Below are 57,671 nucleotides of genomic sequence, written 5' to 3' on the forward strand. Positions count from 1 at the left end.
TTCCCAAATCTATAGAATGACCATTTGCAAACGGAACAAGAACTTCCGTTCCTATCTGAAGTACTTGAAGCATATAATAAGCAAAAACTGCTGTTACAATACACTGTGCAGTCAATTTCTGCCATGCCTTTAATCCTAATGAACGTTTCATTACTATCTTAATGTAATCATCTAAAAATCCGATTAAACCAAAACCTAATGTCACGAATAAAATAGGGACAATCTGCTTATCTAAACCTACATAAAACATACAGGTAATTGTGATACTGCATACAATAATAATACCTCCCATTGTAGGCGTCCCGGATTTTTTCAAATGTTCTTTTGGACCATCATTCCTTACGTACTGGCTAAATTTTAATTTTTTTAAAAAAGGAATAAATATCGGACTTAATACTACACTAATCGCAAATGCGATAATAGCCGGCATAACGACTTCGAAATTCAATTTCTTCACCTCGTATTTTATTCCTTCTATTTCATTGGGATACATATTCTATAACTTATTTATTATATGCCATTTTTAATATAGAATCAAGTTGCTATTTTGTCCAAATGTTTCCTTTGTTTTTTCCCTGATACTAGGGTCTGGCTTTATTCCAATATAAGGAAGAACATTATCAAATAGCTCTTTTACTGCCGGTGCAGCAATTGTACCGCCATAATAGATTCCTGTCGGTTCATCAATTAACACAAGAGCTATAATCTTAGGATGGTCAGCAGGTGCAAACCCAATAAATGAAGAAATATATTTATTACTGCTTCTTGGAAGTTTTTCTGATGTAGCAGTTTTTCCTCCAATTCGGAACCCCTCTAAAAACGCATTATGTCCCGAACCTTCCGCTACAACAGATTCCAATAATTGTTTCATTGTTTCTGATGTATCTTTCGAAATCATGTTTTCCTTTGTATCATAAGATAGTTCTTTTATATTTCCTTCATCACTGCTTTCGATTTTAACACCAAAATGCGGCGTAATTCTGTTTCCTCCATTAATGACTGTACTTACTGCTGTCATTAACTGAAGCGGCGTAATCTGAAAGGACTGACCAAATGAGATTGTTGCAAGCTCTACCGCTCCAATATTTTTTTTGTTATGCATAATTGAATTTGCTTCTCCGGGAAGGTCAACCCCTGTCTTTTGAAACAAACCTAACTGCCGAAATGTTTTATACATTCCGTCCACACCAACTCTAGCACCGACTTCCATAAAAACCGGGTTGCATGAATTTTGTATCCCTTGAACAAATGTTTCAGAACCATGACCGGTTGTCTTATGACATCGAATCATACGGTCTTCAACCTTTTTATATCCCGGGCAAAAAAAGCTGTCATTTAACCGTACTGATTTCGTTTCTAATGCCGCCGTTGCTGTTACTACTTTAAACGAAGACCCAGGCTCATACGTATCACTAATGCACTCATTTCTCCACATTGTATTTAATTGGTCATTTCTTTCTTTTTCGGTCAATGGATTTTTTGTTCCCTCCGGTAATGTATAGGGATCATTCAAATTAAACTCCGGAACATTAACCATTGCATAAAGTTCCCCATTTTGCGGATTCATAACAAGCATTTTTACGCTTTTTGCTTCTTTCGACTCTAATAACTTTGTCGCTATCTGCTCCGCATACTTTTGTATATTAATGTCTAAGCTTAAATACAGGTTGCTTCCTGCAACTGGTTCAATCCGATTCTCAGCTGCATCATCAATCTCTACCCCCTTTGCTGTTGTCAAAGTAAGAATCGTTCCATCTAAGCCCTGCAAATAATTATCGTATTTCACTTCCAATCCAATAATTCCCTGATTATCACTTCCTGTAAATCCAATTACTTTGGACGCCAATGATTCAAATGGATAAAAGCGTTTGTAATCTTCATCAACCATAACTCCATCTAATTTATATGCCCGGATTTTATCAGATAATTCCTTATCCACATTTGATTTGATTCTTTCAATCGAAGAAACCTTTTCAACTCTTTTTCGTACCTCATCTTCACTGATTCCTAATTCTTCACTTAATACCTTTATCACCCGTTCAGGTTCTTTTATCTGGCTATGAATCACTGATATCGTAGAAACTGGTTTGTTGCCTGCAATTTCAATTCCATTTCTGTCATAAATCCTTCCCCTTTCTGCTTTAATTGGTCTTTCCCTTTCATGAATCTGCCTTGCCAAATCACCATAATATACACTTTGAACAATCATTAAATAGGCAAGACGTCCTACTAAAATAAAAGACAGTGCTAATATAACAAGGACGACAATTAATAGATTCTGCCGGTTATATGTTTTCGTTTTAGTCATATTAACAAAACCTCATAAATCTCATTGTTTAATTTTATTATGAAATCTACGAGGTTATGATTGCTTTATTCTTTTGTCGGATAGACACCCAAAAACGGAAGAATGTCTTTCATAATGTCACTAGCTAACTCTGTAGCGTATCCGCTATTTGCCTGGTGATCTACATGAGGTCTGTCAATAATTACATAAGTTACAACCTGTGGGTCTTCAATTGGTGTAAATCCGATAAACGATACCAGATAATTTCCCTGTTTTCTAGGTTGTGTTTCGGCTGTTCCAGTCTTACCACCAATTTCATAACCTTCTACTCCGGCTGATTTTGCCGTTCCGGCTTCTACGGTTGCGAATAAATAGTTTCTTATCTTTTCACTTGCAGACTCAGAAATTGTTTCTTTTACTAAAGTCGGACCAATCGCTTTGATTGTTGCTCCATTTTCATTTTGAATCTCTTTTACAATATGGGGTTTATAATAGTTACCTCCGTTAATCAAAGAGCAAAAGCCTGACGCAAGCTGTACCATTGTCACCGTGTTACTTTGTCCAAAGCTGGAAGTGGCAAGCTGAACAGGACCTAATTGATCCTCTGTAAAAATAAGTCCGGTTCCCTCACCGGGAAGATCAATCCCAGTTTTTGCTCCAAATCCATACATTTTAAGGTAATCGGCAAACACACTTTTTCCCATCTTTGCAGCGATATCCATCATTGCTACGTTACATGACATCATTAATGACTGCTTCAACGAAACCGTATTGTGAGTTTTATTACAGCGAATTCGTTGTCCTGCAACAACCGAAGCACCATTACATACATAGGAAGATTTGTTTGTAGCCTTCGCTTCATCCAACGCTGCTGCAACAGTAAAAGGTTTAAAAGTAGAACCAGGTTCATAAGCATCACTGATGCAATAGTTTCTCCATAACTTGCTTAAAGCCTCTCCATATTCTTCATCTGACATTTTTTTAAGCTTCTTTTTCGAATAAAATGGTTCCAAATTTCTTGGATCATTTAAGTCAAACGAATAGTTCGAAACCATAGAATAAATCTCTCCATTTTGAGGATTCATAACAAGCACTGCCAGATTTTCAGCACCAGTCTCGTCTAAAAATTTTTCTACTTTTTTTTCTACAATTGCCTGAACATTTGCATCAATTGTAGAGATAATATTGTGACCATCTACTGCACCTTTAACCGTTCTCTCTAAATTTAATTCTGCATCAAAATATCCGTATTCCCGCCCATTTGTTCCATTCAGTTCATCATTGTAAAACTCTTCGATTCCCCAAGTTCCAATATTTCCGTTTCCTTTCTGCGTGAAACCTATTACATTAGATCCAATATTTTTTAATGGATACTTGCGAATATATTCTTCTTCAAAGTATACTCCGACAATTTTCTTATTTTTCTCCTGCATTTTTTTAAATACAGAAACCTTATCATATTCTAATCCCTTATGATCTTGTACAAGAAAATAGCGGGAATTATTATGCTTTTCCAAAATTGTTTCTAATTCTTCTTTTGAAATCTCAAAACATTGATTCAATGCTTGAATTGTTTCTTTTTTGTTCTCACTTTTTTCTAATATTCCAACAGGATCCAGTGTCAAATTATACACTTTTTCACTGACTGCCAGCTTGGTCATATTCCGATCTAAAATGTTACCACGCTTAAAAGGTATTGCGCTGCTGACATATGTCTGCTGAGCCAATACCCTTCGTTCGTACTTATCTCCATCTTTATTATTTAAATATACCAGCCTGACAACGAGTGCCAAAAAACATAGAAAAACGATACAAAAAACAAACAAAAGGCTCGATTGCATTTTCGCAGTGAAACGCTTCGAATTCTGTCCTTTGTCTCTTCTCATTCGCATCCTCCACAACTTAATTAGTTTTTCTTCGAGCTATCTTTTACATCCGGCACATCTCCATATTGTCTGACAAAATCACTCTTCTTATTCGTATAAGACTGTACCTGATTTTTGTCAGCACGAACCATTCCAAGCTCATTTACTGCCACATCGTAAACATAATCTAAATCAATTGAACTTTCAATCTTACTATATGCAGCATCATTCTGATTCTTTAAAGCAAGAACTTCACTTTCCATAGAAGCAATCTTTTTACTCATGCTAGTAACATTCTGCTGTGCCTGTAAATAAGAAATACAAACAAACAATGCTACTGAAATAGCAGCCAACATAAAAAGCAGTGACACAAAATCCCAATTCTGGGCAGGGTGTCTTCTAACTTTTTCTTGTTCCTGTTCTCTCTCTTTTGGAGCAGCGAGCGGTTCTTTTCTGTCATACTCTGGAACTTGTTCTAATTTTCGAACAGTGTTCCCTTGGACATAATAGCTACTGCTATGATGATACTTTTTTTCTGGCATGCTGCTCTCACTTCCTTCTCTCATTTGATAATGCGTCGTTCAAATACACGAAGCTTCGCACTTCTAGACCGACTGTTTTCTTCCATCTCTAAATCAGATGGTAAAATCGGCTTTCGTGAAATAACCTTCCCTCTTGACTTTTCTCCACATACACATACTGGAAAATTCGGTGGACATGTACATGGATTTTCATTTTTCTTATAGATTGTCTTTACGATACGATCCTCTAATGAGTGGAACGTTATAATACAAATTCTTCCATTATCATTTAGAAGTTGAATCATATCATTTAAAGTATCATTCAATACTTCTAATTCCCGATTTAATTCAATTCGTATCGCTTGAAATGTCTTTTTTGCAGGATGTCCCATATTTTTTTGAATCTTCATTGGAATTGCTCTGCAAATCACTTCAGACAATTCTTTTGTTGTTTCTATGCCAATTCCCTGCTCTGCCTGCTTCTTCTCCCGATAAGAAACAATGTGCTTTGCAATATTCTTGGCAAATTTATCCTCACCGTAATCCCGTATCATACGAAATAATTCTTGTTCACTGTATCCATTTACAATATCTTTTGCTGTCTTGTCCTGCCTTGTATCCATTCTCATATCTAAAGGAGCATCTTCCATATAAGAGAATCCCCGTTCTCTTGTGTCAATTTGATACGATGATACACCAAGATCTAATACGATTCCATCTACTTTTTGAATTCCAAGTTCATTCAATACCTGCTTCATATTGCAATAATTACTTCTCACAATCTGAACTTTTTCTCCAAATTCATTCAACCGCTCAGAAGCTGCTATGATTGCCGCTTCATCCTGGTCAATTCCGATAAACCGTCCATCCTTACCTAAACGTTTGCAAACTTCATAAGCATGTCCACCACCGCCTAGTGTTCCATCCACATAAATACCATCCTCTTTGATATTCAAATATTCAATTGTTTCATCCAGTAATACGGATACATGTTTAAATTCCATGATACACCTCTTAATCTCCTAAAAACTTAATCCAAATTCTGACATATGCTCTGCAATTTCATCCATATCATCATATGTATTATTTGCTTCCCAGCGTTCTTTACTCCAAATTTCTATTTTACTTAACACACCTACAAATACTACTTCTTTTTCTAATCCGGCCTGCTGACGCAACTTAGACGGAATCAGAATTCTTCCCTGTTTATCTACCTCACAGGACGCAGCACCTGCCATAAAATAACGCTGTAACTGTCTTGCCTCTTTGCTTCCAGGAAGATTTTTTAATTCGGATACGAAGTTCTGCCATTCCTCATCTGGGTACACAAATAAACACCCATCTAAACCTAGAGTGACTACAAATTCCTCTCCCAGTGTTTCCCTAAATTTAGCAGGTACTATAATTCTACCCTTTGTATCAATTGTATGATTATATTCGCCCATAAACATCTGGCTTCACCTACTTTTTTTGTATGTCACTATCAGAAATATACTACCACTTTTGTGGACTATATCACCACTTTGTCCCACTTCGCACCACTTGTAATATAATAGTAATATAATTTTTAACATTTTTCAAGTATTCTGAAACTATTTTCCTATAAATTTATCGACAAAAAGCAAAAAAAACTGCCATACAAGACAAAACAAGCAACTTTTTTGTCTATATGACAATTTTTTCTTATATTTAAACTATTCCTTCACTGTTTTCAAACAGTTCCGTTTAACAAAAATGCAAATCAATGCACCGACAAATAATATCAATGACAATAACATTGATATTGGAATATTGGTTTTCCAAAGCAACAGCTGGTCCGTACGAAGACTTTCAATCCAAATTCTTCCAAGACCGTATCCTGCCAGATAAAGCAAAATTAATTCTCCGTCAAACTTCTTATGCTTTGTATAAACCAATATAAGAATTAATACCCCTATATTCCAAACTGATTCATACAAAAAAGTAGGATGTACTAAAATTGTGTTATCAACTACATGTGCTTTTAGGCTTTCTATGGACGAAGATGACATATGAAGTATGGCCTCATCCCATGGAAGTTGCATTGCGAACAGGGAATCTCCGGCATAACCACCAAATGCTTCCCGATTAAAAAAATTCCCCCATCTTCCTATAATCTGACCTGCTAAAAGACCAGTACATCCTGTATCTGCAAGCAATCCAAAACTTATTTTCCGATACTTACAAAAGAGCCATGCAGTTAAAATGGCAACGATTACACCACCATAGATTGCAAGACCACCATTTCTAATATTTAGTATTTCGATTAAATTATCTTTATAATTATCCCAGCTAAAAATAACATAATAAATTCTGGCACCTATTACAGACAACGGAATTGCCAATAATGCAAAATCTAGGTAAACTTCCGGATTCTGTCCTGTTCTTTTCGCCTGCCATGTAGCCATCAGATAGCCTAGAATCATTCCAAACGCAATAATCATTCCATAAAATGCAATCCGAAATCCAAAGATTTCAAACCCTGAGCTTAAATGCTCAATTGATATTCCAAGGTTTGGAAAAGCTACATCGGCTGCATAATCAATTGAAGTCATAATAACTCCTCCTATTGCTTCCTGTTATTTCAATTATACATTAAAACGGAATAAAATAACATCTCCATCTTGTACAACATATTCTTTTCCTTCAGAACGCACTAGTCCTTTCTCTTTTGCTGCATTATAACTTCCACAGGCAACCAAATTATCATAATTTACAATTTCAGCACGGATAAAGCCTCGTTCAAAATCTGTATGAATTTTTCCTGCCGCCTGAGGTGCTTTTGTACCTTTTTTGATTGTCCACGCCTTTGTTTCTTGAGGTCCCGCTGTCAAAAAGCTTAACAGACCTAATAAACTATAACTTGCACGAATTAGTTTTTCTAAACCGGACTCTTTTAATCCCAAATCTTCTAAAAACATTTTCTTTTCATCATCGTCTAATTCTGCAATCTCTTGTTCAATCTGTGCACAGATAACAAAAACCTCTGCTCCTTCTTCTTTTGCATATTCTTTTACCTTTTGTACCTGCTCATTGTCTGCACCATCATTTGCCAAATCCTCTTCTGCAACATTAGCAGCGTAAATAACCGGCTTATAAGTTAAAAGATTATAGCTTTCCAGTAACTTTAATTCATCCTCATCTTCTGTTTCAAAGTTCTTTGCAAGCTTGCCTTCTTCTAAATGTTCTTTCAAACGGTTTAGTAATTCTACTTCTTTTGCCAGTGACTTATCATTTCTTGCGCCTTTCGATGCTCTTGCAATCCTTCTTTCAATAATTTCAATATCGGAGAAAATAAGTTCAAGATTAATTGTTTCAATATCACGAAGTGGATTAATCGAACCATCTACGTGAACAATATTTGTATTTTCAAAACAACGTACAACATGTACAATTGCATCTACTTCTCTGATATTTGACAAAAACTGGTTTCCTAATCCTTCTCCTTTCGATGCGCCTTTTACTAAACCTGCAATATCAACAAATTCAATTGTAGCCGCAACTACTTTCTCTGACTGATATAAATCACCCAGTACCTTTAATCTTTCATCCGGTACCGGAACAATTCCTATGTTAGGGTCAATTGTACAGAATGGATAGTTCGCCGATTCTGCTCCCGCCTTTGTTAAAGAATTGAATAATGTACTTTTACCAACATTTGGTAATCCAACAATACCTAATTTCATTTACTTATCTCCTTTTCAATCTTTTGATTCGAATACGGCAAATGTTCCTGTTTGAAAGGAAATAAATCCTTCCTCTTCCAATAACTCATTGCTCACACCAAGACTATCGCCTTTTTTAAAGTCTGTTTGACTGACATTATACTTAAATCCTCGCAATGTTACACCTGTAACATCTCCGCCAAATGGAAGCAGAGAAAAATAAGGTCCATATAATTCTGCTTTTCGAATCATCGTATTTTTATTTATTAAATATATTTTATTATATTCATCCAAAATATACGCCGGTATTCCTAAAGACAGGGGTTTTACCAATAAATGAATATTTGCCAGCATATGGTCGATTCTTGTTCCTGTTGCACCAAATATAAGAATTTCATCCGTTTTCTCTTCCATTGCAATCTGAATTGCAATCTGCGTATCCGTTGCATCTTTAACCGGATTAAACTCACGAATTACAATCTGCTTTTCTTTCTTTCGCACAGCCTGTTTATATTGCTCTAACAGCCTTTTCGGAACAGTATCAAAATCTCCAACCAGATAATCAATATCAAGCTTCATTGCATCTGCAACTTCCAATGCTCCATCGACACATACTATTGTTTCAACACGATTCTGCTCCAAATAAGACTGCAGGCAAGCCTTATTTACCGTTCCGCCTGTCAATATAAGACATGTCTTTTTTTCTTTCTTTTGTTCCATACTTACTTGCCTTGTCTTTCCCTATGCAAAATTTCTCGCTGCAATTTAAATAAATATTTTCCTAAATTTTTGTCCACTTGAGAAAATTCGCAACCATAGAGTAGGCTGTACTTCCCAAAATTGCCACTAGAGCTACGAATAATTTCGCCTTTGCAAAGCATTTTTCCCATCTCTGTCATAAAGTCCAATACAACCGTTGTGCCTTCCTTCAAAGGAAACTTCGAATAAATGCCCATTCCTCCCTCACTCAAATCCTTTAAAAATACAGGGATTACTTGACGATTATATAATTCCATTTCTAGTCCGCTAAATTCATCACATTCCTGATAACGATAACTGCTCCATTTTTTATCTGATTCGGTACTTTCTGTCTGTTCCTCATCTGCTTTCGGTGTATAGACAAGAAGGTTGACCTCCCTGTTTACGGGCACACGGAATGCATCTCGGCGATTATAACTGATTCCATCTTTATTGCTTTGTAAAAAATGAACATCTTCACCGTCTAATTTCGTAATGCCTCCTTTTACATGGGTCCACTTCCACATACGGTCACCATCCCGATAAATAATTTCAATCTCATCTGTGTTTAAAAAACGAAAAATCCTTTTACCAGAAGCAATTAATGAAATAAACACCTTGTTGTTTTCTGCTTTTTCAACTTTACTTACAAGATGGTATTTATAACCTTCACGAGTTATAAACACATCCAATCCTTTACCGACCTTCATGCCCTCCATTCGCATTAGCAAATACCTCCTTAAATGCCTTAACATTTTTCTGTTTATCACCTTTGAATACAGAAGTCCCCGCTACGAATATGTTCGCACCTGAATCCATCATTCGCTCCACATTTTGTAATGTAATACCGCCATCGACCTGGATGTCAGCCTTTAACCCTTTCCCGTCAATTATTTCTCTTAATTTACGAACCTTTTCATATGTATTTTCAATCAGTTTTTGTCCTCCAAATCCAGGATTGACTGTCATAATCAAAACCATGTCCAAATCTTCCAAAATATAATCAAGACAAGAAAGACTAGTAGCCGGATTTAATGCAACTGCTGCCTTCAAACCTAACTCTTTAATGGCTTGAACCGTGCGGTTTAAATGTTTACAGCTTTCTGCATGCACTGTGATTCCATCGGCACCTGCTTCTTTAAATTCATTCATATAACGAATTGGCTCCTCAATCATAAGATGAACATCAAAAAAACAGTCTGTTCTCTTTCTCAATGATTTCATGACCGGCATCCCAAATGATATACTTGGTACAAATATGCCATCCATGACATCAATATGCAGATAATCTGCTCCCGCATTTACGATTTCTTCTACTTCTTCTCCCAATTTTGAAAAATCTGCTGATAAAATAGAAGGTGCTAATTTATACATAATTTTAACCTCTCTCACAATTAATATTTTTTTCTATTTTTTAACTCTTCATATAAAAGTAAGTAATTTTCATATCTATCTCTGCTTATCCTATCTTTTTGCAAAGCTTCCTTTACTCCACAATCTGGTTCATTAATATGAACACAGCCTGTAAAACGACACTCCTCTTCAAATGGTTGAAATTCAATAAAATAATCCTTTAGCTCTTCCTTTTCCATTTTATCTATATATAAAGAACTAAAACCGGGTGTGTCCATAATATAAGTGTTTTTTTCAATACAAAACAATTGAGAATGTCTGGTTGTATGCTTTCCTCTCTCAATTTTTTCACTTATAACTCCCGTTTCCATATTGGCACAAGGAGCAATTAAATTTATTATTGATGATTTTCCTACACCAGACGGCCCGGCAACAACGGTTGTTTTGTCTTTCAAAATAGCCCTGATACAATCCAATCCTTTATCAAATAAAGCACTCGTAAAGATTACTTTATATCCACAGCTTCCATAAGTCTTTAATAAATGTTCCTTTACCGCTTCTGATGCTACATCTGTCTTGTTGAAGCATACAACTGTTTCAACATTTTGTTTCTCCATAGTAATTAAAAAACGATCCAATAAATTGAGATTAGGCTCTGGCTTTGCCGCAGCAAAAATAACAAGAGCCTGATCAACATTTGAAACCGCCGGACGAATCAACTCATTTTTTCGTGGAAGAATTACCTCTATATTCCCAATTTTTTTTTCTCTATCCAAAACCGCAATCTCTACATTATCTCCTACTAAAGGTTTTATTTTCTGATTACGGAATATTCCTTTTGCTTTACATTCATACACAGCATCATCCTGTGTATGAATGTAATAAAATCCTGCAATTCCCTTTACAATCTTTCCCTGCATTATTGTTTTTCCTTTTTAAATGTAATTGTATAAGTTCCTAATAAACTTCCATCTACATACATGGAAATTTTACCACTTGATTCACTGCTTCCTTCTACATCTACACTTAATGGGAAATCATAAAAATCTAGTTCTTCACTATATATCGTCTTTATTTTTCCATCTTGCGTAAGTTTTAATACAACTTTTGCCGGATCTTCATCTTGATACAAAAATGGATTATCACTAATTGTAATTGATCCGGTATATCTATAGTTCACTTCTTCCGGTCCAAGGCTTATATGGAATGTAATCTTTGTTCCTTCCTCCACACGTACACCATAGTTATGACTCTGACTGATTACTTTTCCTTTTTCCACCTTATCATTATAATCATAAGATTCGACTGAACCAGTTAATCCTGCCTCCTTTAACTTTTTCAATGCTTCTGACTCTGTACATCCTGACAAATCAGGAACAGTTGTATCCTTTATTTCTTTCCCCTTACTGATATACACCGTAACAGATGAATTTTTACTAACCTCAGCTCCAGCAGCCGGTGAAGTACGAATTACTTTTCCCTCTGCCACACTGTCACTAAATTCCTCTTCATGAGAACCAACCGCCAAGCCATTTGCAACAATTGCTGCATCGGCCTCTGCTCTTGTTTTACCTGCAACATTTGGCACTTTTGTTGATTCCGAACCTGTACTGACTGTTAATGTTACAGTTTCGCCTTTTTCCAATTTTTCACCCTGTTTTGGATCTTGTGCACAAATCACACCTTCTGCGTAAGAATCCGATGGGGATTCTTCATATTTGACATCAAAACCTTTCTTTTTCAGTTCTTCCTCTGCAACATCTTTTCCCCATCCAACAACATATGGAACATCAATTCCCTCTTCCTCTGGTTCTGGAGTTGCTGTTGCTTCGACTGTAGGTGTTGGAGTAACTTCTTCCTCTTTGTTAGAAGAACCGCCAAAAAGTCCAAATGCTTTTGCTATTAGCACAATAATAATAATTACAAGGATAACTGCTGCTGCAATTCCTCCTCCAATCATTAACTTTTCTAATTTTGGATCAATATCCTTTTCCTCACCAATATCCGGATCATCATCCATCTTCCCAAACTTATCAAGCTCTGGAATCTCACCCGTTGCTTCTATTGATTCATTCTTTTTTATTTTTTCTGCTTCATTGCGGATTGTATTCACATCTCTTTGTGAGATTTGTATCGTTGGAGAATCATCTACCAATGTAGGCACAAGCTTTACAAAATCCCCATCCGGTTCAATAATAGACTTCTTTAAATCAGCAATTAATGTTTCCGCATTTAAATAACGACGCTCCGGTTTTTTTTGCATACATTTTTGAACAATACGGTCAAGACTGGCTGGCACTTGAGAATTCAAAGTTCTGACAGTAGGTGCATCCTCCTGAATATGTGCCAATGCTACTGACACCGTATTGTCCCCTGCGAATGGAACTTGTCCTGTAAGCATCTCATATAAAGTGATACCTAAAGAATAAATATCACTCTTCTCGTCGCTATAACCGCCTCTTGCCTGTTCAGGAGAAATGTAATAGACAGACCCCATCGCATTCGAAGTAATTGTATTAGACGTCGTTGCCTTTGCAATCCCAAAATCTGTTACTTTTACTTTTCCCTCTCTCGAAATAATAATATTCTGAGGTTTAATGTCACGATGAATAATATGATTCATATGAGCAGCGTTCATTCCCTGTGCAATTTGAATTGCAATTCCAATCGCTTCTTTTACCTCTAATTTTCCTTTTCGTTCAATAAAGTTCTTTAATGTGATTCCCTCAACTAACTCCATCACAATATAGTGAAGCTCATCGTCTTCACCTACATCATATACATTTACAATATTAGGATGAGAAAGTCCCGCGGCAGACTGAGCCTCTCCTCTAAATTTATCTACAAATTTTTTATCTTCACTAAATTCCTGTTTTAATATCTTTATTGCAACATTGCGGTTTAAACGATGATCTTTTGCTTTATATACATCTGCCATACCACCGGCACCGATTTTACTTATAATCTCATACCTGTCGCTAATAAACATTCCGGCTTTAACCATGTCTCACCTCTCCTTTAAATCTCAATTAAAATAATGGATATATTATCCTTTCCACCATTCTCATTGGCCTTTTCAATCAACTGTCGTGCTGCACTTTGTATATCATCCTGGCAGTGTCTGACTATGTACATAATATCATCATCATCCATCATATTGCAAAGTCCATCCGAACAAAGCAGTATACTATCCCCTTTCAATAATGGAACTTCAAAGTAATCAGCTACTACCGTCTTTGCTGTCCCAAGTGCCCTTGTAATAATATTTTTATTCGGATGAAATCTGGCATCTTTTCGGTCCAGTTCTCCATTTTTAATCATTTCCTCTACTAAAGAATGATCTTCTGTCACCTGCTTAATCTGGTCACCATTTATTATATACAATCTTGAATCACCAATATTAGCTACATACAGCAAATTATCATCCGAAATCATCGCTGCAACAAAAGTTGTACCCATGCCTTCAAGATCACTATTATTGGCTGCCTCTTCATATAATCGTTTGTTTGCTTTGCCAATTGCCTCTTCCATTGTACTGATTGGTGTTCTTAACGGGCTGTCTTGAATACTTTTCACTACTGTTTCAACACAAGTCTTTGAAGCATAATCTCCTGCTTTATGCCCGCCCATTCCATCAGCAACAATAAAAAGATTTGGGAAACTTCCTACTGCATTTTCTTCACAAAATACATAATCTTGATTTATCTTTCTCTTTACGCCAACGTCCGTTATAGAAAATGCTTTCATTTATTCCCTCCTCCTATCTTATTTCGTTTTGTCCATATAACTTTTTCTTAACTGTCCACAGGCCGCATCAATATCGCTGCCCATTTCTCTTCTAATTGTAACGTTTATTCGATTTTTTTCAAGTATATTTTTGAATTTTTGTATATATTTGTCTTCTGCATGCGTAAAGTTTCTTTCCTTAATTGGATTGACAGGAATCAGATTGATATGGCAATTCATACCACGAACCCGTCCAATTAGCTCTTTCGCATTTTCTTCACTGTCATTCACACCTTTTACCAGACTATACTCAAAACTAATTCTGCGTCCCGTCTTATCATAATAGTATTGACATACTTCCATAATTTCATCAATACTATATTTATTCGCGACCGGCATTAATTCTTTTCTTATTTGGTCATTTGGAGCATGCAGTGAAATAGCCAATGTTATCTGCAATTTTTCATCTGCCAACATTCTTATTTTTTCCACAAGCCCGCAAGTTGATACCGTAATATTTCTCTGACTTATGTTAAGACCATTTTCGTCACTCACCATATAAATAAATTTTAGCAGATTATCATAATTGTCCATTGGTTCTCCGGTTCCCATAACAACAATGTTAGAAACCCGCTCACCTGTTATTCTCTGAATCTCATATACTTGAGAAAGCATTTCTGAAGGTGCAAGATTACGCTCTAAGCCTCCTAATGTAGATGCACAGAAACGGCAGCCCATTCGGCAACCAACCTGAGAAGAAATACACACACTATTCCCATGTTTATATTTCATAAGGACGCTTTCAATTACCCTGTCATCTGCCAGCTGAAACAAGAACTTACTTGTACCATCCTGTTTTGATGTTCTGCGATCTACCATTTTCAGTGGTGCCAGCTCATAATTTTGCTCTAGCTTTTCACGAAATGACTTTGAAAGATTTGTCATTTCATCAAAAGATACTGCTAACTTTTTATGAATCCATTCATAGAGCTGCTTTCCACGAAATGCTTTTTCACCTAATTGTACCATCTCATCAATTAATTCCTTCTGATTCAATGATTTTATATCTTTTCTCTCCATAATTTCCTTTCTATTTTCTTCTAAACTTAGCAAAAAAGAAGCCATCTGTTTTATGTTTTCCCGGAAGTAATTGCAAATATCCTCTTTTTGTTGTAGATGACTTTAAGTTGTCTGGCATGTTAGAATCAAGCGTTTCCAATTCAAACTCTTTATATTGTTCTAAAAGCCAATTTACATTATCTATATTCTCAATATGGTTAATCGTGCAGGTACTATACATCAATATACCTCCCGGCTTTACATATTGAACTGCCTGACTCAAAATTCTTCGTTGAAGTTCTGCCAAAGCTTCAATGTCTTCTTTTTTCGTTTTATATTTAATATCTGTCTTTTTTCCGATTACACCAAGACCAGAACAAGGTAAATCCGCCAATACAATATCCGCCTTGCCAATGTCCTCTTTTCTCAATTCCGTCGCATCATATACCTCTGCTTTCAGATTTGAAAGTTCTAAACGTGCTACATTTTCATTGATAAATGCAACCTTGTCTTCTGATACATCTCTGGCAGATACAATCCCCGTCTTATTCAGAAGTTCTGCTATATGGGTACTTTTCCCTCCCGGTGCCGCACATAAATCGATGACATAATCACCATTTTTTACTCCGGACGTATATGCAACAAGCATGGAGCTTTCATCTTGAACTTGAAATAATCCCTGTCTGAATGCTTTTATTTTCTTTAAATAGTTATAATCTGATATTTTCAACGCAAAAGGCAGATAATCTCCCTCTTTTACGGTAATTTTCTCTTCTAATAACTGCTGTCTTAATTCTTCCACTGTAACCTTCGTCTGATTACATCGAATCGTTGTCTGCTTCTGTTCCAAAAATGCTTTTAGCATCTCTTCTATCTGCTCATAAGAATATTCTGTAAGCCACAAATTAAGAATCCATTCTGGAAAAGAATAAGTCACCATAAGATATTCTTTTGGCTGTTTTTCTTTATCTGGCCATAAAATCTCATCTTTTTTCCTGCTAATATTGCGAAGAACACCATTTACAAAACCTTTTAAGTTATAAAAACCTTTTCTTTGTGCCAGTTTTACCGCCTCATTGCAGGCTGCACGATCCGGCACCTGATCCATATACATAATCTGATAAACACCCATACGAAGAATGTTTCGTATTGGAGCCTTCATCTTTGTCGTCTTTACTTTTGAAAATTGATTAATAATGTAATCAATTTCAATTACTCTCTCAATTACACCTTCTGTCAGGCGGGATAAAAAAGCTCTATCCTGCTTTTCCAGATACTGATATTTTAATAAAGTATTGTGGATAGCTACATTACTATAGCTATCCTGCTCCAACACTTCAATTAATATCAAAAGAGAAAGCTCTCTTAAATTTACCTTTTTTTCCTCTTTAGTCACGATCTCTTCCTCCAAATAAAAGAAGCAGTCTTAACAATTGTAGTACAGATCCTGCAGCGGCTGCTACATAAGTCAACGCAGCTGCCTTTAATACCTTTTTGGTCTGACTTACTTCTGAATTATATAAAATACCAGAATCTCCCAAAATTCTTACCGCACGGGCAGAAGCATTAAATTCCACTGGTAATGTCACTAATTGGAATAATACAGCGGCAGAAAAGAATAAAATTCCAAGCTGAATAAAGATTCCACCGGCATTCCCTAAGAAAATTCCTAAAAGAATCAGAGGCCAGCTGATATTCGCACCTATATTTGCAATTGGGACAATTGCACTTCGAATTTGAAGTGGGACATACCCTGTCGCATGCTGAATCGCATGTCCACATTCATGGGCTGCGACTCCAATTGCAGCAACCGATGTCTGATTATAAACAGAATCCGATAACCGCAATACCTTTGTTCTTGGATCATAATGATCGTTCAAATCTCCACGAATATGTTCAACTCGAACGTCATAAATTCCAGAAGACTGTAAAATTCTCTGTGCCGCCTCAGCACCCGTATAACCGGACATGCTCCGCACTCTTGAATACTTTGCAAATGTGGATTTTACTTTTGCAGATGCCAAAAGCGACAATACAACTCCAATAATTACCAGAAAATAGGTTGGATCAAAATAAAAACCATAACCATATCCCATACTTTATCACTCCTACTTTAATATTGTTCCTGTATGAATCTCATAACCTCGCAAAAAGGCTTCGATATCCATACGTTTTTTGCCTTCTAGTTGCACTTCCTTTAATGTAAGAGCTCCCATACCTGTTTTTACAATAACAGAATGTTTTGTAACTTCGATAATTTCTCCCACTTCTCCTTCTCTCTCTTCTTCTAGCACATCAACATTCCATATCTTTAATGTTTTCCCATCTAAAGAAGTATATGCACTCGGCCATGGATTAAGTCCGCGAATCAGTCGTTCAATTTCAATTGCCGGTTTGGAAAAATCAATATGTCCCATTGTTTTACTTAACATTTTTGCATAATTTGACTGGGCATCATCTTGCTTTATCCGTACTAGCGTACCATTTTCAGCCTTCTCTAATGTTTCTAAGATTAGTTCTCCTCCTAATGAAGCTAACTTATCATGCAAACTTCCTCCCGTTTCATCAGGAGCAATCGCAACTTCTTTTTTCAGCAACATATCACCTGTATCAAGACCTTCTTCCATATACATTGTAGTAAGACCCGTCTTTTCTTCTCCATCAATAACCGCCCATTGAATCGGAGCCGCTCCCCGATACTTTGGAAGTAAGGAAGCATGAATATTGATACATCCATATCTTGGAATCTCTAATATGTCTTTTGGAATTATCTGACCAAATGCAATTACTACTATAACATCCGGATTTAGTTCTTTCACCTTTTCTACAAAAGCTTCCTCTCTTACTTTTGCCGGCTGATAGACAGGAAGATCGTGCTTTAGTGCTATTTCTTTTACAACAGGATAGGAAACTGCCTTTCCCCTTCCCTTTGGTTTATCAGGCTGAGTTACAACACCTATCACCTGATGTTTGGAAGCAAGCAACGTTTCTAAAGTTGGAACTGCGATGTCTGGCGTTCCCATAAATAATACTCTCATTTATTCACCATCCTCTTCCAATTCACGATTGTCAATTAAATCTCCTTCCACTTTTTCCACATACAAATGCCCATCTAAATGATCAATCTCATGGCAAAGTGCCCTTGCCATCAGACCTTCCCCTTCTACTTCAATTTCTTCCATCTTCTCATTGAACGCTTTTACCTTTGCATAATTTGGTCTTGTTACAATTCCAGATTTGCCAGGCACACTTAAACAACCTTCTGCTCCTGTCTGTTCCCCACTTGTTTCTACAATAACTGGATTGATTAAAACAACCGGTGAATCACACTCCGAAGATATATCAATCACAACAATTCTCTTTAAAATACCAACCTGAGGTGCTGCCAAACCAACGCCATATTCCTTATACATTGTTTCCAACATATCATGAATTAGTATTTTCGTTTTTTCATTCACTTCTTTTACCTGTTTTGCCTGTTTTGTTAAAACAGGATCACCAATCTTTCTAATATTTCTTAATGCCATAGATTTCACCTTTCTTTAATAACTGTTCATTGGATCAAAATCAAACTGAACCGTGATTTTTTTCATCGCATCCGAATAATGAACTAATCCTTCTAAGTAGTTTTTTATTTGCTTTAAAATCTCATATTCCGGAGATTTTATATAAAGTATCTGTCTATAGATATCATTTAGTTTCGATAACTCCGCCTTAGCAGGTCCGATTAACTTCACCTTTTCTTTTAGAAGCAATTCTTCTTCTACCGCCCTTTTCAAATAATTAGCCGAAAAAATTGCCTTTTCTTCTTCTTTTGAAGTAACTAAAATCGCTAAAATATGAGAAACCGGAGGATAGTCAAGCATCTTTCGATATGCAATTTCTTCCTGATAAAAAGCAGTATAATTATTCTTTGCAGCAGTCCGAATACTATAATGCTCTGGATTATAAGTCTGAATAACAACTTCTCCGCTGTCAGTGCCTCTTCCTGCCCGTCCTGATGCCTGCAAAAGGAGCTGAAAGGTTCGTTCAGCCGAACGATAATTCCCTGCATATAAAGACAAATCGGCAGCCAAAATCCCAACCAGTGTAACTTCTGGAAAATCGTGTCCTTTCACAATCATCTGTGTTCCTATCAGAATATCGGCTTCATGATTTGCAAAAGCAGAAAGAATCTTTTCGTGACCATCCTTTCCTTTTGTTGTATCGGTATCCATTCTAAGCACCCTGGCACCCGGAAATTCTTTCAAAACCATTGCTTCAATTTTTTGTGTACCGGTTCCAAATGCAGCAATATAAGGAGAGCCGCAAGATGGGCACTGTTGTAACATAGCCACTTCATATCCGCAATAATGGCATTTTAAATTGCCATCTTTATGATAAGTTAAAGAAATATCACAATGAGGACATTTTATCACATAGCCACAACTTCTACAAGAAACAAAGCCTGCATACCCTCTCCGGTTAATAAAAAGAATAATCTGTTTTTTTTGTTCTAGCCTCTGTTGCATCAATTTCCGTAATTTCCTGCTAAAAATCGAACGATTTTTTGATTTCAGCTCTTCTCTTAAATCTACAACATGAACCGTTGGAAGTGTTCCCTTACCTGCACGATTTTTCATTGTGAATAATTGATATTCCCCTTTTAAAGCTTTGTCATATGCTTCAATTGATGGAGTAGCAGAACCTAAAATAACACTAGAACCAGTCATTCTCGCCCGTTCAATCGCCGTTTCTCTTGCATGATATTTAGGAACACTTTCACTTTTATAACTTCCTTCATGCTCCTCATCTATTATAATAAGACCTAATTGTGGAAATGGCGTGAACAACGCAGACCTTGGTCCGATAATAATATCAATTTCTCCCCGTTTGGCTCTCAAATATTGGTCATACCGTTCACCCTGAGATAACCTGGAATGAAGAATAGAAATCCTGTCACCAAACCGTTTATAAAATCGCATAACGGTCTGAAAGGTCAGTCCAATTTCCGGAATCAGCATAATTACCTGCTTTCCCTCTGCCAGAACCATTTCAATAATTGACATATAAACTTCCGTCTTTCCACTTCCTGTTACGCCATGAATTAAATAGGTTTTTCGAATATTCTGTTTATAATCAGCCGTAATTGCCGAAACAATCCTTTCTTGCTCTTCATTCAAAGAAACCGGAACAAAATTCCTATCAATCTGTTTAATCGGATTGCGATATCTATGCTCGGTAATAATCTCAATATAGCCTAACTGCTCTAAATCCCTAATTGTTGTCCTTGCAATCGAAAACTTAGATACCACAATCTGATACTCCAACTGTTCCTGTTCCAATAGCACTTCTAGCAGACGAGCTCTTCCTTTATGATTCTTTTTCTTCGACTGTTCTAAAAATGCTACTGTTTCTTCAATGGTACGTTTCCTCTTAATGTATTTTTTTTCTACACTTTTTACTGTCTTTTTTACAGGAATTACTGTCTTCAAAGCATCATTTATCGTCGCTCCATAATTTTCTTTCATCCAATAAGCTAAACTGATTAGCTGAGATTCGATTACTACACCATGTTCAACTACCTGCTGTAGAGGCTTCATTTTTTTCAAATCCCAATTTGGTACTTCTGACAAACCGACAATATAGCCCTGAATCAGCCTATTTCCTCTTCCGAACGGAATTTTTACTAAAGCACCAATGACTGCCTTTTTCTCTAATTCTTCCGGCACAATATATTGATATGTTTTATCTAAATTTTCATGTGAAATATCCACGATAACATCAGCAAATATCATTTGACACTCACCTATAATGCTTTCAATTTATCCACAATTTCATCTGTGTGCATTCCACGCGAGCCTTTTACAAGAACTGCATCACCCGGTTTCAAAATTGTTTTTAAATAAGCAATTGCTTCTTGATTGGAATTAAAAGAACGTGCGTTAATTCCTTTTCCTTCCGTTTCAATTGCTTCTTTAATCGCTTTTGCTTCTTTTCCAATCGTTACAACTTCTTCTGTATAAGCCTCCTTATACTTTGTACTTGCAATATAGCTTCCTACTTCATAGTGACAGGAATGAGATACTTCTCCTAACTCTAAAACATCGGCCAGTACTGCAATATGGCGCTTTGCCTGTGGCATCTGAAGCAACACAGAAATTCCGCTTTTCATGGAATCAGGGCTGGCATTGTAAGTGTCATCAATGATATAGATTCCTTTGTGCTCAAAAATCTGTCCTCTCATTGCAATTGGTTGATAAGTACGTAAGCCTTCTTTCGCCATAGCCGGTTTAATTCCTAAATGATAGGCAACAGCCAGAGCAACCAAAGCATTATTAACATTATGAAGTCCTAACACCGAAAGTTCAATCTCTTCTGTTCCGTCCGGATAGTGAAGTGTAAAATAAGTTTTTCCCTGCTCCGTCTTAATATTGTTTCCATAAAACCTGCAAGCTTTTTCTGTTCCAAAGAAAATACATTCTGTATCTGCCAATTTTTCAGCTGTTTTCTCTGTTACCGGTATTTCTATCTTCGGATTAATTTGTAACAGTAAAGTATCATCACCATTTAAAAATAATTTACTTTTCGGACGAAACTCATTGATAATATTTAATTTTTCTTTTCGAATGTTTTCTTTACTTCCAAGTTGTCCGATATGGGAAACTCCAATATTGGTCATAACCGCCATATCTGGTCTGGCAATCTTAGCAAGGCGTTCCATTTCTCCTTCCTCACTCATTCCCATTTCAATAACTGCCACATCATAATCTTTTTCTAAATAAAACATCATAAGAGGCAAACCAATCTGACTATTCATATTACCAATTGTTTTTAGCACATGGTATTTTGTTTCCAGTGCGGCAGAAATCATCTCTTTTGTTGTCGTTTTTCCAACGCTTCCTGTAATTCCAATTATCGGAAGTGTAAACAAATTACGATAGTAAGCTCCAAGTGCCTGCAATGCCTGCAATGTATCTTCTACATATATTACACAACGATTGTTCCACTCACTCGTATCGCCTAAATCTCCATCTTCTAAAAGTTCTTTCTCCGTCTTATGATGAGAAGTAAAAGAAGCTACTGCACCATTTTCAAATGCATTCCGAATGAACTGATGTCCATCAACCCGTTCTCCTATAATTGGAACAAATAATGCACCTTCTTTTATTTCTTTTGAATTAACACCAACAGAAGTGACCTTTTGATTCTCACTGCCTGTCAATAATGTACCATTTACAGCGTTTACAATCTCTTTTACCAATAATTCCATCTCAAATTTAACCTTCCTTTATACTCCTGCAAGAATATCCCGAATTAAATCTCTCTCATCCATTTTATATTTTTTCCCTTTTATTTCCTGATAGTCCTCATGCCCTTTTCCTGCTAAGACAATAACATCTCCCTCTTTCGCATGATCAATACAATACTTGATAGCTTCTTTTCTATCTATAATTGTAATGTATTCGCCCGGACCTTTTTTCACTCCTGTGACAATATCATCTATAATTGCCTGAGGTTCTTCATTTCTTGGATTATCCGAAGTAACAACTGTTAAATCGGCAAGTTTAGAAGATACTTCACCCATTTCAAATCTTCTTAAACGGGAACGATTTCCTCCACAGCCAAATAAGCATACAAGACGCTTTGGTTCATACGCTTTCAACGTAGTAAGAAGGCTCTCTAAGCTCATTGCATTATGTGCATAGTCTATCATTAACGTAAACTTCTCAGAAATTGGAATTAATTCTACTCTTCCTTTTACCCGAACATCTTTCAAAGCATTTTGAATCACTTCCTCCGATACATTAAAATGACGACAGATTGCAATCGCAGTTAAGGAATTATAGACACTGAACTTTCCAGGAATATCAATTTCGACATGGGAATCCATAATTCCCTTTACGTCATATTCAACACCAAGATATCCTTTTCTTTTTAATAATTTCATATTTTCTGCACGAAGAGAAGCTTTCTCTGAAAAACCAAATGTCTCGATTTCGCAAGTATGCCCTTCAATCATTCTGTCGTAATATTCGCTGTCAATATTTAAAATTCCCTGTCTGCACTGTTTAAACAGCATACTTTTGCAGGAAATATAGTCATCCATATCTTTGTGTTCATTCGGTCCTATATGATCTGGCTCAAGATTTGTAAAAATACCATAATCAAACACAAATCCTCCTACTCGATGTAACATAAGTCCCTGGGAAGAAACTTCCATAACAACCGCTTCACACCCTGCTTCCACCATCTCTTTAAATGTTTTCTGAACAATGTAGGATTCTGGTGTTGTATTACTTGCAGGAATAACTTTATCGCCAATAATTGTTTCAATCGTACCAATTAAACCAGTCTTAAATCCTGATTTTTCCAAAATCGACTTTACCATATAAGTTGTTGTAGTTTTTCCTTTTGTTCCGGTTATTCCAATTGTTTTTAATTTTTCTGCGGGATAGCCAAAATATGCCGCCGACATAGCCGCCAGGGCATATCTTGTACTCTTCACTAATATCACAGTAACATCTTTTGGTACATCTACCTCTTTTTCTACAATTAAAGAAGTAATTCCTGCTTCTACGACCTCTCTGGCAAAATCATGCCCATCTCTTACAGCACCGCTTATGCAGACAAATACTCCATCTTTTACTGCCTTTCTGGAATCATATACCAGTTCTGTTACTGTTCTGTCCACATCGCCCTGAATACAGTTATATTCTAATTTTTCTAATAAATCTGCTAAAATCATGTTTTCTTATTCCTTCCTTATTCTATCCCTGTAATATCTATCTCACCATCAAATACAACCGTTGCAGGACCTGTCATAAACATATGGTTCTTTTCTCTGTCATAACGAATTTTTAAATCTCCACCTAATAAGTGAACCAATACTTCATCATCTGTCTTTTCATTCAAGATACACGCATAAACACTTGCACAAGCCCCAGTTCCACAAGCTAATGTTTCACCTGCTCCACGCTCCCAGACACGCATATTAATTGTCCCACGGTCTAATACTTGGATAAATTCCGTATTTGTCCTGTTAGGAAAACGTTCCTTATCATTTTCAAACAATGGACCTGCCTTTTCAATCTCTACTTTACTGGTATCTTCTACAAAAACAATGGCATGAGGATTTCCCATAGATACGCAAGTCATCTCGTAGTCCATCCCACCTTTTGTAATCTTTTCTGCAAGTACAATATCCCTATCTGAAATAACAGGAACTTCAGCAGGCGTTGTAATTGGACTTCCCATATCAACCGTAACGGTTTCTACTTTTCCACCGTTTACCTGAAGTTCTAAATGCTTAATACCTGCCTTCGTTTCAATTGAAATCTGTTCTTTATCTGTTAAACCATAATCATAAACATATTTTGCCACACAACGTATACCATTTCCGCACATTTCTCCCTCAGAACCATCTGAATTATACATTGCCATTTTAAAATCTGCTACCTCTGATGATTTAATTAAAATTAATCCATCGGAACCAATTCCAAAATGTCTATCACTAACAAATCGGGAAACTGCACCCGCATTTTTTACCTCTTCCTTAAAACAATTAACGTAAACATAATCATTTCCACAACCGTGCATTTTCGTAAATTTCATATTTAAAACCGCTCCTTTCGGGTAATAGGCAAATTTGCCCATAGATGTTTTTATTATAATGCAATCTATTTTAGGTGTCAAATTGGAAATTTTTCTCTATTTTTAGCATATCTTTCAGCTTGTTATTATAATATTGAAGTAGTAATCGAAGCGTGCTTTTATATTTTAAGTTTGATAAAAGATTCCATTCGCAAAAAATCTACTTTTTTCTAAAATATACTAGTGCGTCCATTCAGAACTTGTGATATACTACCTAGGTAGAATCAATAACATAAAAAGATAAGAGGTTAAATCATGAAAACAAAAAAGAAAACAAAATCTACAAAACCAATCCTTATTAGTGTACTCTTTCTTTTGTTGCTTGTATATTTTGGCATGTCATTCTATTATAGCAAACATTTTTATTATGGTTCTCTGATTAACGGAATTGATTATTCCGGCAAAACAGTAAAGCAGATAGAGGACAGCATTTCAAAAAAAATTTCTGACTACTCCATTACTCTTTTTGGCAGAAATGATGTATCTGATGTAATTACAGCAAAAGACTTTAATTATCACTATATTTCGGATGGTCAGATTCAAGAATTAAAAAAAGAACAAAATCCATTTGCCTGGCCATTTTCTTTCTTCAATAAGAAAGAGCTATCTATGGAAGCTACAACTGAATTTGATGAAGAAATGCTAACCGATGCTTTTTCTAATCTTGTATTCTTCAAAGAGGAAAATATGGTAGCACCAACCGATGCCACAATTGAATATAAAAACGATAGCTTCCAGGTCATAAAAGAAACACAGGGCAGTTATGTTAAAAAGAAAACTTTAAAAAAGGCTCTATGGAATGCAATTGACACTAATCAGTCAACACTTTCCTTGGAATCATTCAACTGCTACAAAAAACCTGAAATAACCCAAAATAGTAAAGCACTTAAAAAAGCACTTAAAAAATTGAATAAGTATACAAATCTTACAATTACATATGATTTTGGAAGTCGAAGTGAAGTTCTTAATAAAGAACAGCTTCATTCCTGGGTTACATATGACAAAGACTTTAATGTTTCAATTGATCCAAATAAAGTTACAGAATATGTTAATTACTTAAATTATCACTATACAACTTTCGGAATCCCACGCCAATTTACAAAACACAACGGAAAAGAAATTACAATCCGTGGGGGAGATTATGGCTGGTGGATCAATCGTTCAAAAGAAGCGGAAGAATTGACCCAAGTAATTAAAGCAGGAAAAAGTGTAACCCGTACTCCTGTTTATTACCAAACAGCAGCCTCCCGGGAACTAGATGATATCGGAAATAGCTATGTAGAAATTGATTTATCCAAACAACATTTGTGGGTATTTAAAAACGGTAAAAAAATGATTGATTCTAAAATTGTAACAGGAAATGTTGCCAGAAATTTTGGAACCCCAAAAGGTGCATATTCAATCACCTACAAAGAACGGGACGCTACCCTGGTTGGTGAAAATTATAGTTCTCCGGTTTCTTACTGGATGCCATTTAACGGAAATATCGGTATGCATGACGCCGGCTGGCGCAATAAATTTGGTGGTGATATCTACAAAACACGTGGTTCTCATGGATGTGTTAACCTTCCTCCCCAAAAAGCTGCCAAGATATTTGATATTATTGAAAAAGGTACACCTGTAATCGTATATTAATTGAGCTTCAAACAAAAGCTGTTATAATGTTATATTTTCAATCATTAACATTACAACAGCTTTTTTTCTTACATTTCTTTTTTTTCGTTATTGCCTAAGTTTCCCTCTAAATAATGTTTCCTGCATAAAGAAACATAAGTTTCATTGCCTCCCATAACAATCTGCTCCCCATCATAAATAACCTTTCCGTTATGTATCCTTGCATTACAGTTGGCACCTTTCCCGCACCAACAGACTGTTTTTAACTCTTCAATCTTATCTGCCCACGCCATCAACCACTTTGATCCTTCAAATAACTCATGTTTAAAGTCAACTCTCAGCCCATAACAAATCACGGGAACTTCCAAATCATCTACAATATGTGTAAAAAACTCCACTTGTTCTTTTGTCACAAACTGTGCCTCATCAACAATAACACAATCGTATTTTTTTATTTCCGAATCTTCCATTTCAACCAAATCTTCTACAAAAATTCCTTCTTTTTCCAGTCCCATTCTAGAACGAATTACTGTTTTACCATCTCTAGTATCTATTTTCGGTTTTACAAGTAAAGCTCTTTTTCCTCTCTCATAGTAATTATACTCAACCATTAGTGCATTTGCCGTTTTTGAGCTTCCCATTGCCCCATGTCGAAAATAAAGTTTTGCCATCGTTCTATCCTTTCCTTCTTTCATTTTAATTTTCTATTTTATTTATTGGAACTATTTATTCCAATACGCTTCATAACTGTAAAATAAGCAATCGCAAGTGGAATCGTCGCCAAGATCCACGCAAACGGACCTGCAATACAGATTCCAACAAATCCCAATATAGCCGGAAATGTAATTGCTCCAATCGTTCTTGCCACTAATTCTGCAACTCCCGCCATTAATGGAACAAAACTTCGTCCCATTCCCTGTAACACATTGCGGTATACAAAAAGCAGACTAAGTACCGGCAAAAATACTGCAATTGTATTCAAATACTCTCTGGACGCTTTTAATACTTTGGCATTCCCCTCTTTCACAAATAGGAGTGTAAGATCTTTTCCAAAGTAAAAAACAATCAGTGCTGCAAGAACAGCAAAAGCCAATGTAATAATACTACACTTTCTTGTACCCTCCTTAATTCGTTCATACTTTCCGGCACCTAAATTCTGCCCTGTATAATTTGCCATTGTAGTACCAAATGAATTGGCAGGCTGGCTTACCAATTGTTCTACTTTATTCGCAGCCGTAAATCCAGCAATATAATCTGCTCCAAACAAATTCAAAGCCCCCTGTAAAATGATTACACCTACGGCTGTAATCGAAAATTGAAATGCCATTGGCAAACCGATTGTTAAATGCTTTTGAATTAAAGTCCAGTCGAATCTGAAATCTTTCTTTTGAAACTTTAAAATTGGATATTTCCGCTTTGTATAAATAACACATAAAATTCCTGACAATCCCTGAGAAATTACTGTCGCAATACCAGCTCCTGCAACTCCCATATTAAAATTAATGATAAGTACAAGATCCAGTACAATATTAACAATAGATGAAAAAATCAAGAAATATAAAGGGGTCCTGCTATCACCAAGTGCACGCAGAATACATGCAATCATGTTATACAAAAATGTAGCACCAATCCCTGCAAATATAATCATAATATAAATGTAAGCATCTGTTAATACATCCTCAGGTGTATTCATCGCAATTAAAATAATTTTAGCAGTCCCCATTCCAATTGCAGTTAAAACAATCGTAAAAAAGACACACAAATAGATGGAAATCGCCACTGCATGACGAAGTCCATCTTCATCTTTTGCTCCGAAACGCTGGGCTACAATAACAGCAAATCCGCCCGTAAGCCCCATAACAAATCCAAGAATCAGAAATGACATCGGACCTGTAAGTCCTACAGATGCTAATGCACTAACGCCTACATACCTTCCTACGATAATTGTATCAACCATACTATAAAGCTGTTGAAAGATATTACCAATGATCAACGGAATTGTAAAAAGTAAAATTAACCGTCCCGGTTTTCCTACTGTCATATCCTTTTCCATGTTGTGTTTCTCCTATTCTGTTGTTTTAATTACCAACCTATATAAAACTCTCTTCTTCTTCCTGCGATGAAAAAAGCTGTTCCATTAAACGCCAGTATGCTTCTGACATTTTCATACGTTCATATGCCCCTTCTACGTCTACTGCATTATTGGCAGATGCTAAATTAATTGCATTTGCCGTAGTATCGACAATATTATTACTCAAAGAAGAATCTGCAACTGTATTTTTCGAACTTTGGGTAACAGTTTTTGATGCCACTTGTGGTGCATCAATATAATCATTCATATAATTCATTACTTTTTTTACATAATTTTGAGTTTCTTTAAAAGGAGGAATTCCACCATATTTTTTTACATTACCGCTTCCTGCATTATAAGCTGCCAGCGTAAGGGATACATCTCCATTATATAATTTTAATTTTTGTGCCAGATATTTTGCTCCGCCCATAATATTTTGCTCCGGATCATACGCATCTGTTACTCCAAGTTCCTTTGCAGTTGCAGGCATAAGCTGCATAATCCCAATAGCTCCGGCACTTGAAACTTCATTTGGCTGAAAATCAGATTCTGCCTTGGCAACCGCCTTTAGTAAATTCACCGGCACATTATAAGTTGCTGAGGCTTTCTCAAATATTGCATCTAAATCCACCTTATTATTTGCTGAAGCAACCTTTGCGTTATCTAACACTTGTTTAAAATTGCTATCCGATTTTGTTGTTTTACGAACTAATGTCGTCATACCCGCTGACTCTTTTGCTGAATGAATCTGAGTAACCATGTAACTCTCCTTTCCTATTCCAATCTAATATGAAACTCTATGTTATCACAAATTGATTGAAACTCTTCTCCATATTCAACCATAATCTCATTATCTTCACTGCATGTCCAATTTACAATTACTTTATTAGTTTTTCCAGCTTCATTTAAAGCCTGAAATAATTGAATAAACACCTTCGATGTACTACTATTAAAGTATATCATGTTACAGTCAAAAGTAAAGATTTCAAAATCTGTTTTTAAAAATTGAAATAACCATTTTGCAACCTCTCCGTAACACTTAATCACATTTTCCGGAAATGATTCTCCTGAAAGCTTCATATACTTTTTTTCTTCATCTACCAGTATATACGGGGTAGATGATGTACTTATTTTTTCATATCGATACACAATTTGAACCTCCAACTATTACCTTTAGTATAATAACGCTAATCTGCTCTGAAAAAGAATGCCATTCATATTGAATTTTACTGTCTGCTCTGCTCAAAATTTCTAATAAGCCGATTCCTGCATTCTGTTCCAAATATAATCCTGTTTTTTGCATACAAGACCATTTTAGCTGATTAATCATTTTTTTCTCCATTATATTTAATCGGTCCAGTTCTTTTAAAAATTTAGTTAAGCTAGTATTTTGGATGTAATTTCCAGACACAATATGATACTGATTTTCCCATTTAGCGATTGATATTTCTCCTTCTGGAAATACATTCGCACCAGCATAGCCATGAAGTATAATATTTTGCACCAGCTCTACAAATACCGAGTTAATACGCCGTTGTATCTGTTGTTCTACTTTGTTCTGCCCTAAAATACTCCTCATTTCCTTTACCATTTTTTCCAGTCTGCTTTGTTGTATCTCCCCACTGTACTGATATAAAGGTTCATATTCAGCCAAATACTCTTCCCCAAGCAACTCCATTATCACACCACCTCTTATGTATACGCTCGAAATTCTTTTTCGTATTCCACTTTTGTATTAACTTTAATCAAATGTTCCAAAATCTTTCAATGGCCAAATTCTAATAATTGCTTTTCCTTCTAACAAATCACGATGAACAGGTCCAACCTCTTCATAACGGCTGTCAAAACTTACTTTTCTGTTGTCACCCATTAAAAAGAATTCATCATCACCAAGCTTCAATGGTTCACTCGCGATTCCCTGATAAGTTATTGGATCTTTTCCATAATGTTCCTCAATTTTTTTACCGTTAATATAAATATCATTTCCTTTTATCTGGATTGTTTCTCCCGGAAGTCCAATCACTCTTTTAACATAATATTCTCCTGCTGCTCTTCCATAAGGATAAAATACTACAACATCAAATCTTTTTGGATCAACAAAATGATAACTTACTTTTTCCACTAATAAATTATCATCACTAAATAATGTATTTTCCATCGACGAACCGCTTACAATTGTACGCTGTATTACATAACGTGGTATTATAAATATGCAAACAACAACGATAATTGCATAAATCAATAATTCACGAAGAACAGAAACTATTTTTTTCTTTTTTTGTTCTTTTGATTCTTGTTGATTACAATCCGTTTCGTTCTCTGCACTCGGTTTTTCCTGTTCAAACTCTATTTCTTCCTGCATGCTCTAATCTCCTTACAAAACAATTCTCACTATTCTGAAACTTTTGTTTCTATCTGATGGGTTAATTTCCCCACTTCAGATAGCGGCCAGATTCTTATAAATACACGTCCAACAATCGCATCCGCCTCTACATTTCCAACCTTTGGCGAACGGCTGTCCTGACTATTATTACGGTTATCCCCTAAAACAAAATATTCTCCCTCTTTTAGTCGGATTGTTTCCGATGCCAGCCCTGATTCCAAAATTGTTCCGTTCCCATAATTTTCTTTTATTTTTTTTCCATTAATATAAATGTAACCATTTTCTATCTTCACAGTTTCACCCGGAAGACCGATAATACGCTTTATATAATATAAATTCCGCTCCGCTTCCTGCGGGCGAAATACGATGATATCAAATCGTTTCGGTTTATCAAAATGATAAGACAATTTTTCTAAAATGAGCCTGTCACCATCTGATAAAGTCTGCTCCATTGAGCTTCCACTTACTTCTACCTGTTGCCCTACATAGTGATAAAGAAAAGTAACAACTATTATAACTCCTGCTAAATATAGCACCATTTCAAAAATATCTTTTTTTAAGCTATTGTTCTTTCCACTTTCTTTTTGCTCCGTTTCCTGCATAAATCTCCCCGGTAAAATATCAAAAATGCTGCAATATCTCCCTACATTCCAAAAGCAGAAAAGGATTACTAAATTGCAGCACAATGATATATTAATTTTCTTTTATTTCTTCATCATCATTTACAATTTTGACTTTGGATTTATATAACTCGTCAATTGCAATTGATAATGGTTTTGGGCATGTTGGATTTGCTAAAGGCTCACTTCCGCCGATAATTTGCCTTGCTCTTTTTGAAGTTGCCAAAACAATCGAATATCTCGAATTAACTACCTTTTCTTCGCCTGGTTCTACTTCACTGTTTACAACTTCCATTAAATCTGTATATGATGGATGTAACATACTTTTATTCTCCTTCCTTAAAAGCTTCTAACTCATGTTTCATTTCCGCAATAAATGCGTTCTGATTTGTTGTTTTATAATGTTCATTGGTAATCACCTGATGAATACAATCCACACAATCTTTAAGGCAATCATTTACAATAATAAAATCATAATCCTTCATAAAATCCGCTTCCTCTGAAGCTCTCTTCAGACGCTTATTAATAACGTCCATTGTTTCCGTTCCTCTTGAAATCAGACGCTTCCGCAACTCATCTGCATCTGGAGGTGTTATAAATAAAAGAAGGGAATCTGGAAATAAGTTTCTTACATGTAATGCTCCTTCAATCTCAATTTCCAAAATAACATCTTTTCCCTGTTCCAATTGCTCTTCAACATAAGCTCTTGGTGTTCCATAATAATTGCCGACATATTCTGTCCATTCAATCAGTTGACCACCCTCTATCATACACTCAAATTCCTCTCTTGTCAAAAAGAAATATTCTCTTCCGTGTACTTCGCCCTCTCTTGGCTTTCTCGTTGTTGCAGAAATAGACAGACTATAATCGTGCTCCTTTACAAGCTCTTTTACTAAAGTGCCTTTCCCCGCTCCTGAAAATCCAGAAATAATCGTTAATACGCCTTTACGACTCATGTTCTTCCCCTTTTATCCAATCCATATTTGCCCTTCCTGCAATCGTTTCCGGTAACAGTGCAGAAAGCATCAGCTGTCCGCTCTCCATTACAATAACACCCTTTGTCTTGCGACCACAGGTTGCATCAATTGCCATTCCATTATCCTTTCCTGCCTGAACAAGACGTTTCACAGGTGCAGCATCCGGGCTTATAATTCCAATTATTTTATCAACATTTACAATATTACCAAATCCAATATTTATAAATCGACTCATGGCGACTCCTAATTATTCAATATTTTGAATCTGCTCTCTTACCTTTTCAATTTCAGTTTTCAAATCAATTGCCTTATTCGAAACTTCGATATCATTAGCCTTAGACAAAATAGTATTCGCTTCTCGATTCATTTCCTGTGCAATAAAATCAAGCTTACGACCAATACTATCCTTCGCCTCCAGTGTACTACGCATATTTTTTATGTGACTTCTTAAACGTACCGTTTCTTCATCTACACAGATTTTATCGGCAAAAATAATAATCTCTGTTGCCAATACACTTTCATCCAATTTTGCATCACCAAGCAGTTCTTGCACTTTCTCGGTCAATTTTTCACGATATTCCTTTACAATCTCTGGAGAACGCATTTCAATAAATTCAACCAAAGTCAGCATCTCATCCAACTTTGCAAATAAATCTTCTTTTAAGTGCACTCCCTCTGCAATTCTTGTTTCAACGAGCTTTTCCGCTGCTTCTCGAATCGCCTGTTCTAATGTCGACCATAACTCTTTTTCATCAACCGTCTGTTCCTCTAGTGTAAAGACATCCGGATATCTGGACAATTGCGATACTTTAACTTCATTTTCTAAACCAAAGTCATTTGCAAGCTGATTCAGACACTCCATATACTCCTTTGCAATATCATGATTATACTTAACACAAGCTTTGTTCTCTGTATAATCCTCATAGGAAATAAAAACATCAACCTTACCTCTGCCTATGTACTCCTTTAGCAGGTTACGGATTGCAGCCTCAAAAAAATTCAACTTTTTAGGTATTTTAATTGAAATGTCACAATATCTATGATTTACTGCCTTTAACTCTACAATAATTTTACGCTCTACTGTAGTTATCTCGCTTCTACCGAAGCCCGTCATACTTTTTAGCATTTGATTCTACACTCTTTTCTTTGTTTGAAATTAAATCTTTGTACATTATATATAAATCTATTTTCAAAGTCAACGTTGTTTATCAAAAATATCTCGAATACACGATTTTAATTCTTCCGGATCAAATGGTTTTGGCAAAAATGCAACAGCTCCTAAAGCACGACAATTTTCTTCTAATGGTTTCGTTGAAATAGAAGTGAGCATAACAACCGGAATGTCAAAATCTTTTCTCGCGTTCATTTTTTCCAAAGTTTCTAACCCGTCCAATCCCATCATATAAAAATCCAATAAAATCAAATCCGGTTTCTGCTTATCCAAAAATGCCAATGCCTCTTCACCAGAAGTCACTACAAATACTTTGTATTCATCACGAAGCGTTTCCCTCACAAGTGTCAAAGTAGAAACACTATCGTCTACAGATAAAATCTTTCTCATCTTCTGTTGTCCTCCAATCCTTAGTTACGTCCGCATTATCAGTCAAATTTTACCAATCTTTACTTCTGTTTTATCACAAAACCCCTCTTATCTCATTTTCACATTATATTATAGCTTATCAAATTTTTTCCTGTTTGTAAAGTTACTGACCGCATTAAAACTAAGGACTTTTGAGCATATATTTGCCATATATACTACGAATATGTTATAATTCTGTATTACTATGATGTTGGGGCAAAAGATATTTTGCCCCTGATACCTACGGATGACTACGCACTTTGTGGTATCTTACTATAATTAAAGAAAGAAAATAGGTGATAACATGGCTTTAGATGGAATCGTTATATCAAATCTTGTTTGTGAACTACAAGAAACATTAATAGGAGGCCGTATCAATAAAATTGCCCAGCCTGAAAAAGACGAGCTTCTTTTAACAATAAAAAACAACAGGGAACAGCACAGATTATTAATTTCTGCAGGTGCAAGTCTTCCGCTTATTTATCTAACAAAGGAAAACAAACCAAGCCCGCTTACAGCGCCAAACTTCTGCATGCTTCTAAGAAAACATTTAAATAGTGCAAAAATACTTGATATTTCCCAACCGGAAATGGAACGTATCATTGAATTTAAAATCGAACATTTAAATGAACTGGGTGACATCTGCATTAAATATTTAATTGTAGAATTAATGGGAAAACACAGTAACATTATTTTCTGTGACAATAAAAAAGTAATTATAGACAGCATCAAACATATTTCCGGGCTTGTAAGCTCCGTCCGGGAAGTCCTCCCAGGTAGAAATTATTTTATTGCCAAAACCCAGGAAAAAGAAAATCCATTGACAATAACTTATGAACGTTTTAAAGATTTTGTCCTAACCAAACCAACTACACTGTCAAAAGCAATCTACACATCCTTAACCGGAATCAGTCCGCTAATTGCCAATGAAATCTGTGTCCGTGCTTCATTAGATTCCGGCAATAGCACGAGTACAGTAAATGAAATAGAAGGGCTTCATTTATATAAAACATTAACACGTTTTATGGAAGATATATCCGAATGTAATTTTGATCCTATTATTATATATGATAAAAGGAACAAAGAACCAATTGAATTTTCCAGCACATTATTAACCTGCTATCAGGATTTTCAGGTTGAACACCACGATAGCATCTCCGAAGTACTTGAGTCCTATTACTCGTTGAAAAACATCGTTACACGAATCCGTCAAAAATCATCGGATTTAAGACGAATTGTATCCACTGCAACGGAACGGACACGAAAAAAATATGATTTACAATGTAAACAATTAAAAGATACAGAAAAAAGGGAAAAATACAAAATTTATGGCGAATTACTTACTACTTACGGATACCAGGCAGAACCAGGAGCAAAATCTTTAACCTGTGAAAACTATTATACCAATCAGGAAATTAGAATTCCTTTAGACGATACTATTTCTGCAATGGAAAATGCGAAAAAATATTTTGACCGTTATGGCAAATTAAAGCGTACCTTTGAAGCATTATCGGTTCAGATTAAAGAAACAAAAGAAGAAATCGAACACCTAGAATCTATCAGTGCTGCATTAGACATTGCTTTGGAAGAAGATGACCTGATTGAGGTAAAAAAAGAATTGATTCAATATGGTTATATCAAAAAACATGGAGTTAATGGAAAAAAAGAAAAAAAACATAAAAATACAAGCAAACCATTTCATTATATTTCTTCTGACGGATTTCATATGTATGTTGGGAAAAACAATTATCAAAATGAAGAATTAACATTTAAATTTGCAAACGGAAATGATTGGTGGTTCCACGCAAAGGGAATGGCCGGTTCACATGTCGTTGTAAAAATGGAAGGAGCAAAAGAACTTCCTGATCGAACTTTTGAGGAGGCCGGAATGCTGGCCGGCTTTTATTCGAAAGGCAGAAATATGGATAAAGTAGAGATTGATTATGTGGAACGGAAACATGTAAAAAAACCAAATAACGGAAAACCCGGTTTTGTGATTTATCATACGAATTATTCTTTAACAATTAAACCAGATATTTCCGGATTAGTTGAAATATCTTAGATGATGGGGTCAACTGACACCTACGGATGACTGCACTTTGTTCTCCCGTCATACTTATTATTTTACAGAAAGTGGTGAATATATGATACTTACAGATATGCATGTACATTCTTCATTTTCTTCTGACTCAGATGCGAAAATAGAAGATTTAGTGAAGGAAGCATTGAAAAGAAACTTTTCTTATTTTTATTTAACGGATCATATGGATTACGGATTTCCAATTACGGACGGATTAGATTTTATATTGGACGTAGAAAATTATGATAAAACGTTTGAATTGCTCTATACACAATTTGGAGAGAAAATAAAAATCCGAAAAGGTATCGAGGTTGGAATAAAACCAGATATCACTGATAAATTGGAAAAACTGTTAAAGGAACATTTTTTTGATTTTGTAGTAGGTTCGACTCATTTAGTAAATGACACAGACCCTTATCAGCCAATCTATTGGGAAGGACGAACAGAAAAGGCAGGAATTCAAGATTATTTCGAGATGGTATTGGAAAATTTCAAACAATTTAATAATTTTGATACATGCGCTCACCTAGACTATGTAGTCCGGTATTCTCCATCGAAAGGAAAAGGCTACAGTTATCAGGCACATGGTGATATAATAGATGAAATTTTACGCTACTTAATCCAAAATGGAAAGGCACTGGAGCTTAATACCGGAGGTCTAAAATATGGACTTCCCCACCCAAATCCTCACACAGATATATTAAAACGCTATCGTGAATTAGGCGGAGAATTATTAACAATCGGTTCGGATGCTCATACACCACTCCACTATGCTTACGATTTCCCCAAAATAGAAAATCTGCTTAAAACCTTAGGCTACCGCTATTACAGCGTCTACGAAAAAAGGAAACCAATCCAGCTTCCTTTATAGGATTAAACTAATCTTCCACTCCCTGATTGTAAAAAAGAGCAAACAAAAGGAGGGCTGTGTTACCAAATTTTTAAGGTAATACAGCCCTCTTATTACTTAAAATTTTTTCCAAGTATAGTGCCTCCGCCAACGACTAAGTCCTCATCGTAAAACACAACTGCCTGTCCAGGTGTAATTGCCCTTTGCGGTTCATCAAATACACACTCTAATAAATCTTCACCAATCATCCGTATTGTAGCCATTGCTCCCTGGTGATTATAGCGAATCTTTGCTGACACTCTCATATCGTTTGTCAGTTCTGGTATTGTCATAAAGTTTACACGATTTGCATACAGCTTTTCGTAAAATACTTCTTCGTTATCACCAATTACTACTTCATTTGTTTCCGGACGAATTTCTACGACAAATACCGGACGTCCCAGAGAAAGATTTAGTCCCTTTCTCTGACCGATTGTATAATACGGAATTCCTTTATGTTTTCCAACAACTTCACCTTTTGTTGTAACAAAGTTCCCCGGTTTTATTTCCGTATCGCTATTTTCCCGAATATATTTTCCATAATCGTTATCAGGTATAAAACAAATTTCCTGACTATCTGGTTTATTCGCTACTTGTAATCCGATTTCTTCTGCAATTGCACGGATTTCATCTTTTGTATAATCTCCAACCGGCATAACGGTATGGGATAACTGCTCCTGTGTTAAGTTATAAAGTGCATAAGTCTGGTCTTTGGAGGCAGTTGCCGATTTTCGAAGTGTATACCTTCCATTTGACAGCTTTTCAACTCTCGCATAATGTCCGGTAGCAATGTAATCTGCTCCAATCTCTAAAGAACGTTTTAACAAGGACTCCCATTTCACATAGCGGTTGCAGGCAATACATGGATTTGGTGTACGTCCTTTTAGATATTCTTCTAAAAAATAGTCCATGACATTTTCTTTAAAATCTTTTTTAAAATTCATGACATAATAAGGAATTTCTAGTTGATTTGCTACCCGTCTTGCATCATCTACCGCACTAAGACCACAACAGCCTCCATTCTCTTCCTGACTGAATGTATCTTCATCCTGCCAAATCTGCATTGTAACTCCTACCACGTCATATCCTTTCTGTTTTAACAGATAGGCAGCTACAGAGGAATCGACTCCTCCTGACATTCCTATCACAACTTTTTTCTTTTCCATGAAAGTTCTCCTAGTTCTCTACTTTCTATTTCCACTTCTAGTTTCCTTGTTTATGATCTATTTAAAGTTTACTTAATAATTCTCTTCTTCTTCGCCCTCATGTATATCTGACTTTGGTTTCTTCAAGCCTTCGATTTTAATACCATTTTTCTCAGCATAATCCCAAAGAGCAGCATGAATTGCTTCTTCTGCTAAAAGAGAACAATGTACTTTTACTGGTGGAAGTCCGTCTAATGCTTCCATTACTGCTTTATTTGTTACTTTCAATGCTTCCTCAATTGTTTTTCCTTTTACAAGTTCTGTTGCCATGCTGCTTGTTGCTACTGCTGCACCACATCCAAATGTCTTAAACTTACAATCCTTTATAATTCCATTCTCGTCTATGTCAAGATAAATCCGCATAATATCTCCACATTTTGCATTTCCTACCGTACCAATTCCACTGGCATTCTCAATCTCACCCACATTTCTTGGGTTGGTAAAATGATCCATTACTTTTTCGCTGTACATCGTTTCTTCCTCCTGTTTTTATCTTTTCTATGTTAAGTCCTTTTTTATTCCTGTTCAATATGATTTTTCTTTACAAAATCTTCATACAACGGTGACATACTTCTTAATTTTGCAACAATTTCCTTTATTTTCTCTACTGTGTAATTGATTTCTTCTTCCGTTGTATCGTGGCTTAATGTAAGTCTTAAAGAGCCATGGGCAATTTCATGTGGTAAACCAATTGCAAGTAAAACATGAGATGGGTCTAATGAGCCTGATGTACAGGCTGAACCACTGGATGCACAAATATTTTGCATATCCAACATAATTAGCAGAGACTCTCCTTCTATAAACTGAAAACTAAAGTTTGCATTATTTGGAAGGCGATTTGTTCTATGACCATTTAATCTTACATACGGAATTTCTCTTAACACTCTGTCAATTAATAAATCTCTTAACTGAATTTCTTTTTGCCGGCGTTCTTCTAACGTATTTTTCGCAATCTCCGCAGCTTTTCCAAGCCCTACAATACCAGGGACATTTTCCGTACCGGCTCTTCTGTGACGTTCCTGTGCTCCACCATGAATAAAGGAACGAAGTTTTAATCCTGTACGAATATATAAAAATCCAATTCCTTTTGGACCATTTAATTTGTGACCACTTGCACTTAACATGTCAATATGGAACTCATCAACATTGATTGGCAGCTGACCATATGCCTGTACTGCATCGGTATGGAATATAATTCCATGTTCTTTCGCAATCTCTCCAATTTCTTTAATCGGTTGTATTGTACCGATTTCATTATTTGCAAACATAATTGAGATTGCTATTGTTGTCGGACGAATTGCCTTTTTCAATTCTTCCAACTTTACAACCCCATTTTCATCTACATCAAGATAAGTAACCTCGTAACCATTTTTCTCCAAATATTCGCAAGTATGAAGAATTGCGTGATGCTCAATTTTGGATGTAATAATATGATTTCCTTTTTCTTTATAAGCCTCAGCTGCTGCTTTCAATGCCCAGTTATCCGATTCCGAACCACCTGCAGTAAAATAGATCTCATTTGTTTTCGCTCCAAGTGAATTTGCTATTGTTTCTCTTGCTGTATCAACTGCTTTTTTACTCTCCCCCGCCAACTCATACACACTCGATGGATTACCAAATTTTTCTGTAAAATATGGGAGCATTGCCTCCACTACCTCTGGTCTTGTTGCAGTTGTCGCTGCATTATCAAGATAAATTTTCTTATTCATACCTTCATCTCCTAATTTTAATCTATTCCTTTAACAAAAGCTTTCTTTCTCTTTGTTCCTTTCTTTATCAGAACACATTGATTTACTCTCCTCCACCAACTCAGAAAGCATAAGTCCATCAACCGCACTATTTATACTATCACTTATACGTTTCCAAACGTATTTTGTGACACATATATCCGAAGCTCCACAGGTAGACTCTCCTCCCACAATCTCTGCACAGTCAACAGGATTTAAATCTCCCTCCAGACAGCGAAGAATTTCACCAACTGAGATTTCATTTGGCGATTTTGCAAGTACATAGCCTCCCTTTGCTCCACGCATACTTTTTACAATTCCTGCTTTTCTTAGTTTTGCAATTAACTGTTCTAAATAGCTTATTGATATGTTCTGTCTGGCAGCAATTGCACTGAGTGCAACCGCCTCTTCTTCACTATGAATTGCTAAGTCAAGAACAGCTCTAAGTCCATATCTTCCTTTCGTTGATAACTTCATAGTAACTCCTCCAAAATGGATTAATTCCCAGCAATTTAATTCCTAGTATTTTAATTCCAACTATTTTACTTGGATTTATTGACGAGATTATGTTACCACCTTTTTTTTGTCATGTCAATCCTTTTTTCTACTATCTTTTTCTATTTTTCTATACTGTTTTTGTATGTTTCTGAATACAATTGTAAAGATACTTTTCTGGAGTCTTTTTATGAAAAAAAAGAATACACTTTTAACCGGAACTTTAATACTTACTTTTGCCGGACTAATTACCCGTATTATGGGATTTTTTTATAAAATATTTTTATCCAATACACTTACAGCCGAACATCTTGGACTTTATCAACTTGTATTTCCAGTTTATGGAATATGTTTTACCCTTTATGGTTCTGGAATTCAAACGGCTATCTCACAATTAGTCGCTAACTGTTCTGCCGATTTGAAAGCGTCGGCAAAGCAAAAACGTGTTTTAAAGACAGGTTTGCTTTTATCTGTGTCCATCGCTCTTTCCTTGTCTGTTTTACTATTTTGGATGGGAGATGTTATTGCAGAAAAATTTCTTATGGAACGAAGATGTGCATCCTCTTTGCGAGTATTAGCATTTGTTTTTCCCTTCTGCGGAATGACCGCCTGTATCAATGGATACTATTACGGACTGAAAAAAACCGGTGTTCCTGCAACAACACAGCTTTTAGAACAGATTGTCCGTATTGCCAGTGTCTATATCCTTTCTGTTATGCTTGGAAATGGCAATCAAAAGGTTACTTGTGAACTGGCTGTACTCGGAATTGTTTTAGGTGAAATTGCATCTGATATTTTTAGTATTTTTGCTCTCTTATTGGACCGTAAAAGAAAAACAAAGCAAAAAGCAATTCATTTTCATCCGATTAAGCGACTTCTTTCCCTTACTCTTCCCTTAACCGGCAATCGACTTGTTGTAAGTTTATTACATAGTTATGAGGCAGTCTTAATTCCTTATATGCTTCAAATATACGGAATGTCCTCTAAAAAAGCACTCAGTGTATATGGCATTTTAACCGGTATGTCCATGCCGTTTATTATGTTTCCTTCTACCATTACAAACTCTGTTGCTGTATTACTTTTGCCGGCAGTGTCAGAAGCACAAGCCTCTAATAATATGACACAGATAAAGAAAACTTCTGAAGTGTCTATGAAATACAGCCTTCTAATTGGGCTTTATGCATCCTGTATTTTTCTATTATTCGGAGATACTTTAGGCACTGTATTTTTCCATAATCCGACTTCAGGCAATTATATGACTATTTTATCCTGGCTCTGTCCTTTTCTTTATCTTTCTACAATGCTTGGAAGTATTATTAATGGGCTGGGGGAGGCTCATATGACATTATTTAATACCGTAATCAGCCTTGGTGTCCGTATTTTTTTCCTCTGCTGGCTCGTTCCAAAGCAGGGATTAAAAGGCTACATGATAGGGCTTTTAGTAAGCCAGCTAATTATTACTATACTAGACTTTTATACGATTCGAAAACACGTACCAATTACAATTGACTCCATCAACTGGATTTTAAAACCATCGCTTATTTTACTCTGTTTAGGCTTTTTAAGCTTAAAATTATATGAATATTTTAAAGCACTTATCCCTATTCCTTCGGGCTTATTTTTAATTTTATTATGTATCGCTTTAGGTACTATCTATCTTTGTTTTCTTTTACTTACAAACGTGATAACAACAAATGATCTACAAGCATAAGAAAAAAGCTTATTCAAAATACTGTCTAAAGTACTTGAATAAGCTTAAATTAAAAAATTAGTTATTTTTTACGTTAAATCCACTAATAAGACTATTTAATGTTTCCGCCTGACTTGCCATTTCCTGACTTGAAGCTGCACATTCTTCTGAATTTTTAGAAGCAGTTTGAACAATATCATTAATATGTTCAACCCCCTGATTAATTTGAGAGATTGACTCCGCCTGTTCTTCCGAGGCAACCGCAATCCTATTTACTTTTTCTGTTATCTCTTGTGAGCCCTCTACTGCCCGTTCTAACTGGTTCGCTGTCTCTTCAGCAATTACCATTCCTCTCTCTACAGCAGAAACGGAAGACTCGATTAATGTAGCAGAATTTTTTGCAGCTTCTGCACTTTGTGCTGCCAGTACAGAAACCTGATCCGCTACAACCGCAAACCCCTTTCCTGCCTCTCCTGCTCTTGCAGCTTCAATTGAAGCATTTAATGCTAATAAATTGGTCTGTGAAGCAATATCATTTATTGTTGCAATAATATTACTGATTTGATTGGATGATTGACTAATTTCATCCATTGATTTCATCATTTCCTGCATTTTTCCATTGCTATTTACAATTTCAACGCCTACTGCTTCAACTTCTTTACTAATGAGATTTGCGTTATCTGCATTTTGCCGAATCCGTTCAGAAACCGCTTCGATTGTAGCAGTAAGCTCTTCTGTTACACCAACCTGCTCTGCTGCTCCATTCGCCAGTTCCGCAGAGCTTATCGAAACTTGCTCTGACGCGTTTGATACCTGACCTGCTACCTCTTGAATATTATTTACAGTTTCCGCCATTTTCTTTTCAAAGTTTTTAAATGATTCTAAAATACCTACAAAATCACCCTTCCACTCTACATTTGGCTCTACTGTAAAATTACCTTTCGAAAACTTCTTCATTTCCTGATCAATATCTTTAATATATGAATTCAACGTTTTAATTGAACTTCTAAGGCTATGTGCAACTTTTCCAATTTCATCTTCTGAATGATACGTAAGATTGTCCTGGAGATTTCCTTTCGATAATTCAATTGCTGCATTTTCAATCTCATTTAATGGATTAACAATTCCACTTATAATTTTTCTACTTACTATAGTTGCCATAACTAAAGCAACTATAAGTATTATAACAATAATTGTAATATTTAAAATAACCGTATAGTGATTCCGTGCAATTGCATGTTGTTTTAATTCATCCGTCGCTTTATCAATATCTTTTGCAATTGTAACTGCACTATCCAATGCCGGTGCACATTGTTCTAAAATTAATTTTTTGGCGTTTTCTTTATTTCCGCTCTGAATTTCATCTATAATTTTATTGCCAATCTCAATCCATTCCATAATCGCATTTGTATACTCTTGATATAAAGCGTCTTCTAATACATTTGCATTTTTAAGATCTTCTAAATTTTTTTTCAGAGTTTCTTCATTTTCCTGAATTTTCTTAATATATTTATCATAAGAAGTAACATCATCACTTAATGCCATCTCACGAATACTTCTTGCTGCCACATTGACTTCAATACGACATAATTTTACTGCCGTATCTGCCTTCTGTGCTCCATTAAGATATGAATTCATTTCTCCATTAACAAGATTCATTCCAATAATTTCCAAAACACTAATAAATAGCAACAAACCAATAATTAGACTAAATCCATACTTTAGCTTTTCATTAATCTTCATTTTTTCCATTTTTTTCAACATGGCAGTTCCCTTCTTTCGTATTTTTCTATTTCCTGTATTCTTTCATTGTTTTACTCATATATTATATTTCTATGTGATATTTGTCAATTGCTTTTTTCTTATCCAAGTTTTCTTGTTTTAAATTTCATTTTTAAAAGACAAAATCAAAAAAACTGCTTTTTCTGAACTCAAAAAGCAGTTTTTTCATATCAACTCGAATAACTTATTTTCTTAAATAATCAGCATACCAGTTAATGACAGCTTGAATCCGGTATAGTTCCGATTCTTTGCTAACCAGACGCCATAATTGTTTATAATGATAAAACCAATTTTCGAGTATTACAGCCAATTCCTTTTCTTTTACTTCAATACTAGAATTTATCCCATATTCTCTTTTTCCGATTATCGCCCCAATCTGATTAAATAGAATCATTCCTTCGGCTGCAACAATATAAGGCTTTACTCCTTTTCTGGTTTCTATGTTCATAAATGATATACTTTCGTATAACTCATTTACCAATTGTTCTAATTCTATATTATTTTCTGCAACATTAGACAAATTGGAAACTTCTTTAAAATAAAGTTCCTTTTCCTCTTCGGATGCCCCCTGTATTGATAATTCCATGTATCTTACAGCTCCTTCCCATTCAAACGAACGGTACTTCTCTGATTTTGCAATCAACGAAACAAAGCTCTCCGTTGAATCGCCAAATTCCAAATACGATATTTGACGATTTATCATTTCTTTTGAAGGAATATCCGTATTCCAAGAAAATGCTGCACCATAAATCAATCCGGTTATACTAAACTGTGGCTGATTTATATGACCAAAATCACCCCAATCCGTATTTAATACCCCTAGCGAATTATATTTTTCTGCATAAGTACACATCCTCTTAATATTTTCATAAGAAGAATCAATTAAATTTATAAATTGATTCCATCCACCAACTCCGGGACAAGAATATTGTGTTGCTCCTACTTCATGAAGTTTTTTGGACTCTAGTTCTCTTTGGTTTGGTGCATATCCCCAGTTAAGGCAAATGGTTTCCTTTGGCAATTCTTTTATTGCTTCTGGAAATCCACAAATAATATCCCCCCAAAACATTGGTCTTTTCCCTTTCTCTACCAAGAATTCACATAACTCCTTAACATAGTTAAGATACATTCTATCTCTTCCAATCTGTCCTGCCAAAACCTTGCTTTTGCCCTTTCCCAAATCAAAAGTTTCATCCGCACAAATATTAAATTGCGAAGAAGAAAATAGTGGAAGAAATTCCTCTATCATTTTCTTTATAAATTCTAAGCTATTTTCATTAGATACATCAATTGTATGATGCTGCATTCTTGCCAAAAAAGAAAATGGTTCTTTTTCTGGTTCCTCTAATTCACATAAATGAGAATAAGACTTTGTACTTAAAATTTTATATAAATGACCAAAACAGGAAATAGAGGGAACTAATTCAATCCCGATTCTGCTGCAATATCGGTCAAGCTCCATAATCTCTTCTGCTGTCAGCGGCGTATCATCCCGCCATACCTCACTAAAATCCTCAAATAGAAAGCTATGCTCAATATATAATTGAAGCTGATTCATTTTATAAAAAGCCAGTTTATCCGCCAGCCACTTTAGGTAAGACAGCTTGGGAACTCTTCCCCTTGTCACATCATGATAAAATCCACGATTTAAAATTGCAGGTTCATCGAAAATTGTAAGATAAGGAATAGAGGTACCATTCTGTCTTACTATTTGCCGAAGCGTCTGGACACCATAAAGCACACCTGTATCACTTCCAGCTGCTATTTCAATTCCCTCTGTGTTAACCTTGAGCATATACTCTTGTTCCTTATACTCTTTACAAATCGAAAAATAAATTCCATTCTGTTTTTTCTTTCCTCTCTTTATCATAAGGGAAAAACCTAACGACTGTTCAATTTCCTGCTTCAATATTTTTGCATATTCATCAAGTGATGAACCACAATTACTATCAATCATGATATGGTCCTGATACCGAATTCTATAGACTCCTTCTATTTTCGTTATTTTCTTCGGCTGTGGTATCAAATACATTTAAATCACCCTTCCATATTCTCTCTCCGGATTCCGAGAGAGAAAGTTCTATTATTCCGGTTTCCATTATAAATTTCATTGATTCATTCCAAATTGAAAGCTCTTCCCAAGACAAATGAAAGGTCACCTTTTTCCTTCCTTTGTTCGGTATCCACACCTTATCAAACGCTTTCAGCTCTTTTATCCTTGGAATAACAGAAGATTCTTTATGCCGTATAAATAACATCGGTACTGCAAATGCTCCTCTTTCTCCAATATTTTTTATGCAAAATGTAAGAGTAACTCCCTCTTTTTTTATCTCGTCAATCGAAATATTCCGTTTATTCCACTCAATTCCATCCATTTTAAATGTAGTATAACTTAATCCAAATCCAAACGAATAAAGTGGTTTATGTTTTAAGTCATAGTAATTCATACTTTGATAAGAAGCTTTCGAATTATAATATACAGGCAATTGTCCTGCATGACGTGGAATTGATACAGGCAATCGACCTGATGGGCTAATCTTTCCAAACAAAATCTCCGCCATTGCTTTTCCCCCCTTAATACCCGGATAAAAGGCATAAAATACGCCATTTGGTAATTCTATCTCTTGCTCTATTGCATAAGGACGCCCTCCAATAACCAAAAGAATCACATTTTTATTTTCTGCACAAACTTCCTTTATCAACTCACGCTGAGCATCTGGCAATTGAAGTATTGCTGTGTCAACGCCTTCTCCGCAATCCATCGAACTATTTTCTTTCGTAATTGCAGCTCCATTTAAATCAAATTTTAAACTGTTATCAGAACAAAATCTACTCGAAGAACCACCAGCAACAAGTAACACAATATCACTCGATTTAGCAATTTTTTTTGCCTTTGATAACAGTGATTCTTCTCTTTCCAACAAATGGCATCCTTTGGCATGCTGAACCTTCAAATGATTTCCATGCTCTTTATTGTATTGTTTTATCCCATCCAATATCGTCACAGCATCATTTTCTTCAATCGGCGGTGTATAATCTCCAAGCTGACAATAAATATCATCGGCATTTGGTCCTATTACAGCAATCGAATTTAAACCGGTATAATCAAGCGGAAGTATTTTGTTTTCTTCTAAAATCGTATAATTTTTACTTCGTTTTTTTTCATTTTTTAAAAGTATGATTGATTCTCTTGCTAGCTGTAATGATTCTGTATATTCGTTATAATGATAATTCTGCCATTTTTCAGTAATCTCTCTATATGGATGCTCAAACAAGCCACGTTCAAATTTCATCGTTAGTACCGCCAAAACCGCCTTATTAATTTCTTCAATTGTAATAAGCCCCCGCTCTAATGCTTCGTCAAGTCTTCCAAATGCTTCATCCCATAGTCCCACCTGGATACCTGACCTCAATGCCTTTGCACCTGATTTCACTGTGTCATTCGTCATGGCATTAAGCTGGTCAATTGCAACTCCATCTGACATAACAATTCCATCAAACCCCATTTCTTCCCGCAAGACTTTCTGAAGTAACCATCGGTTTGCATGACATGGGATTCCATCAATTTCATTATACGCTGCCATAACGCCTTTTACTTTTGCCTCACAGCAGGCTCTCATTGGCGGTAAATGAATTTCTCTAAGTTCTCGTTCTCCGATTCTTGCCGCACTGGCATTAATTCCTCCGGTTCCCTCACCTTGAGCCGCAAAATGCTTCGCTACAACATAAACTCCCTGTGATTGGATTCCTTTTACTGCTGCCTTAGCAAATTCGGACACTAAAAATGGATCTTCTCCGTAACATTCTTCACTTCGTCCCCATCTTGGATCTCTTAGCACATCCAGCATAGAAACAAGTGCAAAATCTACCCCCATTTCTCTCATCTGCTTTCCGCAAACAGAATATGCCTTTTCTACAAGCCTGCAATCAAAGGTAGCACCCATTGCTAAGTTAACCGGCAACAAATATCCTCCGATTGCCTGATGTCCATGTGGACATTCCGTGCTAATGAACGCTGGAATACCCAGTCTTGAATGTTCTATTACATAGTTCTGTACCATATTATAAGCTTTTAGTGCAAAATTCCCTACAAGTCCATTTTCATTTGTCCTTCCCGACCATGGGTCTGCCCGGTAAAGACCATACAAAGTACCTAATCCACTATATTTTTCTACTTCGTCTTTAAATTCTTCTGTCAAGACCAATTGTTCCTCTTTGATTCCTGATACATTCCTTCGCTCATAAACAGAAAATCCATACAGTCTTTGATTTAACTGACCTATCTTTTCATTTAATGTCATTTTGGACAGAAGGCTTTCCGCCCGTAATTTAGGGGAAAGCCTTTCATTCTTATAATCTTCCATATTATTTTACCACTATTTTATATGTTTTTACTTCATATGGTTTTATCGTTATATTGAATCCATCTCCATCCATTGGAACTGCTTCCATTTCTTCCTCGATTAGGTTACATTCAATAATGTTCGCTACATGCTCCATTCCTAATTTTATATGAGCATCTGTTAAACTGTTTTCATATTCATACATACGAACGATAATTCCACTTCCGTCTTCTGCCTCTTTTACTGTTTCTATCATAACATTTTGTTGATCCACTGATAGTAGTGACATCGCCTCATAAGGATTTCCACCATTTACTACATATGCCGGATAGTTTAACTTATATGCCTCTTTTACTGTTCCTCCCTGGCGCCATCCTTCCGCATGAGGATATAATGCATAAGTAAAGAAATGCTCTTCCTGATCTGTTGTAGGATTTGGTTCAATTCCTGATTTAATCAGTGTAAGTGCCATATTTCCGTCTTTTACGGAATGACCATATTTACAATCATTTAACAGGCTGACTCCATAATGTCCTTCCGACAAATCCATCCATTTCTGACCACAGCTTTCAAAGCGTGCCATATCCCAGCTTGTATTTGTATGTACTTTTCTAGTCAGGTTACCGAATTGTATATCAAAAGTAGCTTCATCGGTATGAATGTTAACAGGGAAATGTACCTTTAATAAGTGCTGATGTTCTTTCCAGTCAACATACGTGTTAAATTCAATTCGTCTGTTTTTTGCATAAAAATATATTTTTTGCTTTATAACAGAATTACTGATTGTACGGTCGATCTCCAATGTAGCACGAACTGCTCCAAGCTCTGTCCATTCCATACGGGTTACGTTTTCTACATCCCAGAATTTTTCTGAATAATAAATATCAATATCCCAGTTATCATAATAAATTGGCTTATCTTCATACATACGGAATAGATTTGCTCTTTCTCCATTTTGTAAAACTTCTCGTTTATTTTCTTTATCATAAATCGAAGTAAACATTCCCTGAGCATCCAGTTCAATATGATAGAATGGAGTATCCAGCATATTTCCATTCTGTTTAAATGGAAGCTCATCACCTGCATCGTTCTGATTTTCTATCTCAAATACTTTGCTTCCTTTAGATGGAAGTCCATTTAAGTATACAATTGTTCCTTCTTTTGTCTGTTGTGCCGGATAAACGGTTCCGTTCTCATCCTTTAAAGCTTTGATTTCAACTTCACCAAGATTTACTACATCATTTCGCTCAAAGCCCAGTGTATTGTAAATCGTTATACCCTCACCATCTGAAGTAAGTGTGTGAAGACATTCTTCTATCATAGCCGTTCCTTTTTCTTTTAATTCTTTATATTCTTCTTTTGTCACTTCATATACTTCTTTAATTGAAGATCCTGGAAGAATATCATGGAATTGATTAATCAAAATTGTTTTCCACATGTTATAAAGCTCTTTTGCCGGATAAACCTTTTGCTTTTGCATAGCCAATATGGATAACAATTCCAAGTCCATCATCATAATTTCACTTTTACGATTGGAACGCTTATTTCTTGCCATAGAAGTATACGTTCCTCTATGATATTCAAAATAAAATTCTCCCTCCCAAACCGGAAGTCTTTTATTATCTTTTACTCTTTCATTCAATTCATCAAAATAAGTTCTTGCAAATGCCTGTCTTACCTTTGGTATTCCCTTAATTCCTTTTTCCATGCGGATTGAATTTTCTAACATTTCTCTTGTCGGACCACCGCCACCATCTCCATAACCATAGGAAATCAAAATATCATTGTTAATCTCTTTGTTCTGATAGCGTTTCCAACCACCCATGATTGCATCCGGATGTAACATACCGTTATAGGTTGTGAAGAAGTCATTTGTATCCTGTCCTACTCCCAATGTTGTAATCAAATGGGTAAGTATTTCCGTGCCATCAATTCCTCTCCATCTAAGTGTATCATATGGCATTTTATTAAACTGGTTCCATGCAAGCTTTGTTGTCATAAAATAATCAATTCCACATTTTTTCATAATCTGTGGTAACGCTCCCGAATAGCCAAATACATCCGGCAGCCACAAAATACGGTTATCAACCCCAAATTCTTCTTTAAAGAACCGTTTTCCATGAATGAACTGACGGACAAGTGATTCCCCGGAAGTTAAATTGCAATCAGCTTCTACCCACATACCACCTTCCGGTTCCCAGCGTCCTTCTTTTACTTTTTGCTTCACCTGTTCATAAAGCTCTGGATATCTTTCCTTCAAAAAGTAATAAAGCTGAGGCTGACTGGACATAAATTTATAGTTTGGATATTCATCCATCAATTTTAATACGGTTGCAAAGCTCCGTCCTACTTTTTCCCTTGTCTGGGCAACCGTCCACCACCATGCTACGTCGATATGTGTATGACCAATACAAGTGGCAATTACATCATCATAACCTGCCATATCTTCATACAATGCTTTTTTTATGTATTCTCTTGCTTCTTTTACAGAATTGTAAAACTCTTTCGAATATGGAGTTCTCAAATCAAGGTAATTAATACAATTATTTAATACTGTTTCGATATCTCTTCTTACTTTATCGTCTTTTTCCATTCGATCAAATGCACTAAGCGGAACATATAAGTCGTAATACAATCCTTCAATCTCAGGATCAATTTCCAGCATTTCTACAATTAGGTTAAACTCTGAATGTAAAATTCCGGTATAAGCCTGAAGGTCAAGTTGGTAGGTCGTTCCTTCTTTTGCTTCTCTTGTTAATAAAACTCTTCTATGATTCATATCAATTCCCTGGGTCGGAACATCATCTACAAAAAGAAGAAATTGTGGATTTTTCGCATCATCCCATTCATCAATCTGTGTTTTTACATTCATCCATAACGCTTTCCCTGCAAACTCTTTTGGTACAGTAAATCTTGTTCGAAACCAGTCGTGCTGGTCTTTTCCATACCAGTGCATTGTTCTGCTGTCAAATGTTTCCCAATCACCTTCTGCCTGTTCTGCATCAGAAGGATAAATAAAATTCCCATGTTTTTTCTCTAATTCTTTTATTTCAATCCTTTGAACAACAGAAAGTTTCTTTAATTCATCACATATTCCTTTAATTCTCTTGTCAATTAACTCCATTCCAAAGTCCTCCTACTTTTCTGTCAGCGGATGCTGTTTCATATAATTTATCAATTCATCTACTGTTGTAAATGCAAGACCTGTTACTGTATCTGCACAACCATAGTAAATTGCAATTCGTCCGGTATCGGCATCAGTTAATGTCGCACATGGGAAAACTACATTCGGAACATCTCCAACACATTCGTATATCTCATATGGTGCCATAATATAAGCCGCAGAACGAAGTTTTACTTTCCAAGGCTCATCAATGTCTAATAATGCACAGCCCATACGATATACAAAACCATTACATGTATTAATGACACCATGATAAATGAGAAGCCATCCTTCATCGGTTTCAATTGGAACCGGACCCGGACCAATCTTTGTACACTGCCATGCAGATTCATCCTCTTTATAAGTAGACATAACATGTCTATGATGTCCCCAATATTCCATATCATTGCTTTGGCTATAAAAAATATCGCCAAAAGGTGTATGACCCGTATCACTCGGTCTGCTTAGCAAAGCATATTTTCCATGAATTTTTCTTGGGAATAACACGCCGTTTCGATTATATGGTAAAAAGGCATTTTCCATCTGATAAAACGTTTTAAAGTCAAAGGTATATCCCATGCCTATCGTCGGTCCATGATATCCGTTGCACCATGTAATATAATAACGATCCTCAATAAAGCATACTCTTGGATCGTAACGATATTCTCTTTTTAAAATTTCTGGGTCTGCACCTTCAAAAATAATTGGTGTATCATTGATTTCCCAATGAATTCCATCTTTACTGAAACCGGCAAAAATATCCATGCTGATACATTTACTGTCACACCGGAAAACACCTGCAAAGCCATCTTTATATGGTACAACTGCACTGTTAAAAACACTGTTGGAACTTGGTATCGCATCCCTTTGAATCACCGGATTTTGACTATAGCGCCACACCGGCATCTGATAGTTTTCTGGTTTTTCCTGCCATGGTATATTGGCAAGAGATTCTCCTATTATTTTGCTCATTTTATCTTCCTCCTAAACCATTTTCATAAAAAGAGGTGTCTCTTTTGGTTCTTTGCCATGAAACAATATAAATCTATGACTTAACCTACAGAGACACCCCTCTTTTTTACCTATCTTTGCTGGATTTTATTATTTATAAGCTGCATCAATCTGTGCTTGTGCTTCTTCCATTACTTTATCAAATCCTGCTGTCTTTAATTCTTCACTAATCTTCTTGACTAATTCTCTTGGCTCTTTTGCACCTGTAAATAATTCACTCTTATACTTTTCATATACAGAACGGCAGTTAGCAAGTTCTGTTTCAATCTTAGAAGTATCTAAGTTAAATCCTAATAATACAGATGGAGTTGCTTTTTCATTTAATTCTTTTACTTCATCCCATTGATTAAATTCATCTGTTGATAATTGGGATACGTTAAAGAATGTTCCCTGTGTATATCCTGCCATTTTCCATTCATTGTTGATTCTCTCAATTTTTCCATCATCTGTATAATTAAAGTTTTCACCTTCTAAGCCGTAGTAGAACGCATCTCTTATTTTAGAATCTGTATTAATTAACTGTAAAAACTCTAAGCATTTTTCTGGATATTTTGTACCAGAATAAATTGCATTTAATGAACCACGAACTGTTGTATTAGATACTACTGTATCGCTGAATTGAATTGCTTCTGCTTCTACACCCATATTAGGACCCCATGTGGATTTTGCTGCACCAGACCATCCTTGTGCTGTAAAGAACATTCTATACTCTGGAACCTGATCTGCATTTGGAGCATCTGCATTAATAATTCCTTCTTTATACATCTTATGAATAATATCTAATTGAGAAAGAATATCCTCTTGTTCTAACGCATTTACTACAGTACGGGAATCATCATCATATCTTACACCTATAGGTGGAAGTCCGGCTCCCATTTGATCATATACAGAAAGAAGCATATCTGCACCGCTCTTATCCATTACATATGGAGATGTTCCTTCTCCGTCTTTAATTTTCTTTAACGCCGGCTCTAAGTCTTTGTATGTGTTGATGTTTTTATAATCAATACCATATTTTTCTGCCATTGCTTTATCCCATACAAAATATTGAGTAGCAGAGCTATCTTTATAAGTAGGAACAGAATAAATCTTATCGTTAATGGAAACTGCTTTCCAGTAATCTTCTGGAATATATTTGTATAATTCTGGTGCTGCTTTTGGTAATAAATCTGTAATATCTAAAAATGCACCTAAATTTACTTCTGAATTGTATTTTGTAGAATCTGTAAACAAAATATCAAAATATTCTCCGCCGTTTGTAACAACACTTCTTCTATTTTCCCAATCAGCCCAGGAAACAACTTCTACATCAATATTTACACCAATTTTTTCTTCAAGAAGTTTATTTACATGTTCCTGCCATGCGTCGTAGTTACTTGGCATACCGGCACCAACCTGAATCCATTTTAATGTAACAACTTCATCCTTTCCTTCTTCTTGACTTTCTTCTGTCTTTGCTTCCTGACCTCCATTGTTTGCTTCTTCACTCTTAGATCCACATCCTGCCAGTGAAGTAACTGTCAATGTTAATGCTAGCATTGCAGCTGCAAATTTCTTCATTTTTCTCATAAATACATCCTCCTTTTGCTATTTCATTGCCTCTATATAAACCCTTTTTGAGTCTATATCAAAATCATCCCTTTACTGCTCCAATTGTCAGACCCGAAATAAAATATTTTTGGAAAAACGGATATGCACATGCAATTGGAACGATAATAATAATTGCGATTGCCATTCTGGCACCTTCCTGTGGCATTGCATTTTTATATTGCTGTAATGTAACGCCCATTGCCGGATTCTTTGCAAGTGCCTGAATATTTTGTAAAATGCTATTTAATAATGCCTGTAAAGAATACAGCTTATCCGTATTAATATACAAGGAAGACTGGAACCAGTCATTCCAATATCCAAATGTCAAAAATAATCCAATTGTAGCAATTACCGGTTTTGAAATTGGAAGTACGATTCTTGTAAATATGCTAAGCTGAGCAGCACCATCTATCTTCGCCGATTCAATAATAGAATCCGGTATCGTCGTCCTAAAAAACGTCTTACAGATTATAATGTTAAAAGAAGATACCGCCAATGGCCAAATTAATGCCCAAACCGAGTTTTTCAAACCTAACATATTTGTGTTTACTACATAGGAAGCAATCATACCTCCATTAAATATCATTGGAATAAATACTACCATTGTCAAGAAACCTTTTAACTTATAGTTTGGTCTTGATAACACATATCCCATTGTTGTTGTAAGAATAATACCGATTATCGTTCCAACAATTGTTACAAATAGTGATACTCCCAATGCACGTAATATGGTTTCTCCCTCGCCAAGTAAAAACCTATAAGCACCTAGCGAAAATTCTTTCGGAATGAAAGAATAGCCATAACGTTTTAGGGTCTCCTCTGAAGTAATGGAAATCATAAATACGAAAATAACCGGTAAAATACAAATTAAAGAGCATAAAACAAAAATAACATTAAAAATTACATTTGTTTTCGGTGCAATCCGATTTAAACGATTCATTCCTTCTTGCTCTACTTCTTTCTTCTTAGCCATGCTTTTCACTCCTCTCTTATATAATTGCACTTTCATCATCAATCTTCTTTACAATCCAGTTTGCTAACAGAATTGTAATACAGCATGCAACCGATTGGAAAAAGGTCGCCGCAGCTGTCATGCCAATTGGTGTTGACGACTGTAACGCATTATATACGAAGGTATCAATTGTTGCTGTTGTTGTAAATATAGATCCGGAAGCTCCTCGACTAATCTGATAGAACAGACCAAAATCAGAGTAGAAAACTCTACCTATATTTAAAATAAACATCATGATAACTACCGTTTTTAAACATGGAAGTGTAATATAACGAACCTGCTGTTTTTTATTGGCTCCATCAATAACTGCTGCCTCATATAAAGTTCCATCAATACCAGTAATACTTGCAAGGTATACTACCATGCTGTAACCCATTGTCTTCCACACTTGCATAAAAACCAGAATAAATGGCCAATAGTTTTTCTCCATATACCACTGAACAGGATCTTTTCCCATGCTTGTTAAAATCTGGTTAAATAGTCCTTTATCTACACTTAGAAAAGCATAAACAAAATATGCAACTACAACCCATGACATAAAATGTGGAAAAAACATCATTGTCTGGTATACTTTTGACTTTCTCTTACTGTAAATCAGATTAATCATAATTGCTAGCGTAACCGGTATTAAAATCCCTAAAATAATAAAAACTACATTATACAAAATTGTATTTCTTAGAAGTACAACAATATCATTTGATTTTATTAAGAACTCGAAATTTTTAAAGCCTACCCATTCGCTATGTAACAGATTATACAAAAATCCCTTTCCAGGAATTATTTTATAATCTTTAAAAGCAATTATAATTCCAAACATTGGCATGAAGCTGAATAGGAAAAACCAAATTGTAGTTGGCAATGCCAATAGTGAAAGTTCGGTATCATCTCTTGTCCAATGCTTCTTCTTATGCTTCTTAACAATTTGATTTTTACTTTTGTTAACATTACTCATAAAGGATACCTCCTTTTACAATTTCATTTGTTTATCCCTTGAATATAGCTTAACATACTTTACAAAAATATTCAACAATTTTTTAACATTATTTTTTATATTTTTTTACATAAATACCAATTTTCTTTTTAATCCATAAACAAACTATTGTTTTTTATACATTTTTTCTATTTTTCAACCTCATTTTCCTTTCTATATTATATCTTTTTTTTGCCTCCATTTCTTTGTTTTCGCATCAATATTTTATCTTTTTTTAACTTTTATTACTTAAAATCGTTGCATTTTATTAAACCCCCATTGTGATTTTTTACTTTATATGTTATAATGTTTACAATTATTAAGAACATAACATTATTTTAAATTGAATTTTTCCGAAAAGGCAGGAACATTACAATGAAAAAAATTACAATGCAAGATATTGCAAATGAACTTAATATCTCAAGAGTCACTGTTTGGAAGGTTTTTAATAATCATCCCGGAGTATCCGAGCCATTAAAACAGCAAGTCTTAAAAAAAGCACAAGAATTAGGATATCGTAAAATAGGACAGATTCCTGTTCAAGAGGAGCCAAACGTAACACCTGCTCCTTCCACAACAGACACAACTACGGTTTCTGTTGTAGTATCAAGACCGGAGTCTTCCATGTTTTGGACAAATATTATTCACCAAATTGCAAAAGAATTGAATAAATTTCAAATCAATTTGATGTATACCTATCTACCTTCCCGCATGCCGGAACATTACACACTTCCAGCTGTACTTACAGACGGAACTGTACAGGGAATTATTGTATTAAATGTTTATGACTTAGATATGTTTCACGCTCTCAATCGTCTAAACATTCCAAAGGTATTTCTTGATTCGATAACTGCTGTTGCCCCTGAAGAGCTTACCGGAGATTTAATTTTATTAGAAGGGAAATCTAGTATCCGACAAATTACGAATTCTATTATTGAAAAAGGACGAATAAAAATTGGTTTTATCGGAGATATTAATTATGCCAGAACTAACCTGCACCGTTATGAGGGTTTTCTTCAGGCAATGCAAGAGCATAGACTGGATGTAAATCCTGAATTCTGTATGACAACACCAATCGGTATTGACACCTATGCAGAAGAAATCAGTGAATTTTTAAATCATTTAAAACAAATGCCGGAAGCATTTATCTGTGTCAGCGATTATGTCGCTCATTTTGTATTAAAATACTTATTAGAGCATAACTATAATGTTCCAGCTGATATAGCAATTTCTGGTTTTGATGGTCGCTCGGAATATTTAGATACACCAGATTACCTGACTACGGTACCCGTTGAAACAAGAGCTTTGGGGAAAAAACTTGCACGACAGCTTTTATATCGCATGCAGTATCCAGATTTTCCATTTGAGGTAATTTATCAATATTACAAAGTACTCTATTCTTCATCCACCGATTTTGATTACAAACTTTAAAAAGATATATTTAAAAACTTGACAAAAATAAAAAATTGTGTCTACTATAATTAAATAATAATTACCAAAAAGCATACCGTTAACTGAAACGCCGTATGCTTTTTCAAACGATTGGAGTGTATTTATGAAAAGTAAAGAAATATTACAGGAAGCTAACAATCAATCTGAAAAAAT

53 protein-coding genes (2 of these 53 cut by a window edge) are annotated in these 57,671 nt (G+C 35.5%); 6 read left to right on the plus strand and 47 right to left on the minus strand.

What is annotated here, in order from left to right:
• From mraY to dapF, 23 genes are all read right to left on the minus strand, one after another.
• On the minus strand, positions 1-430 hold the beginning of the coding sequence (mraY, locus tag FYJ58_RS03975) for a phospho-N-acetylmuramoyl-pentapeptide-transferase (RefSeq protein ID WP_408647363.1). The gene continues 509 nt to the left of window position 1, outside the view; the window shows 430 of its 939 coding nt (coding positions 1-430); the start codon lies at positions 428-430; its stop codon lies off the left edge, out of view.
• A 93-nt stretch (positions 431-523) separates the two neighbouring features.
• Entirely contained in the window at positions 524-2,308 is a 1,785-nt protein-coding gene (locus tag FYJ58_RS03980) for a peptidoglycan D,D-transpeptidase FtsI family protein (RefSeq protein WP_154517562.1), read from the minus strand.
• Between the two features lie 65 nt (positions 2,309-2,373).
• Positions 2,374-4,173 carry a peptidoglycan D,D-transpeptidase FtsI family protein gene (locus FYJ58_RS03985; RefSeq protein WP_154517565.1) on the minus strand — a complete coding sequence of 600 codons (1,800 nt, stop codon included), beginning with the start codon at positions 4,171-4,173 and terminating at the stop codon, positions 2,374-2,376.
• 20 nt (positions 4,174-4,193) lie between these two features.
• Positions 4,194-4,694: a DUF3053 family protein gene (locus FYJ58_RS03990; RefSeq protein WP_154517568.1), complete on the minus strand. Its 501-nt coding sequence runs from the start codon at positions 4,692-4,694 to the stop codon at positions 4,194-4,196.
• 20 nt (positions 4,695-4,714) lie between these two features.
• The gene (gene rsmH / locus FYJ58_RS03995) at positions 4,715-5,677 is read right to left on the minus strand and encodes a 16S rRNA (cytosine(1402)-N(4))-methyltransferase RsmH (RefSeq protein ID WP_154517570.1); all 963 of its coding nucleotides are present in this window, start codon (positions 5,675-5,677) and stop codon (positions 4,715-4,717) included.
• A gap of 18 nt (positions 5,678-5,695) precedes the next feature.
• Positions 5,696-6,124, minus strand: a complete 429-nt coding sequence (gene mraZ / locus FYJ58_RS04000; RefSeq protein WP_154517573.1) for a division/cell wall cluster transcriptional repressor MraZ — start codon at positions 6,122-6,124, stop codon at positions 5,696-5,698.
• 243 nt (positions 6,125-6,367) lie between these two features.
• A complete protein-coding gene (gene lgt, locus FYJ58_RS04005) occupies positions 6,368-7,246 on the minus strand; it encodes a prolipoprotein diacylglyceryl transferase (protein WP_154517576.1) in 879 nt (292 codons plus the stop codon).
• 33 nt (positions 7,247-7,279) lie between these two features.
• On the minus strand, positions 7,280-8,377 hold the full coding sequence (gene ychF / locus FYJ58_RS04010) for a redox-regulated ATPase YchF (protein ID WP_154517579.1): 1,098 nt from the start codon (positions 8,375-8,377) through the stop codon (positions 7,280-7,282).
• A gap of 15 nt (positions 8,378-8,392) precedes the next feature.
• Complete coding sequence (locus FYJ58_RS04015; protein ID WP_154517582.1) at positions 8,393-9,076, minus strand: thiamine diphosphokinase; 684 nt, start codon at positions 9,074-9,076, stop codon at positions 8,393-8,395.
• A 2-nt stretch (positions 9,077-9,078) separates the two neighbouring features.
• Entirely contained in the window at positions 9,079-9,804 is a 726-nt protein-coding gene (locus FYJ58_RS04020; protein WP_205839142.1) for a PilZ domain-containing protein, read from the minus strand.
• On the minus strand, positions 9,791-10,468 hold the full coding sequence (gene rpe / locus FYJ58_RS04025; protein WP_154517588.1) for a ribulose-phosphate 3-epimerase: 678 nt from the start codon (positions 10,466-10,468) through the stop codon (positions 9,791-9,793). Before rpe ends, FYJ58_RS04020 begins: the two co-directional genes overlap by 14 nt.
• Positions 10,469-10,488: 20 nt before the next feature.
• A complete protein-coding gene (rsgA, locus tag FYJ58_RS04030; protein WP_154517591.1) occupies positions 10,489-11,367 on the minus strand; it encodes a ribosome small subunit-dependent GTPase A in 879 nt (292 codons plus the stop codon).
• Positions 11,367-13,451: a Stk1 family PASTA domain-containing Ser/Thr kinase gene (gene pknB, locus FYJ58_RS04035; RefSeq protein WP_154517594.1), complete on the minus strand. Its 2,085-nt coding sequence runs from the start codon at positions 13,449-13,451 to the stop codon at positions 11,367-11,369. Before pknB ends, rsgA begins: the two co-directional genes overlap by 1 nt.
• Before the next feature lie 14 nt (positions 13,452-13,465).
• Positions 13,466-14,194, minus strand: coding sequence for a Stp1/IreP family PP2C-type Ser/Thr phosphatase (locus FYJ58_RS04040; protein WP_154517597.1), 729 nt, complete (start codon positions 14,192-14,194; stop codon positions 13,466-13,468).
• Positions 14,195-14,212: 18 nt separating this feature from the next.
• Entirely contained in the window at positions 14,213-15,253 is a 1,041-nt protein-coding gene (gene rlmN / locus FYJ58_RS04045) for a 23S rRNA (adenine(2503)-C(2))-methyltransferase RlmN (protein ID WP_154517600.1), read from the minus strand.
• A 10-nt stretch (positions 15,254-15,263) separates the two neighbouring features.
• Positions 15,264-16,628 carry a 16S rRNA (cytosine(967)-C(5))-methyltransferase RsmB gene (rsmB, locus tag FYJ58_RS04050; RefSeq protein ID WP_328597796.1) on the minus strand — a complete coding sequence of 455 codons (1,365 nt, stop codon included), beginning with the start codon at positions 16,626-16,628 and terminating at the stop codon, positions 15,264-15,266.
• Positions 16,621-17,328, minus strand: coding sequence for a zinc metallopeptidase (locus FYJ58_RS04055; RefSeq protein ID WP_154517606.1), 708 nt, complete (start codon positions 17,326-17,328; stop codon positions 16,621-16,623). The genes rsmB and FYJ58_RS04055 overlap by 8 nt, the downstream gene beginning before the upstream one ends.
• 12 nt (positions 17,329-17,340) lie before the next feature.
• Positions 17,341-18,270, minus strand: a complete 930-nt coding sequence (gene fmt, locus FYJ58_RS04060; RefSeq protein WP_154517609.1) for a methionyl-tRNA formyltransferase — start codon at positions 18,268-18,270, stop codon at positions 17,341-17,343.
• Positions 18,271-18,759 (minus strand): peptide deformylase, encoded by a 489-nt coding sequence (def, locus tag FYJ58_RS04065; protein ID WP_154517612.1) that lies wholly within the window; start codon positions 18,757-18,759, stop codon positions 18,271-18,273.
• A gap of 15 nt (positions 18,760-18,774) precedes the next feature.
• Entirely contained in the window at positions 18,775-21,009 is a 2,235-nt protein-coding gene (gene priA, locus FYJ58_RS04070; protein WP_154517615.1) for a replication restart helicase PriA, read from the minus strand.
• Between the two features lie 11 nt (positions 21,010-21,020).
• Positions 21,021-22,484: a UDP-N-acetylmuramoyl-tripeptide--D-alanyl-D-alanine ligase gene (locus tag FYJ58_RS04075; protein ID WP_154517618.1), complete on the minus strand. Its 1,464-nt coding sequence runs from the start codon at positions 22,482-22,484 to the stop codon at positions 21,021-21,023.
• Positions 22,485-22,502: 18 nt separating this feature from the next.
• A complete protein-coding gene (locus FYJ58_RS04080) occupies positions 22,503-23,960 on the minus strand; it encodes a UDP-N-acetylmuramoyl-L-alanyl-D-glutamate--2,6-diaminopimelate ligase (RefSeq protein ID WP_154517621.1) in 1,458 nt (485 codons plus the stop codon).
• A gap of 17 nt (positions 23,961-23,977) precedes the next feature.
• Positions 23,978-24,826, minus strand: coding sequence for a diaminopimelate epimerase (dapF, locus tag FYJ58_RS04085; RefSeq protein WP_154517624.1), 849 nt, complete (start codon positions 24,824-24,826; stop codon positions 23,978-23,980).
• A gap of 294 nt (positions 24,827-25,120) precedes the next feature.
• Here dapF and FYJ58_RS04090 point away from each other — a divergent pair, with 294 nt between their 5' ends.
• Complete coding sequence (locus tag FYJ58_RS04090) at positions 25,121-26,500, plus strand: L,D-transpeptidase family protein (protein WP_154517627.1); 1,380 nt, start codon at positions 25,121-25,123, stop codon at positions 26,498-26,500.
• 68 nt (positions 26,501-26,568) lie between these two features.
• Here the strand turns inward: FYJ58_RS04090 and FYJ58_RS04095 are convergent, their stop codons facing one another.
• The 12 genes from FYJ58_RS04095 to FYJ58_RS04150 all read right to left on the minus strand — a co-directional run bounded on the left by FYJ58_RS04095 (position 26,569) and on the right by FYJ58_RS04150 (position 34,091).
• Positions 26,569-27,174 carry a thymidine kinase gene (locus FYJ58_RS04095; protein ID WP_331464154.1) on the minus strand — a complete coding sequence of 202 codons (606 nt, stop codon included), beginning with the start codon at positions 27,172-27,174 and terminating at the stop codon, positions 26,569-26,571.
• Positions 27,175-27,188: 14 nt separating this feature from the next.
• A complete protein-coding gene (locus FYJ58_RS04100; RefSeq protein WP_154517630.1) occupies positions 27,189-28,532 on the minus strand; it encodes an MATE family efflux transporter in 1,344 nt (447 codons plus the stop codon).
• Between the two features lie 37 nt (positions 28,533-28,569).
• The gene (locus tag FYJ58_RS04105; protein ID WP_154517633.1) at positions 28,570-29,310 is read right to left on the minus strand and encodes a lytic transglycosylase domain-containing protein; all 741 of its coding nucleotides are present in this window, start codon (positions 29,308-29,310) and stop codon (positions 28,570-28,572) included.
• 14 nt (positions 29,311-29,324) lie between these two features.
• Complete coding sequence (locus FYJ58_RS04110; protein WP_154517636.1) at positions 29,325-29,699, minus strand: DUF1987 domain-containing protein; 375 nt, start codon at positions 29,697-29,699, stop codon at positions 29,325-29,327.
• A complete protein-coding gene (locus FYJ58_RS04115) occupies positions 29,686-30,228 on the minus strand; it encodes a DUF6272 family protein (protein WP_154517639.1) in 543 nt (180 codons plus the stop codon). The genes FYJ58_RS04110 and FYJ58_RS04115 overlap by 14 nt, the downstream gene beginning before the upstream one ends.
• A gap of 63 nt (positions 30,229-30,291) precedes the next feature.
• Positions 30,292-30,912 carry a signal peptidase I gene (lepB, locus tag FYJ58_RS04120; protein ID WP_154517642.1) on the minus strand — a complete coding sequence of 207 codons (621 nt, stop codon included), beginning with the start codon at positions 30,910-30,912 and terminating at the stop codon, positions 30,292-30,294.
• Positions 30,913-30,941: 29 nt separating this feature from the next.
• A complete protein-coding gene (gene lepB, locus FYJ58_RS04125) occupies positions 30,942-31,535 on the minus strand; it encodes a signal peptidase I (protein ID WP_154517645.1) in 594 nt (197 codons plus the stop codon).
• Between the two features lie 91 nt (positions 31,536-31,626).
• Positions 31,627-31,875, minus strand: a complete 249-nt coding sequence (rpoZ, locus tag FYJ58_RS04130) for a DNA-directed RNA polymerase subunit omega (RefSeq protein WP_154517648.1) — start codon at positions 31,873-31,875, stop codon at positions 31,627-31,629.
• A 4-nt stretch (positions 31,876-31,879) separates the two neighbouring features.
• Positions 31,880-32,509: a guanylate kinase gene (gene gmk / locus FYJ58_RS04135; protein ID WP_154517651.1), complete on the minus strand. Its 630-nt coding sequence runs from the start codon at positions 32,507-32,509 to the stop codon at positions 31,880-31,882.
• The gene (locus FYJ58_RS04140; protein WP_154517654.1) at positions 32,499-32,765 is read right to left on the minus strand and encodes a DUF370 domain-containing protein; all 267 of its coding nucleotides are present in this window, start codon (positions 32,763-32,765) and stop codon (positions 32,499-32,501) included. Before FYJ58_RS04140 ends, gmk begins: the two co-directional genes overlap by 11 nt.
• Positions 32,766-32,777: 12 nt before the next feature.
• Positions 32,778-33,656, minus strand: a complete 879-nt coding sequence (locus FYJ58_RS04145; protein WP_154517657.1) for a YicC/YloC family endoribonuclease — start codon at positions 33,654-33,656, stop codon at positions 32,778-32,780.
• A gap of 69 nt (positions 33,657-33,725) precedes the next feature.
• Positions 33,726-34,091: a response regulator gene (locus FYJ58_RS04150; RefSeq protein ID WP_154517660.1), complete on the minus strand. Its 366-nt coding sequence runs from the start codon at positions 34,089-34,091 to the stop codon at positions 33,726-33,728.
• A gap of 322 nt (positions 34,092-34,413) precedes the next feature.
• Between FYJ58_RS04150 and FYJ58_RS04155 the strand changes: the two genes are divergently transcribed.
• Both FYJ58_RS04155 and FYJ58_RS04160 read left to right on the plus strand, forming a co-directional pair.
• Complete coding sequence (locus tag FYJ58_RS04155) at positions 34,414-36,171, plus strand: Rqc2 family fibronectin-binding protein (RefSeq protein ID WP_154517662.1); 1,758 nt, start codon at positions 34,414-34,416, stop codon at positions 36,169-36,171.
• 82 nt (positions 36,172-36,253) lie between these two features.
• The gene (locus FYJ58_RS04160; protein ID WP_154517664.1) at positions 36,254-37,060 is read left to right on the plus strand and encodes a histidinol-phosphatase HisJ family protein; all 807 of its coding nucleotides are present in this window, start codon (positions 36,254-36,256) and stop codon (positions 37,058-37,060) included.
• 92 nt (positions 37,061-37,152) lie between these two features.
• Here the strand turns inward: FYJ58_RS04160 and mnmA are convergent, their stop codons facing one another.
• The 4 genes from mnmA to FYJ58_RS04180 form a co-directional block, all read right to left on the minus strand.
• On the minus strand, positions 37,153-38,244 hold the full coding sequence (gene mnmA, locus FYJ58_RS04165) for a tRNA 2-thiouridine(34) synthase MnmA (RefSeq protein WP_154517666.1): 1,092 nt from the start codon (positions 38,242-38,244) through the stop codon (positions 37,153-37,155).
• Positions 38,245-38,316: 72 nt separating this feature from the next.
• The gene (gene nifU / locus FYJ58_RS04170; RefSeq protein WP_154517668.1) at positions 38,317-38,754 is read right to left on the minus strand and encodes a Fe-S cluster assembly scaffold protein NifU; all 438 of its coding nucleotides are present in this window, start codon (positions 38,752-38,754) and stop codon (positions 38,317-38,319) included.
• Between the two features lie 44 nt (positions 38,755-38,798).
• Complete coding sequence (gene nifS, locus FYJ58_RS04175; protein WP_154517670.1) at positions 38,799-39,992, minus strand: cysteine desulfurase NifS; 1,194 nt, start codon at positions 39,990-39,992, stop codon at positions 38,799-38,801.
• Positions 39,993-40,022: 30 nt separating this feature from the next.
• Positions 40,023-40,487, minus strand: a complete 465-nt coding sequence (locus FYJ58_RS04180) for an RrF2 family transcriptional regulator (protein ID WP_154517672.1) — start codon at positions 40,485-40,487, stop codon at positions 40,023-40,025.
• Between the two features lie 208 nt (positions 40,488-40,695).
• Between FYJ58_RS04180 and FYJ58_RS04185 the strand changes: the two genes are divergently transcribed.
• Entirely contained in the window at positions 40,696-42,216 is a 1,521-nt protein-coding gene (locus tag FYJ58_RS04185) for a putative polysaccharide biosynthesis protein (protein WP_205839143.1), read from the plus strand.
• Between the two features lie 57 nt (positions 42,217-42,273).
• Here FYJ58_RS04185 and FYJ58_RS04190 read toward each other — a convergent pair whose 3' ends face one another.
• The 8 genes from FYJ58_RS04190 to FYJ58_RS04225 form a co-directional block, all read right to left on the minus strand.
• A complete protein-coding gene (locus FYJ58_RS04190; protein ID WP_154517691.1) occupies positions 42,274-43,959 on the minus strand; it encodes a methyl-accepting chemotaxis protein in 1,686 nt (561 codons plus the stop codon).
• A 202-nt stretch (positions 43,960-44,161) separates the two neighbouring features.
• Positions 44,162-46,009 (minus strand): beta-N-acetylhexosaminidase, encoded by a 1,848-nt coding sequence (locus FYJ58_RS04195; protein WP_154517694.1) that lies wholly within the window; start codon positions 46,007-46,009, stop codon positions 44,162-44,164.
• Positions 45,957-48,341, minus strand: coding sequence for a glycoside hydrolase family 3 N-terminal domain-containing protein (locus FYJ58_RS04200; RefSeq protein ID WP_154517697.1), 2,385 nt, complete (start codon positions 48,339-48,341; stop codon positions 45,957-45,959). The genes FYJ58_RS04195 and FYJ58_RS04200 overlap by 53 nt, the downstream gene beginning before the upstream one ends.
• A gap of 1 nt (position 48,342) precedes the next feature.
• Positions 48,343-51,444, minus strand: a complete 3,102-nt coding sequence (locus FYJ58_RS04205) for an alpha-mannosidase (protein WP_154517700.1) — start codon at positions 51,442-51,444, stop codon at positions 48,343-48,345.
• A 12-nt stretch (positions 51,445-51,456) separates the two neighbouring features.
• A complete protein-coding gene (locus FYJ58_RS04210; protein ID WP_154517703.1) occupies positions 51,457-52,455 on the minus strand; it encodes a glycoside hydrolase family 130 protein in 999 nt (332 codons plus the stop codon).
• Positions 52,456-52,584: 129 nt separating this feature from the next.
• Complete coding sequence (locus FYJ58_RS04215) at positions 52,585-54,063, minus strand: ABC transporter substrate-binding protein (protein WP_154517706.1); 1,479 nt, start codon at positions 54,061-54,063, stop codon at positions 52,585-52,587.
• Between the two features lie 64 nt (positions 54,064-54,127).
• On the minus strand, positions 54,128-55,057 hold the full coding sequence (locus tag FYJ58_RS04220) for a carbohydrate ABC transporter permease (protein ID WP_154517709.1): 930 nt from the start codon (positions 55,055-55,057) through the stop codon (positions 54,128-54,130).
• 16 nt (positions 55,058-55,073) lie between these two features.
• Positions 55,074-56,048 (minus strand): ABC transporter permease, encoded by a 975-nt coding sequence (locus FYJ58_RS04225; protein ID WP_154517712.1) that lies wholly within the window; start codon positions 56,046-56,048, stop codon positions 55,074-55,076.
• 393 nt (positions 56,049-56,441) lie between these two features.
• Here FYJ58_RS04225 and FYJ58_RS04230 point away from each other — a divergent pair, with 393 nt between their 5' ends.
• Positions 56,442-57,497: a LacI family DNA-binding transcriptional regulator gene (locus FYJ58_RS04230; protein ID WP_154517714.1), complete on the plus strand. Its 1,056-nt coding sequence runs from the start codon at positions 56,442-56,444 to the stop codon at positions 57,495-57,497.
• A 124-nt stretch (positions 57,498-57,621) separates the two neighbouring features.
• Positions 57,622-57,671: the 5' portion of a M20 metallopeptidase family protein gene (locus tag FYJ58_RS04235; protein ID WP_154517717.1), read on the plus strand. 1,177 nt of this gene lie beyond the right edge of the window; only the first 50 of its 1,227 coding nucleotides appear in the window; the start codon lies at positions 57,622-57,624; its stop codon lies off the right edge, out of view.

This window comes from Velocimicrobium porci (assembly GCF_009696045.1).
Taxonomy (GTDB): domain Bacteria; phylum Bacillota; class Clostridia; order Lachnospirales; family Lachnospiraceae; genus Velocimicrobium; species Velocimicrobium porci.

Bases quoted from the DNA above. Each gene is read 5' to 3' on its own strand.
- FYJ58_RS03980 (WP_154517562.1), bottom strand. From the start codon at position 2,308: ATGACTAAAACGAAAACATATAACCGGCAGAATCTATTAATTGTCGTC.
- FYJ58_RS03985 (WP_154517565.1), bottom strand. From the start codon at position 4,173: ATGAGAAGAGACAAAGGACAGAATTCGAAGCGTTTCACTGCGAAAATG.
- FYJ58_RS03990 (WP_154517568.1), bottom strand. From the start codon at position 4,694: ATGCCAGAAAAAAAGTATCATCATAGCAGTAGCTATTATGTCCAAGGG.
- rsmH (WP_154517570.1), bottom strand. From the start codon at position 5,677: ATGGAATTTAAACATGTATCCGTATTACTGGATGAAACAATTGAATAT.
- mraZ (WP_154517573.1), bottom strand. From the start codon at position 6,124: ATGTTTATGGGCGAATATAATCATACAATTGATACAAAGGGTAGAATT.
- lgt (WP_154517576.1), bottom strand. From the start codon at position 7,246: ATGACTTCAATTGATTATGCAGCCGATGTAGCTTTTCCAAACCTTGGA.
- ychF (WP_154517579.1), bottom strand. From the start codon at position 8,377: ATGAAATTAGGTATTGTTGGATTACCAAATGTTGGTAAAAGTACATTA.
- FYJ58_RS04015 (WP_154517582.1), bottom strand. From the start codon at position 9,076: ATGGAACAAAAGAAAGAAAAAAAGACATGTCTTATATTGACAGGCGGA.
- FYJ58_RS04020 (WP_205839142.1), bottom strand. From the start codon at position 9,804: ATGAAGGTCGGTAAAGGATTGGATGTGTTTATAACTCGTGAAGGTTAT.
- rpe (WP_154517588.1), bottom strand. From the start codon at position 10,468: ATGTATAAATTAGCACCTTCTATTTTATCAGCAGATTTTTCAAAATTG.
- rsgA (WP_154517591.1), bottom strand. From the start codon at position 11,367: ATGCAGGGAAAGATTGTAAAGGGAATTGCAGGATTTTATTACATTCAT.
- pknB (WP_154517594.1), bottom strand. From the start codon at position 13,451: ATGGTTAAAGCCGGAATGTTTATTAGCGACAGGTATGAGATTATAAGT.
- FYJ58_RS04040 (WP_154517597.1), bottom strand. From the start codon at position 14,194: ATGAAAGCATTTTCTATAACGGACGTTGGCGTAAAGAGAAAGATAAAT.
- rlmN (WP_154517600.1), bottom strand. From the start codon at position 15,253: ATGGAGAGAAAAGATATAAAATCATTGAATCAGAAGGAATTAATTGAT.
- FYJ58_RS04055 (WP_154517606.1), bottom strand. From the start codon at position 17,328: ATGGGATATGGTTATGGTTTTTATTTTGATCCAACCTATTTTCTGGTA.
- fmt (WP_154517609.1), bottom strand. From the start codon at position 18,270: ATGAGAGTATTATTTATGGGAACGCCAGACATCGCAGTTCCAACTTTA.
- def (WP_154517612.1), bottom strand. From the start codon at position 18,759: ATGGCATTAAGAAATATTAGAAAGATTGGTGATCCTGTTTTAACAAAA.
- priA (WP_154517615.1), bottom strand. From the start codon at position 21,009: ATGATATTTGCTGATGTTATCGTGGATATTTCACATGAAAATTTAGAT.
- FYJ58_RS04075 (WP_154517618.1), bottom strand. From the start codon at position 22,484: ATGGAATTATTGGTAAAAGAGATTGTAAACGCTGTAAATGGTACATTA.
- FYJ58_RS04080 (WP_154517621.1), bottom strand. From the start codon at position 23,960: ATGATTTTAGCAGATTTATTAGAAAAATTAGAATATAACTGTATTCAG.
- dapF (WP_154517624.1), bottom strand. From the start codon at position 24,826: ATGAAATTTACGAAAATGCACGGTTGTGGAAATGATTATGTTTACGTT.
- FYJ58_RS04090 (WP_154517627.1), top strand. From the start codon at position 25,121: ATGAAAACAAAAAAGAAAACAAAATCTACAAAACCAATCCTTATTAGT.
- FYJ58_RS04095 (WP_331464154.1), bottom strand. From the start codon at position 27,174: ATGAAAGAAGGAAAGGATAGAACGATGGCAAAACTTTATTTTCGACAT.
- FYJ58_RS04100 (WP_154517630.1), bottom strand. From the start codon at position 28,532: ATGGAAAAGGATATGACAGTAGGAAAACCGGGACGGTTAATTTTACTT.
- FYJ58_RS04105 (WP_154517633.1), bottom strand. From the start codon at position 29,310: ATGGTTACTCAGATTCATTCAGCAAAAGAGTCAGCGGGTATGACGACA.
- FYJ58_RS04115 (WP_154517639.1), bottom strand. From the start codon at position 30,228: ATGGAGTTGCTTGGGGAAGAGTATTTGGCTGAATATGAACCTTTATAT.
- lepB (WP_154517642.1), bottom strand. From the start codon at position 30,912: ATGCAGGAAGAAATAGAGTTTGAACAGGAAAAACCGAGTGCAGAGAAC.
- lepB (WP_154517645.1), bottom strand. From the start codon at position 31,535: ATGCAGGAAACGGAGCAAAAAGAAAGTGGAAAGAACAATAGCTTAAAA.
- rpoZ (WP_154517648.1), bottom strand. From the start codon at position 31,875: ATGTTACATCCATCATATACAGATTTAATGGAAGTTGTAAACAGTGAA.
- gmk (WP_154517651.1), bottom strand. From the start codon at position 32,509: ATGAGTCGTAAAGGCGTATTAACGATTATTTCTGGATTTTCAGGAGCG.
- FYJ58_RS04140 (WP_154517654.1), bottom strand. From the start codon at position 32,765: ATGAGTCGATTTATAAATATTGGATTTGGTAATATTGTAAATGTTGAT.
- FYJ58_RS04145 (WP_154517657.1), bottom strand. From the start codon at position 33,656: ATGCTAAAAAGTATGACGGGCTTCGGTAGAAGCGAGATAACTACAGTA.
- FYJ58_RS04150 (WP_154517660.1), bottom strand. From the start codon at position 34,091: ATGAGAAAGATTTTATCTGTAGACGATAGTGTTTCTACTTTGACACTT.
- FYJ58_RS04155 (WP_154517662.1), top strand. From the start codon at position 34,414: ATGGCTTTAGATGGAATCGTTATATCAAATCTTGTTTGTGAACTACAA.
- FYJ58_RS04160 (WP_154517664.1), top strand. From the start codon at position 36,254: ATGATACTTACAGATATGCATGTACATTCTTCATTTTCTTCTGACTCA.
- mnmA (WP_154517666.1), bottom strand. From the start codon at position 38,244: ATGGAAAAGAAAAAAGTTGTGATAGGAATGTCAGGAGGAGTCGATTCC.
- nifU (WP_154517668.1), bottom strand. From the start codon at position 38,754: ATGTACAGCGAAAAAGTAATGGATCATTTTACCAACCCAAGAAATGTG.
- nifS (WP_154517670.1), bottom strand. From the start codon at position 39,992: ATGAATAAGAAAATTTATCTTGATAATGCAGCGACAACTGCAACAAGA.
- FYJ58_RS04180 (WP_154517672.1), bottom strand. From the start codon at position 40,487: ATGAAGTTATCAACGAAAGGAAGATATGGACTTAGAGCTGTTCTTGAC.
- FYJ58_RS04185 (WP_205839143.1), top strand. From the start codon at position 40,696: ATGAAAAAAAAGAATACACTTTTAACCGGAACTTTAATACTTACTTTT.
- FYJ58_RS04190 (WP_154517691.1), bottom strand. From the start codon at position 43,959: ATGTTGAAAAAAATGGAAAAAATGAAGATTAATGAAAAGCTAAAGTAT.
- FYJ58_RS04195 (WP_154517694.1), bottom strand. From the start codon at position 46,009: ATGTATTTGATACCACAGCCGAAGAAAATAACGAAAATAGAAGGAGTC.
- FYJ58_RS04200 (WP_154517697.1), bottom strand. From the start codon at position 48,341: ATGGAAGATTATAAGAATGAAAGGCTTTCCCCTAAATTACGGGCGGAA.
- FYJ58_RS04205 (WP_154517700.1), bottom strand. From the start codon at position 51,444: ATGGAGTTAATTGACAAGAGAATTAAAGGAATATGTGATGAATTAAAG.
- FYJ58_RS04210 (WP_154517703.1), bottom strand. From the start codon at position 52,455: ATGAGCAAAATAATAGGAGAATCTCTTGCCAATATACCATGGCAGGAA.
- FYJ58_RS04215 (WP_154517706.1), bottom strand. From the start codon at position 54,063: ATGAGAAAAATGAAGAAATTTGCAGCTGCAATGCTAGCATTAACATTG.
- FYJ58_RS04220 (WP_154517709.1), bottom strand. From the start codon at position 55,057: ATGGCTAAGAAGAAAGAAGTAGAGCAAGAAGGAATGAATCGTTTAAAT.
- FYJ58_RS04225 (WP_154517712.1), bottom strand. From the start codon at position 56,048: ATGAGTAATGTTAACAAAAGTAAAAATCAAATTGTTAAGAAGCATAAG.
- FYJ58_RS04230 (WP_154517714.1), top strand. From the start codon at position 56,442: ATGAAAAAAATTACAATGCAAGATATTGCAAATGAACTTAATATCTCA.